The sequence below is a fragment of the Acinetobacter sp. YH12152 genome (assembly GCF_013418285.1).
Taxonomy (GTDB): domain Bacteria; phylum Pseudomonadota; class Gammaproteobacteria; order Pseudomonadales; family Moraxellaceae; genus Acinetobacter; species Acinetobacter amyesii.
The window spans coordinates 1-55,908 of sequence record NZ_VPCH01000022.1 but is presented as its reverse complement, the minus strand read 5'-3'; the positions used below and the strand labels follow the sequence as shown (position 1 = coordinate 55,908).

57 protein-coding genes, 4 tRNA genes, 1 pseudogene and 1 riboswitch are annotated in these 55,908 nt (G+C 41.1%); of the genes and pseudogenes, 37 read left to right on the top strand and 25 right to left on the bottom strand.

Going from position 1 to position 55,908, the window contains the following annotated elements; translation table 11 throughout:
* Positions 1-243: 243 nt before the first annotated feature.
* Genes FTU83_RS09015 through rluD form a run of 3 tightly spaced genes read right to left on the bottom strand, consistent with a single transcriptional unit; the run spans position 244 to position 2,673 of the window.
* Positions 244-795, bottom strand: a complete 552-nt coding sequence (locus tag FTU83_RS09015) for a flavodoxin family protein (RefSeq protein WP_180048747.1) — start codon at positions 793-795, stop codon at positions 244-246.
* Between the two features lie 40 nt (positions 796-835).
* Positions 836-1,576, bottom strand: a complete 741-nt coding sequence (pgeF, locus tag FTU83_RS09010) for a peptidoglycan editing factor PgeF (RefSeq protein WP_180106163.1) — start codon at positions 1,574-1,576, stop codon at positions 836-838.
* 44 nt (positions 1,577-1,620) lie between these two features.
* Positions 1,621-2,673 (bottom strand): 23S rRNA pseudouridine(1911/1915/1917) synthase RluD, encoded by a 1,053-nt coding sequence (rluD, locus tag FTU83_RS09005; RefSeq protein WP_078191355.1) that lies wholly within the window; start codon positions 2,671-2,673, stop codon positions 1,621-1,623.
* A 71-nt stretch (positions 2,674-2,744) separates the two neighbouring features.
* Here rluD and FTU83_RS09000 point away from each other — a divergent pair, with 71 nt between their 5' ends.
* Together FTU83_RS09000 and FTU83_RS08995 are read left to right on the top strand one after the other, a co-directional pair.
* Positions 2,745-3,737, top strand: coding sequence for an outer membrane protein assembly factor BamD (locus tag FTU83_RS09000; protein ID WP_180106161.1), 993 nt, complete (start codon positions 2,745-2,747; stop codon positions 3,735-3,737).
* Positions 3,738-3,949: 212 nt separating this feature from the next.
* Positions 3,950-5,878 (top strand): DNA primase, encoded by a 1,929-nt coding sequence (locus FTU83_RS08995; protein ID WP_180106159.1) that lies wholly within the window; start codon positions 3,950-3,952, stop codon positions 5,876-5,878.
* Positions 5,879-5,933: 55 nt separating this feature from the next.
* Here the strand turns inward: FTU83_RS08995 and hemA are convergent, their stop codons facing one another.
* The gene (hemA, locus tag FTU83_RS08990) at positions 5,934-7,217 is read right to left on the bottom strand and encodes a glutamyl-tRNA reductase (protein WP_180106157.1); all 1,284 of its coding nucleotides are present in this window, start codon (positions 7,215-7,217) and stop codon (positions 5,934-5,936) included.
* A 78-nt stretch (positions 7,218-7,295) separates the two neighbouring features.
* Here hemA and FTU83_RS08985 point away from each other — a divergent pair, with 78 nt between their 5' ends.
* From FTU83_RS08985 to panD, 11 genes are all read left to right on the top strand, one after another.
* A complete protein-coding gene (locus FTU83_RS08985; RefSeq protein WP_180106155.1) occupies positions 7,296-9,008 on the top strand; it encodes a hypothetical protein in 1,713 nt (570 codons plus the stop codon).
* Positions 9,009-9,017: 9 nt separating this feature from the next.
* Entirely contained in the window at positions 9,018-9,596 is a 579-nt protein-coding gene (gene lolB / locus FTU83_RS08980) for a lipoprotein insertase outer membrane protein LolB (RefSeq protein ID WP_180106153.1), read from the top strand.
* Between the two features lie 28 nt (positions 9,597-9,624).
* Complete coding sequence (ispE, locus tag FTU83_RS08975) at positions 9,625-10,464, top strand: 4-(cytidine 5'-diphospho)-2-C-methyl-D-erythritol kinase (protein WP_180106171.1); 840 nt, start codon at positions 9,625-9,627, stop codon at positions 10,462-10,464.
* A gap of 3 nt (positions 10,465-10,467) precedes the next feature.
* Positions 10,468-10,542 (top strand) — tRNA-Gln (locus FTU83_RS08970).
* A gap of 38 nt (positions 10,543-10,580) precedes the next feature.
* Positions 10,581-10,655: transfer RNA gene (locus tag FTU83_RS08965), tRNA-Gln, on the top strand.
* Positions 10,656-10,683: 28 nt separating this feature from the next.
* Positions 10,684-10,758 (top strand) — tRNA-Gln (locus FTU83_RS08960).
* 91 nt (positions 10,759-10,849) lie between these two features.
* Positions 10,850-10,924 (top strand) — tRNA-Gln (locus FTU83_RS08955).
* 37 nt (positions 10,925-10,961) lie between these two features.
* Entirely contained in the window at positions 10,962-11,915 is a 954-nt protein-coding gene (locus FTU83_RS08950) for a ribose-phosphate pyrophosphokinase (protein ID WP_078191360.1), read from the top strand.
* Positions 11,916-12,013: 98 nt separating this feature from the next.
* Complete coding sequence (gene rplY, locus FTU83_RS08945; RefSeq protein WP_168378105.1) at positions 12,014-12,310, top strand: 50S ribosomal protein L25; 297 nt, start codon at positions 12,014-12,016, stop codon at positions 12,308-12,310.
* A gap of 20 nt (positions 12,311-12,330) precedes the next feature.
* Complete coding sequence (gene pth, locus FTU83_RS08940; protein WP_168378106.1) at positions 12,331-12,906, top strand: aminoacyl-tRNA hydrolase; 576 nt, start codon at positions 12,331-12,333, stop codon at positions 12,904-12,906.
* Positions 12,907-13,056: 150 nt separating this feature from the next.
* Positions 13,057-13,437: an aspartate 1-decarboxylase gene (gene panD, locus FTU83_RS08935; protein WP_078191363.1), complete on the top strand. Its 381-nt coding sequence runs from the start codon at positions 13,057-13,059 to the stop codon at positions 13,435-13,437.
* Positions 13,438-13,569: 132 nt separating this feature from the next.
* Here panD and FTU83_RS08930 read toward each other — a convergent pair whose 3' ends face one another.
* Together FTU83_RS08930 and FTU83_RS08925 are read right to left on the bottom strand one after the other, a co-directional pair.
* Positions 13,570-14,181, bottom strand: coding sequence for a GDYXXLXY domain-containing protein (locus FTU83_RS08930; RefSeq protein ID WP_180106145.1), 612 nt, complete (start codon positions 14,179-14,181; stop codon positions 13,570-13,572).
* Positions 14,181-16,022, bottom strand: a complete 1,842-nt coding sequence (locus FTU83_RS08925) for a DUF2157 domain-containing protein (RefSeq protein WP_180106144.1) — start codon at positions 16,020-16,022, stop codon at positions 14,181-14,183. The genes FTU83_RS08930 and FTU83_RS08925 overlap by 1 nt, the downstream gene beginning before the upstream one ends.
* Before the next feature lie 170 nt (positions 16,023-16,192).
* A riboswitch (FMN riboswitch) is annotated at positions 16,193-16,346 on the top strand.
* A gap of 103 nt (positions 16,347-16,449) precedes the next feature.
* Between FTU83_RS08925 and ribB the strand changes: the two genes are divergently transcribed.
* Positions 16,450-17,109, top strand: coding sequence for a 3,4-dihydroxy-2-butanone-4-phosphate synthase (ribB, locus tag FTU83_RS08920; protein ID WP_180106143.1), 660 nt, complete (start codon positions 16,450-16,452; stop codon positions 17,107-17,109).
* Between the two features lie 86 nt (positions 17,110-17,195).
* On the opposite strand, the gene FTU83_RS08915 is transcribed toward ribB, so the two are convergent.
* The gene (locus tag FTU83_RS08915; RefSeq protein ID WP_180106142.1) at positions 17,196-17,807 is read right to left on the bottom strand and encodes a LysE family translocator; all 612 of its coding nucleotides are present in this window, start codon (positions 17,805-17,807) and stop codon (positions 17,196-17,198) included.
* Positions 17,808-17,870: 63 nt separating this feature from the next.
* Positions 17,871-18,359 (bottom strand): DUF1289 domain-containing protein, encoded by a 489-nt coding sequence (locus tag FTU83_RS08910; RefSeq protein WP_168378110.1) that lies wholly within the window; start codon positions 18,357-18,359, stop codon positions 17,871-17,873.
* A 188-nt stretch (positions 18,360-18,547) separates the two neighbouring features.
* On the opposite strand from FTU83_RS08910, the gene FTU83_RS08905 reads away from it, so the two are divergent.
* From FTU83_RS08905 to FTU83_RS08885, 5 genes are all read left to right on the top strand, one after another.
* A complete protein-coding gene (locus FTU83_RS08905) occupies positions 18,548-19,480 on the top strand; it encodes a rhodanese-related sulfurtransferase (protein WP_180025801.1) in 933 nt (310 codons plus the stop codon).
* A gap of 194 nt (positions 19,481-19,674) precedes the next feature.
* Complete coding sequence (locus FTU83_RS08900; RefSeq protein ID WP_180106141.1) at positions 19,675-19,971, top strand: hypothetical protein; 297 nt, start codon at positions 19,675-19,677, stop codon at positions 19,969-19,971.
* A gap of 366 nt (positions 19,972-20,337) precedes the next feature.
* Positions 20,338-20,949 carry a DedA family protein gene (locus FTU83_RS08895; protein WP_168378111.1) on the top strand — a complete coding sequence of 204 codons (612 nt, stop codon included), beginning with the start codon at positions 20,338-20,340 and terminating at the stop codon, positions 20,947-20,949.
* Positions 20,950-20,969: 20 nt separating this feature from the next.
* Positions 20,970-21,380, top strand: coding sequence for an ABZJ_00895 family protein (locus tag FTU83_RS08890; RefSeq protein ID WP_078192189.1), 411 nt, complete (start codon positions 20,970-20,972; stop codon positions 21,378-21,380).
* A 123-nt stretch (positions 21,381-21,503) separates the two neighbouring features.
* Positions 21,504-21,920, top strand: a complete 417-nt coding sequence (locus FTU83_RS08885) for an ABZJ_00895 family protein (RefSeq protein WP_180089143.1) — start codon at positions 21,504-21,506, stop codon at positions 21,918-21,920.
* An 80-nt stretch (positions 21,921-22,000) separates the two neighbouring features.
* Here the strand turns inward: FTU83_RS08885 and FTU83_RS08880 are convergent, their stop codons facing one another.
* Entirely contained in the window at positions 22,001-22,525 is a 525-nt protein-coding gene (locus FTU83_RS08880; protein ID WP_078191372.1) for a YecA family protein, read from the bottom strand.
* Between the two features lie 67 nt (positions 22,526-22,592).
* Positions 22,593-22,802: a PA3496 family putative envelope integrity protein gene (locus tag FTU83_RS08875; protein ID WP_078191373.1), complete on the bottom strand. Its 210-nt coding sequence runs from the start codon at positions 22,800-22,802 to the stop codon at positions 22,593-22,595.
* Between the two features lie 399 nt (positions 22,803-23,201).
* Here FTU83_RS08875 and rpoD point away from each other — a divergent pair, with 399 nt between their 5' ends.
* The 7 genes from rpoD (at position 23,202) to FTU83_RS08840 (ending at position 30,048) form a co-directional block, all read left to right on the top strand.
* A complete protein-coding gene (gene rpoD / locus FTU83_RS08870; protein ID WP_078192191.1) occupies positions 23,202-25,091 on the top strand; it encodes an RNA polymerase sigma factor RpoD in 1,890 nt (629 codons plus the stop codon).
* A 127-nt stretch (positions 25,092-25,218) separates the two neighbouring features.
* On the top strand, positions 25,219-25,506 hold the full coding sequence (locus FTU83_RS08865; RefSeq protein ID WP_180106169.1) for a YbeD family protein: 288 nt from the start codon (positions 25,219-25,221) through the stop codon (positions 25,504-25,506).
* A 56-nt stretch (positions 25,507-25,562) separates the two neighbouring features.
* Positions 25,563-25,856 carry a DUF3144 domain-containing protein gene (locus tag FTU83_RS08860; RefSeq protein WP_180063215.1) on the top strand — a complete coding sequence of 98 codons (294 nt, stop codon included), beginning with the start codon at positions 25,563-25,565 and terminating at the stop codon, positions 25,854-25,856.
* 53 nt (positions 25,857-25,909) lie between these two features.
* Entirely contained in the window at positions 25,910-26,563 is a 654-nt protein-coding gene (gene lipB, locus FTU83_RS08855; protein WP_180063216.1) for a lipoyl(octanoyl) transferase LipB, read from the top strand.
* Positions 26,564-26,639: 76 nt separating this feature from the next.
* Positions 26,640-27,173: a hypothetical protein gene (locus tag FTU83_RS08850; protein ID WP_180055766.1), complete on the top strand. Its 534-nt coding sequence runs from the start codon at positions 26,640-26,642 to the stop codon at positions 27,171-27,173.
* 3 nt (positions 27,174-27,176) lie between these two features.
* On the top strand, positions 27,177-28,361 hold the full coding sequence (locus tag FTU83_RS08845; protein ID WP_111885299.1) for an iron-containing alcohol dehydrogenase: 1,185 nt from the start codon (positions 27,177-27,179) through the stop codon (positions 28,359-28,361).
* Positions 28,362-28,626: 265 nt separating this feature from the next.
* Positions 28,627-30,048 carry an APC family permease gene (locus FTU83_RS08840; protein WP_180106140.1) on the top strand — a complete coding sequence of 474 codons (1,422 nt, stop codon included), beginning with the start codon at positions 28,627-28,629 and terminating at the stop codon, positions 30,046-30,048.
* A 61-nt stretch (positions 30,049-30,109) separates the two neighbouring features.
* Here FTU83_RS08840 and FTU83_RS08835 read toward each other — a convergent pair whose 3' ends face one another.
* The 3 genes from FTU83_RS08835 to FTU83_RS08825 form a co-directional block, all read right to left on the bottom strand.
* On the bottom strand, positions 30,110-30,748 hold the full coding sequence (locus tag FTU83_RS08835; protein WP_180023220.1) for a hypothetical protein: 639 nt from the start codon (positions 30,746-30,748) through the stop codon (positions 30,110-30,112).
* On the bottom strand, positions 30,726-31,538 hold the full coding sequence (locus FTU83_RS08830; RefSeq protein ID WP_180106138.1) for a DUF6502 family protein: 813 nt from the start codon (positions 31,536-31,538) through the stop codon (positions 30,726-30,728). The genes FTU83_RS08835 and FTU83_RS08830 overlap by 23 nt, the downstream gene beginning before the upstream one ends.
* Before the next feature lie 66 nt (positions 31,539-31,604).
* Complete coding sequence (locus tag FTU83_RS08825; RefSeq protein WP_180106136.1) at positions 31,605-32,801, bottom strand: cupin-like domain-containing protein; 1,197 nt, start codon at positions 32,799-32,801, stop codon at positions 31,605-31,607.
* Between the two features lie 152 nt (positions 32,802-32,953).
* Between FTU83_RS08825 and FTU83_RS08820 the strand changes: the two genes are divergently transcribed.
* From FTU83_RS08820 to FTU83_RS08815, 3 genes and pseudogenes are all read left to right on the top strand, one after another.
* Complete coding sequence (locus tag FTU83_RS08820) at positions 32,954-33,349, top strand: hypothetical protein (RefSeq protein WP_078191381.1); 396 nt, start codon at positions 32,954-32,956, stop codon at positions 33,347-33,349.
* 268 nt (positions 33,350-33,617) lie between these two features.
* A pseudogene (locus FTU83_RS17695) lies at positions 33,618-33,696 on the top strand (hypothetical protein); the annotation flags it as partial.
* Positions 33,693-35,057 carry a PT dipeptide repeat lipoprotein gene (locus FTU83_RS08815; protein WP_373685364.1) on the top strand — a complete coding sequence of 455 codons (1,365 nt, stop codon included), beginning with the start codon at positions 33,693-33,695 and terminating at the stop codon, positions 35,055-35,057. The pseudogene FTU83_RS17695 and the gene FTU83_RS08815, both read left to right, overlap by 4 nt.
* A gap of 93 nt (positions 35,058-35,150) precedes the next feature.
* Here FTU83_RS08815 and FTU83_RS08810 read toward each other — a convergent pair whose 3' ends face one another.
* The 11 genes from FTU83_RS08810 to rplU all read right to left on the bottom strand — a co-directional run bounded on the left by FTU83_RS08810 (position 35,151) and on the right by rplU (position 43,532).
* A complete protein-coding gene (locus FTU83_RS08810; protein ID WP_218945791.1) occupies positions 35,151-35,651 on the bottom strand; it encodes a hypothetical protein in 501 nt (166 codons plus the stop codon).
* Between the two features lie 169 nt (positions 35,652-35,820).
* Positions 35,821-36,300: a tRNA (cytidine(34)-2'-O)-methyltransferase gene (locus FTU83_RS08805; protein WP_111885295.1), complete on the bottom strand. Its 480-nt coding sequence runs from the start codon at positions 36,298-36,300 to the stop codon at positions 35,821-35,823.
* Positions 36,301-36,668: 368 nt separating this feature from the next.
* Positions 36,669-38,069, bottom strand: coding sequence for a siroheme synthase CysG (cysG, locus tag FTU83_RS08800; RefSeq protein WP_168378121.1), 1,401 nt, complete (start codon positions 38,067-38,069; stop codon positions 36,669-36,671).
* Positions 38,070-38,142: 73 nt separating this feature from the next.
* Complete coding sequence (serS, locus tag FTU83_RS08795; RefSeq protein ID WP_180106132.1) at positions 38,143-39,414, bottom strand: serine--tRNA ligase; 1,272 nt, start codon at positions 39,412-39,414, stop codon at positions 38,143-38,145.
* 117 nt (positions 39,415-39,531) lie between these two features.
* Positions 39,532-40,323: an RsiV family protein gene (locus FTU83_RS08790; RefSeq protein ID WP_180106131.1), complete on the bottom strand. Its 792-nt coding sequence runs from the start codon at positions 40,321-40,323 to the stop codon at positions 39,532-39,534.
* A 160-nt stretch (positions 40,324-40,483) separates the two neighbouring features.
* The gene (gene lolA / locus FTU83_RS08785) at positions 40,484-41,179 is read right to left on the bottom strand and encodes an outer membrane lipoprotein chaperone LolA (protein WP_180106130.1); all 696 of its coding nucleotides are present in this window, start codon (positions 41,177-41,179) and stop codon (positions 40,484-40,486) included.
* 232 nt (positions 41,180-41,411) lie between these two features.
* Positions 41,412-41,573 (bottom strand): YadA-like family protein, encoded by a 162-nt coding sequence (locus tag FTU83_RS08780; protein ID WP_180106129.1) that lies wholly within the window; start codon positions 41,571-41,573, stop codon positions 41,412-41,414.
* 3 nt (positions 41,574-41,576) lie between these two features.
* Entirely contained in the window at positions 41,577-42,575 is a 999-nt protein-coding gene (locus tag FTU83_RS17690) for a hypothetical protein (RefSeq protein ID WP_373685363.1), read from the bottom strand.
* Positions 42,553-42,765 carry a hypothetical protein gene (locus tag FTU83_RS08770; RefSeq protein WP_180106128.1) on the bottom strand — a complete coding sequence of 71 codons (213 nt, stop codon included), beginning with the start codon at positions 42,763-42,765 and terminating at the stop codon, positions 42,553-42,555. The genes FTU83_RS17690 and FTU83_RS08770 overlap by 23 nt, the downstream gene beginning before the upstream one ends.
* A 181-nt stretch (positions 42,766-42,946) precedes the next feature.
* Positions 42,947-43,201 (bottom strand): 50S ribosomal protein L27, encoded by a 255-nt coding sequence (gene rpmA, locus FTU83_RS08765; protein ID WP_067764378.1) that lies wholly within the window; start codon positions 43,199-43,201, stop codon positions 42,947-42,949.
* Positions 43,202-43,220: 19 nt separating this feature from the next.
* Positions 43,221-43,532 carry a 50S ribosomal protein L21 gene (rplU, locus tag FTU83_RS08760; protein ID WP_078191390.1) on the bottom strand — a complete coding sequence of 104 codons (312 nt, stop codon included), beginning with the start codon at positions 43,530-43,532 and terminating at the stop codon, positions 43,221-43,223.
* 459 nt (positions 43,533-43,991) lie between these two features.
* On the opposite strand from rplU, the gene sdsA reads away from it, so the two are divergent.
* The 8 genes from sdsA (at position 43,992) to FTU83_RS08720 (ending at position 54,709) form a co-directional block, all read left to right on the top strand.
* Positions 43,992-44,969, top strand: a complete 978-nt coding sequence (gene sdsA, locus FTU83_RS08755) for an All-trans-nonaprenyl-diphosphate synthase (protein WP_078191391.1) — start codon at positions 43,992-43,994, stop codon at positions 44,967-44,969.
* Positions 44,970-45,000: 31 nt separating this feature from the next.
* Entirely contained in the window at positions 45,001-47,052 is a 2,052-nt protein-coding gene (locus FTU83_RS08750) for a site-specific recombinase (protein WP_180106127.1), read from the top strand.
* 152 nt (positions 47,053-47,204) lie between these two features.
* On the top strand, positions 47,205-47,801 hold the full coding sequence (locus FTU83_RS08745) for a phosphatase PAP2 family protein (RefSeq protein WP_180106125.1): 597 nt from the start codon (positions 47,205-47,207) through the stop codon (positions 47,799-47,801).
* Between the two features lie 42 nt (positions 47,802-47,843).
* Positions 47,844-49,109 (top strand): efflux RND transporter periplasmic adaptor subunit, encoded by a 1,266-nt coding sequence (locus FTU83_RS08740; RefSeq protein ID WP_180106123.1) that lies wholly within the window; start codon positions 47,844-47,846, stop codon positions 49,107-49,109.
* Between the two features lie 12 nt (positions 49,110-49,121).
* Positions 49,122-52,301 carry an efflux RND transporter permease subunit gene (locus tag FTU83_RS08735; protein WP_111885287.1) on the top strand — a complete coding sequence of 1,060 codons (3,180 nt, stop codon included), beginning with the start codon at positions 49,122-49,124 and terminating at the stop codon, positions 52,299-52,301.
* A complete protein-coding gene (gene adeK, locus FTU83_RS08730) occupies positions 52,301-53,755 on the top strand; it encodes a multidrug efflux RND transporter AdeIJK outer membrane channel subunit AdeK (protein ID WP_180021981.1) in 1,455 nt (484 codons plus the stop codon). The genes FTU83_RS08735 and adeK overlap by 1 nt, the downstream gene beginning before the upstream one ends.
* A 150-nt stretch (positions 53,756-53,905) precedes the next feature.
* Positions 53,906-54,262, top strand: a complete 357-nt coding sequence (locus tag FTU83_RS08725) for a YbjQ family protein (RefSeq protein ID WP_180106121.1) — start codon at positions 53,906-53,908, stop codon at positions 54,260-54,262.
* 3 nt (positions 54,263-54,265) lie between these two features.
* Positions 54,266-54,709: a YbjQ family protein gene (locus tag FTU83_RS08720; protein WP_180005074.1), complete on the top strand. Its 444-nt coding sequence runs from the start codon at positions 54,266-54,268 to the stop codon at positions 54,707-54,709.
* A gap of 33 nt (positions 54,710-54,742) precedes the next feature.
* On the opposite strand, the gene FTU83_RS08715 is transcribed toward FTU83_RS08720, so the two are convergent.
* The gene (locus FTU83_RS08715) at positions 54,743-55,759 is read right to left on the bottom strand and encodes a hypothetical protein (RefSeq protein ID WP_180106119.1); all 1,017 of its coding nucleotides are present in this window, start codon (positions 55,757-55,759) and stop codon (positions 54,743-54,745) included.
* Positions 55,760-55,908: the final 149 nt, after the last annotated feature.

Genomic DNA, 55,908 nt, shown 5'->3' with positions numbered 1-55,908 from the left:
GTCCAGATTTAAATCCAATAGAAAATATGTGGTCACGAGTCAAGGCGATTCGAACTAAGTTTAGAGTTAAAGATATTGATAAATTATTTAAAGATTACTGTAATGATTTATTTGGTATTTAGCTATATATTATACAAAATGCCAATTTCCACGAATTTTAGGCCAATAAAAACCCCAGTAACATTTCCATCACTAGGGTTTTCAAAGATTTATAAATGATAGTTCAAACGATTTATTTACAAATTAATTAACTTTATTTAACAACAGCCCCAGATATTCACCAAACCAAATGGCAGTTTCTAAATCACCCGCAGGTGGCGTGACTTCAACAGGCGCATTATCCGATTGTGTCATTAAACCTAAAAAGCTCGACATCCGATTTAAATCTGTTGTGCTTCGTCCAGTTGGCATCAATGGAAGACCGCTCCACAACATGCCGTGCTGCATGGCAAATAAATTGATTTGCTGTAATACCGCCAATTTATCTCCACTTAAGCCGCCACCATTGGTAAAACCTGCGGCTAACTTGCCTTGCCATGTCCGTGCTAACCAACGTTTAGATGATTGCTCCATGAATAATTTCATAGCCGCACTCATACTGCCCATATAGGTTGGGCATCCAAAAACGATGGCATCTGCACTGTCCAATACATCCCAATCCACATGCTCTACATTCATGAGATGGACTTTTACACCGGCTTTTTCTGCACCTTGTACAATGAAATTCGCCACTTTGGCAGTGTGCCCGTAGGGACTGTGGTAAACAACAGCAAGAGATTTAGCAGTCAAAGACATAACATTTAAAAGTCGATAGATTCAGTCAAGTTTAGCATTTTCAAAGCATAAAGACGAATGTTGCCATGCGCCCTGTTTTCGCTTCGCGGCGATAAGAAAAATATTCTTCAGCTTGCAAAAAGGTACATTGGTCGCCACCTGTTACAGCTTTAACCCCATGTAATGCAAGAATATAACGCGCTATCGCATAAAGGTCAGCATAATATTTGCCATCCTTTACACCAGCTTTAAATGCACTTTCAAGTTCTGGATATTTGGAACAAAAGGCAGCTTTGACTTCTGCGCCAATTTCAAAACTCTCTTGGCAAATAGCTGCCCCCAACCAAGCCCATGTTGGCTGAGTGTACATGACTGCAATAGTGTTTTCCACAATACCATTTGCCAAGCCCTTCCAACCTGCATGCAGATTAGCAACTTCAGTCCCGTCAGCATTACCCAAAACCACGGGTAAGCAATCTGCGGTCATCATCATCAGGGCATGGTGTTTAGACTGCGTGACCATACCATCGCCTTCGGGTGCAACAAAGTTGATCTGTTCATCAATGCGATGGCATAGCGTACTGTGCGTTTGGTTCATCCAGCTGATTTTATTCACGCCATATTTAGCAAAGTCTTTGAGCAATTGCATCCGGTGCTTTTGCACACGCGCTGCATCATCTCCCACATGCAATGCCAGATTAAATCCTGCCAGTTCAGGTTGTTCAGCGGGTTGCGTCTGATCATGATGAACTCGAGTTTGTCCCACAAAAACACCCTGTGGAAGTCCCTGAACAAATTGCATGTTGCCGTCCTTTTCTATCTATGGCGTGTAAATCAGTTTAAAACTTAATAAGCTTTGTTTTCGCTACGTAAAACTTCAACCAATTGGTTAAAGTCTTCAGGCCATGGTGCTTCAAACATCATGTCTTCACCTGTACGTGGATGAACGAGACCCAATTTAACTGCATGTAACGCTTGACGTTTAAAGCCACGTAAAGTGTCATCTAATAACATCGACGCGCCTGCAGGCATACGTACACGTGGTACATACACTTGATCGCCAACGAGACCATGACCGATATAAGTAAAATGCACACGAATTTGATGGGTACGACCCGTTTCTAGACGTGCTTGAACGCGGGTAAAGTTTTGGAAACGTTCTTTCACATTATAGTGAGTCACCGCATCTTTACCGCCCGGCAAGACTGCCATTTTAATGCGATCAACAGGATGACGTTTAATCGGCTCATCCACTGTACCGCCGGCAATAATGTTGCCATATACGATCAAATCGTAAATACGGTAAACCGATTTCTTCGCCAATTGCTTACTTAAAGAAAATTGGGATTCGAGGTTTTTCGCAACTACCAACAGACCTGAGGTGTCTTTATCAATACGATGCACCAAACCTGCACGGGTCAACTCTGAAGATTTTGGGTAGTGATGCAAAATTGCATTCACCAATGTCCCTGTACTGTTTCCAGCGCCCGGATGAACAACCATACCGACAGGTTTATTAATCACCATAATATCGTCATCTTCATAGACAATATTGAGTGGAATATCTTCAGGTAAGCTACGTGTTTGTGCTTCTAACTCGACGTCTAAAGTCAGTAACTCTGTGCCTTCGCATTTGTACTTTGGTTTCACAGTGTTACCATTGACCAACAAATGGCCCTCTTTGAGCCACTGTTTTAGCTTTTCGCGAGAAAAATCAGTCCAAACCAGTGCTGAAACCTGATCAATACGTTGTCCTAAATAGCTTTCATCCAATTGAAATTGCAACGATAAACGTGTTGCAGTTGAGTCTGAAGTATGGTTATCTGCATCCTCAGAATCTTCAAGTAAATTGAAATCAGTTTCAGGGAAATTAGAATTGGAAGATTGTGCTTGACTCATTTGCTCATTCAGACAAAAGTGGTTTAATAGTTCAATTGTAGCTCATTGCCCGTATTAACAGAGGAATTTTTATGTCGCTACCAAAATATAAAATGACAATGCTTGCTCTAACAATAGGCATTGCATCGGCAATGGTAGGCTGTAGCAGTAATCCAAAGAAAGAAGTGGTCGACACAGGTCCACAATCAAGCGAACAGATTTATATCGAAAAAGCACAAAAAGCGCTTGAACGTAACCAATATACAGATGCAGCAAAACACCTTGAAGCTCTAGAGACCTACTACCCTACAGGTAACTATGCGCAGCAAGCACAACTTGAACTATTGTATGTAAAGTTTCAGCAAAAAGACTATGAAGGTGCGATTGCACTTGCAGACCGTTTTATTCGTATGAACCCACAACATCCGCAAGTTGATTATGCGTACTACGTGCGTGGTGTTTCAAACATGGAGCAAAACTACAATGGTTTGCTTCGCTATACTTCTTTAAAGCAATCGCATCGTGATGTGAGCTATCTCAAAGTGGCTTATCAAAACTTTGTCGACTTTATTCGTCGCTATCCATCGAGTGAATATGCAGTCGATGCCGCACAACGTATGAAGTTCATCAGTCAAGAATTGGCTGAAAGCGAAATGAATGCGGCACGTTTTAATGTGAAGCGTAAAGCATGGTTAGCTGCTGTTGAACGTTCACTTTGGGTGATCGAACATTATCCGCAAGCGCCACAAGTTCCAGAAGCTCTAGCGACTGTAGCCTATGGTTATGACAAACTTGGTGATAAAACCACGTCTCAGCAATACATTGAAGTACTTAAACTGAACTATCCAAAACTTGTGAAGTCAGACGGTACAGTCAATATGCGTGCTGCACGTAGTGAAGGCAGCTTCCTTAACCGTGCAACCTTAGGTATTTTCGGTAAAGAAGCACAGACGATGTCTGAGCAAACCTCTACAGACGTAGTTGAAACCGATGAAGAAAAACGCAGTTTAACCAATCGTTTAAGCTTTGGCTTATTGGATCGTCCTCATAGCGAAAAAACTGAGTCGTCAGAATCAGCTGAATAATATAGTCGCAACGAAGGTCGATTTTTCACAAAGGGCAAGTTAGAATACTTGCCCTTTTATCTTTTCAGGATCTACAGATTCGGTTAGATTAAAAGGTATACAATAGTTCGATGGACGATGCTGTACTGCATCTCCACCTGAACTTACAGCATTGCTGATTTCAACATATTTCACGAACTGCCCAAATTCAATAGATAGACAGATAAAACAGCATGGCCATTCCTCAACATACAATTGATCAAATTTTAGATCGCACCGATATTGTCGATGTGATTGGTCAATTTGTGAAATTGAAAAAGACTGGACGCACCTACTCAGGATGCTGCCCATTCCATCAGGAAAAATCGCCATCTTTCCATGTCTATCGTGATAAACAATATTTTCACTGCTTTGGTTGTCAGGCCAATGGTAATGCCATTCGTTTTTTAATGGATATTGGTAGCCGTAACTTCATCGAAGTAATGAAGGATTTATCTAGCCAAACGGGTATTGAACTACCGAAAGACAATAACGATTCCAATAAACTCAAATATAAACGCGAATCTAAACCCAAACCTGTACAAAAACCTCCAATCGAAGCAAAAGCTCTGCCACCCAAAACAGGCGAAACCGACACAAATCCTGCTGCAGTAAATTTCGAACACGACCCATTTGCTGAGTTTCAAAATAACGAAGATGCCTTTTATGGGAACGATCCGTTTGCTCACTTTGACCAAGTTGCCAATGGTTTTGAAGATGTGCCGCAAGACGGAAACTTATATGACTTGCTGGAAAATGTCGCACAGTTTTATGAGCAACAACTTCCGCTCAGTCCAATTGGGCAAGCTTATTTTAAACAACGGGGTCTCAGTGCAGACACCATCGCCTATTGGCGTTTAGGCTATGCCCCTGAAGATTGGCAACATCTGGAAAAAGCCTTTCCACAAGATATCGAAGGACTCAAACTTCTCGGTTTGATTCGCACCAGTGATAGTGGTCGTGACTTTGACTTACTGCGTGAGCGAGTGATTTTCCCGATTCGAGATGCGAAAGGTCGCGTGGTCGGTTTTGGTGGTCGTGCCCTAAATGATGAAATCAAACCGAAGTACATCAACTCCCCTGACTCTGAAGTTTTCCATAAAAACCAGTTACTTTATGGTTTATATGAAGGCCGTAAACAAAAAGCCCAAGATTGGTTAATGGTCGAAGGTTATATGGATGTCATTGCCCTACAGCAATATGGCATTCATGGCGCTGTAGCGACTTTAGGGACTGCCAGTAATACTGAACATTTAAACATTTTATTTAAGCAAAATAGCCGTATTACTATTGCATTTGATGGTGATGCCGCAGGTCAAAAAGCAGCTCGTCGTACGCTCGAAATTGCACTGCCATTACTGAATGATGGACGTGAACTTAAATTCTTTGTTTTGCCAAATGACCACGACCCAGATTCACTGATCCGCCGTGAAGGTATTGAAAATTTTCGACGTTTACTGCACACCTCACCGCTACTTTCTGAGTTTGTTTTTGCACATTTAACGCAAAATCATAATGTTGCTTCGCCTGAAGGTAAAAGTCAGGTGATGGGCGAACTGAGACAACTGACTGAACTGTTGCCGAAAGGTGGTTCATATCGTTATTTGCTACAGCAATATTTCCGTGAAAAATTAGGGTTTAGCCGAAAGTGGCAGCCTCAAGTCAATAATGATGCATCATTGAGCTTTAGTACAAAAATTGATGCCGAAGAATATGTGATTGCGATTTTGATCAATCATCCTTATCTCTACATTCATTTTGAGCCTTTACGCGCCTTAGTTTCACAAGATCTCTTGCTTTATCACGTTTTAAATATTTTCAATGTGATTTTTGATGAATTGCCTGATGACCCAGAGTTATCGACCTATTATGTACTCGGTGCATGTGCAGCGCATCATCATGAATTACAACATATTTTAGAGCATGCCAATATCAGTGACTATACGTCATCACCTGAACAGGCAGATAAACTTGCAGCAGATTTATCGACAAAATTGCAATATCAATTCTTACAACTCAAGATCAAGTCGAATAAGTTTTCTAGCCTTGCTGAAATGCGTAATTTAAAACAACGTATTTATGATATTGATAAAAAAAGATCGCTCACCCTCCTTGAAGATTAAGTTTTAACTTCAAGTTCAAGCTGTGAACGACATGCTATTCAATGAATCAGCTTATTTATTTTTTTGGTTTACGGCGATTTTCAGCCACATTAACTAAATTTTGTTCTAACATTTCAAAATAAGCAGGGTCTTCCGCCATTGCTGCATTTCGCAGCACGATAGAAGTTGGATGCAGCAACTTTTGGGTTAAACGATGTGACATTTCTTGCATAATCTTCGCAGCATCTTCGCCCTTTTGTAGACGATTCAGCGCCAAAGCCAGTTCTTCTTGACGCAATGACTCACCATGTTCACGGTATGCATGAATCGTCGAGCCAGCCAAATTCACTTTTTGCTGCGTGATTAAATCTGTCGCAAGCTGATTGACCATGACTTCGGCTTCAACTGCCGCCTGACGACGCTGAGCCAAATTTTCTTCAATGACAGTTTGCAGGTCATCGACACCATATAAATAAACGCCATCTAGACTTTCAACTTTGGCTTCAATATCTCGTGGTACAGCCAAATCAACCAATAGCATTTGTTTATAACGACGTTTTTTCAGTGCTGCTTTGACATCCGCAAAATAAATCACTTGATGCAAGCTTCCGGTACAACTTGAAATTACATCTGCACGATGTAAATTGTCTGCCAAATCTGCAAAATCAATAATTTCAACTTCTACACGATGAGCAATCTCTTGCGATAAAGCTTCGGCACGGGCACGTGTACGGTTACAGATAATAATTCTGCCCACACCCATTTCGGCCAAATGCTTTGCAACCAAGCTATTCATTTCACCAGCAGCAACAATCATCACCGTCAATTTTTCAGGCTGACTAAAGACCTGTAAAGCGAGCTGAGCAACAGCATAGCCCATCGACACCGCATGACTTCCAACGGCTGTTTCAGAACGCACACGTTTTGCCGCATAAAAGGCATATTCAAAAATACGGTTTAAATTTGGGGAAACGGTTTCGGCATCTTTGGCTAAGGACAAAGCCGTTTTGACTTGACCTAAAATTTGAGGCTCACCAAGCATGAGCGAATCCAAGCCGCTAGCCACACGCATGAGGTGTGTCACCGCTTGTGCATTTTCATAACGATACACATGATTTGACAATTGCTTTACATCGATACCATTTGATTGGGCGAGCCAATTCAATACCACGTCTGCATTTTCAGACATCGCATAGACTTCGGTACGATTACATGTAGACACCACCACCATGTCATTGAGTTCAGGCGTATGGCTTTGCTGTTCAAGCAGTGCAGTTAACTTTTCAGGGTTAAATGCAATCTGTTCACGCAGCTCTACAGAAGCGGTTTGATGGTTGACACCCAATGCAAAGAAAGACATATCAGATCATCATTTCGCTAAATTTATGCTATTGTGCAACATCGATGTCATAAAAAGCATTACTTGGATCAAGAAAAATTGCGTCTAACAAATAGCCGACTGAACGGCCAGACAATAAAGCAGTATTCTACCACATTCTTACTTGTCGGTAGCATGGCTTCTACTGCCCCAATTCGGGCCGTGGGAGAAGTTTACCATGCAAATTCAGGATATGATGCAATTAAACAAAGTATGATTGCGGAATTTGCCTTAGCTTATAACGACATTCCAACCGCGCTTCATAACTACACCGTGCTTGCAATCAAAAGTAAATCCACCATGGTCAAACAACGTGCTTTAAACGTTGCTATTGAACAAAATGATCTACAAGCAGCCTTAGACATTGCCACACATTGGGTCGTCCAAGAACCTGAAGATGTCCCGGCATTATTTTATTTATCACATATTGCCCTGAAAGCCCATGAATATGAGCTTGCCGCCGAAACACTTGATAAAATTTTAACCATTGACCCAAATGCAGATTTAGAACAAATATTGGCGGGTATTTCCCCTGAATCAGAGGAAGATCGTGCTTATCTGATTCAAGCACTGACCGCCAGCAAGGAAAAAACCAACCCTTCTATTTTGGTCTTAGTCGCAGGTTTACAAGCTCAGAATGGCGCCTTTGCCGATGCCTTAGACACGATTAATTTAGCACTAAAAAAACGACCTAAAGTGACTGGCTATATTTTAATGAAAGCCAATTTACTTATGTCTTTAGGTGATGAAGAAGAAACCTTAAAATGGTTCGAAAAATCAAGCCGTAAACACCGCAACAATATGGAAGTTCGCTTAGCAGAATCAAAATATTTAATTAAAATCAATCAGTCAGAATTAGGTCTAGAAAAACTCGAAGATATACTAAAGAAATGGCCATCTGCTGAAGAACCGCTATTTATGGCAGGTTTGACCAGTATTGACTTAGAGCTTTATGAAAAAGCCGAAAAGTATTTGGTGGAGTTACGTTATTCGAGCAAATACCAAAATGAAGCGTATTACTATCTCGCAGTAAATGCTGAACGCAAACAGCATTATGAAACGGCAAAAGCCTATTATCGCCTTGTAGATGGCAGCCTTTATACGGTTTCACGGCGCAATATGATCAGCATTTTTAGCCGGCAAAATAAGCTGCATGATGCGCTGCGTTTTTTAACCCAAGAGCGGGTTAATTATCCTCAACATGCCAGTTTTTTATATCTTGCTCAGGCAGATATTTTAAAACGCATGAACAATAAAAAAGCAGCAGTTCGTTTGCTTGATGAAGCGGTAAAAAACTTACCCGAAGATCCTGAGCTCATTTATGCCGAAGTTCTACTGCTCGACGCCCATCAAGATAAAGATAGACTCGACCAATTACTAAAACAATTACTTGAAATTGAACCCAATAGCCCGACCTATTTAAATGCATATGCCTATACCTTGGCGGTACAAAATAGACGCTTAGATGAAGCCCGAAAATACGTCGAACATGCCTTAGAATATGCTCCTGAGCAAGCTTCAATCTTAGATACGTTCGGTTATATTTGTTATTTGCAAAATGATTTTAGTACATCTGCATCTGTTTTGGCCAAAGCGTATGAACTGAGTAATAGTTTAAAAATTGGCATTCGCTACGCACGATCAGTCTTCATGCAAGGTGATATGAATAAATTTGACGCGTTGTTACAACAACTCCAACAAAAACATCCGAATGATCCGCAATTAGAGCAACTACATTCGTTATTGTTACCCCAACCCATGAAAAAGAGTTAGAAAGAGTTTATGCAAGTATCTTCAAAATTTGGGGTATCTGCCCTGACCTGCTGCGCTTTATTTTTTACCGGTTGTCAGCAATACGTTAAAACACCCGCTCAACCGAGCCCTGAAGAAGTCGCTGCAAATCAATTCAACTTACAAGGTAAGATTGGTGTGCGCACGCCACAACAGTCAGGAAGTGCTTTTTTTACTTGGGTTCAAGACCGCAATGAATATGATATCGAACTGAGTGGCATATTAGGTGTTGGAAAAACTCAAATCAGCGGTAAACCCGGTCAAGTTCAACTCAATAGTGCAAAAACCGGTTTGATTGAAGCAGCAACACCAGAAGAATTACTCGAACGTGCTACCGGTTGGCAAGCTCCCATTACCCACCTCGTCGACTGGGTACAGGCGCGCCCTGCAACCACACAAGCAAAAATTCAACGCGATACTGCGCAGCGTCCACAACAGATTATTGAAGATGGTTGGACGGTTGACCTGAGTTATAATGAAACTGCAACGGTACCGAACAAGTTAATTTTAAAACAAGCACTTGAATCCGGTCAGGAAAACCGTATTACAATGGTGATTCAAAATCGTTAATTTGCCTAAAAGCTGAGCTATGACTTCCATGATTCGTGTACCTTCTCCTGCAAAACTCAATTTGTTTTTGCACATTACTGGCCGACGTCCTAATGGATATCATGAATTACAAACGATTTTTCAGCTCATCGATTTATCGGATTGGATGGAATTTCATCCACGTGCAAATTCTGCTGATGAAGATTTTATTCAAATTGAGGGCTTAAACAGCGTCAATCTTGAACAAAATTTAATTTATCGTGCTGCTCAAATACTCAAACCATTTGCCAAAACGCTGACTGCACAAAAAATCCACATTGAAAAAAATATTCCGATGGGTGCAGGGCTCGGTGGTGGTTCATCCAATGCAGCCACCACCCTAATCGTGCTTAATCAACTATGGAAATGCGGTCTAAATACCGAACAACTTGCAGAGCTCGGCTTACAACTTGGGGCAGATGTTCCCGTGTTTGTACATGGTCTAAATGCATGGGCTGAAGGCATCGGTGAACACTTAACATTCATAGATTTAGCTCAAAAACAGTACATTGTGCTGAAACCTGACTGTTTTATCAGCACTCAACTGCTTTTTTCACAAAAAACGTTGACAAGAGACTCAAAGCCCACTAAATTTTGCGGCTATCAGGAAACGCCATCTGATTTTGGAAATAACTTTGAGCCTGTGGCACGAAGCTTATATCCCGAAGTCGATGAAGCAATGCGGTACTTAGATCAGTTCGGTACAGCAAAGCTTACAGGTACAGGTGCTTGTGTATTTACTGAAGTGACTGAAAATATGAATATTGATGACATATTGAAAAATGCACCATGTAAATCTTACTTGGTTCGCAGTTTGCAAGAATCACCATTACGTCATTTTGAAGTTTGATATAGGGGCGTCGCCAAGTGGTAAGGCACCGGGTTTTGATCTCGGCATCCGTTGGTTCGAATCCAGCCGCCCCTGCCATCATTTTTCACCTGTAGATGTAATTGCTGTAAAGTATTAGGGGCGTCGCCAAGTGGTAAGGCACCGGGTTTTGATCTCGGCATCCGTTGGTTCGAATCCAGCCGCCCCTGCCATTTACTTTATTCGCTATTTCATCAATTTAGGGGCGTCGCCAAGTGGTAAGGCACCGGGTTTTGATCTCGGCATCCGTTGGTTCGAATCCAGCCGCCCCTGCCATTTACTTCAAAAAAGACAGAGCATAATTTGCAGTATCTTTGTTGTTTCAACTTGACAAAATACTGTAAAAATATTAAAGTTCTGCCGCATTAGGGGCGTCGCCAAGTGGTAAGGCACCGGGTTTTGATCTCGGCATCCGTTGGTTCGAATCCAGCCGCCCCTGCCATCTAATTCTCCAATTTGCCAACCGCCAAGGGTGCTTCATGCCCAATCTTGTCGTTTTTAGTGGATCTGCACATCCACAATTCGCCCAAAAAGTCGTTAGCCACCTTCACATCCCTCTAGGTGCTGCATCTGTAGGTCAATTTTCTGACGGTGAAATCGCTGTCGAAATTACTGAAAATGTTCGTGGTAAAGACGTATTCATCGTACAACCAACTTGTGCCCCAACTAACGATAACCTTATGGAAATCTTAGTTATGGCTGATGCTTTGCGTCGTGCAAGTGCTGGTCGTATCACTGCTGTCATTCCTTACTTTGGTTATGCTCGTCAAGATCGTCGTCCACGTTCAAGCCGTGTGCCAATTACAGCAAAAGTTGTTGCAGATATGCTCACAACTGTTGGTATTGACCGCGTTGTCATGATCGACCTTCATGCTGACCAAATCCAAGGTTTCTTCGATATTCCTGTAGACAACATCTACGGTACTCCTGCGCTTTTAGCAGATCTTCGTCAACAGTCACACGACAACTTAATGGTTGTTTCTCCTGACGTTGGTGGTGTAGTACGTGCGCGTGCTGTTGCTAAGCAAATGGGTGATATCGATCTTGCGATCATCGACAAACGCCGTCAAAAAGCGAATGAATCTCAAGTAATGCACTTGATCGGTGACGTTAAAGGCCGTGACTGTGTCATCGTTGATGATATGGTGGATACAGCAGGTACATTGTGTAAAGCTGCTGACGCACTAAAAACTTTTGGTGCCCGCAAAGTTGTTGCTTACGCAACTCACCCAGTACTTTCTGGTAAAGCTTTAGAAAACTTGAAAAACTCTGTGATTGACGAATTGGTTGTAACAGACACCATTCCGCTTTCAGAAGAAGCTCAAGCTCTTGGTAAGATTCGCCAAGTTTCAGTTGCAAGTATGGTTGCTGAAACAATTCGTCGTATTAACAACGAAGAATCTATTAGCGCAATGTTCGATTCTTATCTATAATATAGCGCTAAATTTAAAAGCCCTGCCTTTTGGTGGGGCTTTCTATCACTAGACTGGTCGAAGGTCTAGTCAATTAAACTTAAATAGGAATGTCTATCATGGCAAACTTCGTATTAAATGCAGTAGCACGTGAAGAAGCAGTACAAGGGAAAGGTTCGAGCCGCCGCCTTCGTCTTCAAAATAAAGTACCAGCAATCATCTACGGTGGTGCAGCTGAACCTGTAGCAGTTACTTTAGAACTTCGCGAACTTGTTAAAGCTTTAGAAAGCAACGCGTTCTTTGAAGAAGTTGTTGAAATCAACATCGACGGTAAAGCTGAAAGCGTTAAAATCCAAGCTTTACAACGTCACCCAGCTAAAAACACTCCTATGCACGCTGACTTCAAACGCGCATAAGTGTTAAATGGTGTAAATGAGTGAGCAAACTTTCACTGATTGTTGGTTTGGGTAACCCAGGTTCTGAGTATGCCCAAACCCGCCATAATGCAGGCTTCTGGTTTGTAGAACGCCTTGCAGAACAATATGGCATCCAACTTAAAGCTGATCCTAAATATAAAGGCATCAGTGGTCGTGGTAATATCGAAGGTCAAGACGTTCGTCTGCTGTTACCCACAACCTTTATGAACCTCTCAGGTCAAAGTGTTGTTCCCTTCGCCAAATTCTATCAAATTGCTCCTGAAGCAATGCTTATCGCACACGATGAACTCGATATGAACCCGGGTGTCATTCGCCTGAAAACGGGCGGTGGTCATGGTGGTCATAATGGTTTACGCGATATCGTCCCGCATATTGGTCCAAATTTCCATCGTTTACGTATTGGTATTGGTCATCCTGGTTCTAAAGAACGTGTCTCAGGCCATGTTTTAGGTAAAGCACCAAGTAGTGAACAAGGTTTAATGGATGATGCAATTGCACATGCCTTATCACGTACTAAATTGTTGGTAAGTGGTGAGATTCAGCAAGCCATGAACCAGATCAATGCTTACAAATAGAACTGACAATTCCACAAATTGTTGAACAATACTTATTGCCATCTGAATGATTTCAGAGCAAAATGCGCTTGCATTTGACTGCTCACCCAGCATTCAAGAGATTGTTCCACCACAAGATACGATCTTAGGTCTACCAAGGAGACGCTAGCCATGCTATCTCGTTTATTAAAAGCTAAAATCCACCGTTGCGTCGTTACACAAGCAGAATTACATTATGAAGGTTCTTGTGCAATTGACGGTATTCTTCTAGATTTAGCCGGTATCCGTGAATATGAAGAAATTCATATGTGGAACGTGACTAATGGTAAGCGTTTTACCACTTATGCCATTCGTGGTGAAGAAGGTTCTGGCATTATCTCTGTAAATGGCGGTGCTGCTCACCAAGCAGATATTGGCGACTTGTTGATTATCGCAACTTTTGGTGATTTCACAGAAGCTGAAGCAAATGCACATAAGCCACGCTTAGTCTATGCGAACCCAAACAACACGGTGAACCACACAGCGAACTGTATTCCAGTTCAAGTTGCATAAGTTAAAGCATTTAAAGATTCTAAAAAGCCCGCAAAATTTGCGGGCTTTTTTATGGCTGAACTATGCATTATTGACTGCAAAAATTCAGTATTAGACGCATATCACTACATACAACTCAACAGCTCAATTTATCTACCCTGCTCTCGGGCCCTTCCACCATGCTTGGTTTTGTTTACAATCAAAGGGCTGTAAATGCTCTCCGACCAAACCCACCAACAAAGGCTGACCATTTTCTTGTACCTTTAGCTCTGCATATTGCGCATCGCGATAGCACGACTCCAAGCCTTCAGCAAATAAAAAGCTTCTCGCAGCGGGATATAAACCCTCAAATCTATTGTCAGGATTTTTGAGCACCAGTTTTGTAGATGAGCTTGGATACTGCGCTAACAACTCTGGGTTGAAACTGGTTCGAATCACTCTACGCTGTGCATCAAGCTGCACATAACTCACAATACTTTTTTGATCGACAAAATAGTCACGGTGTAAATTTTCAGCATCGTTCACTTTGGATGTCTGCCTATTGGCAGATTGCTCTTCAGAAGGCTGACCACCAAAATAGAGCTGATAATTCAAGGCCATATAATCCCCTTGAATCAAAGAGCGCGGATCGACAGGTTGCAACTTTACATAAATACTCTGACTGTTTGCCAGATGCCATTCATGACGTGCAATCATCAGTACGAATATAAGAATACTGAGTACAGCCAAACCAACAGGAAGTATTTTTTTATTAAGTATGGTCATCACACATCTCCCCCTTGTTTATGCTGTATCGTAGATAACATCTTGGTAATGCCAAGCAGCAAAAGGCCAGAGATCAAAATCGTTAAACTTTTTAATAAAAAACTCAGACCTAAATTGTAATACAGCATCCATAAGCTAAAAATAATCAACATGATGCTAAACGCTTTAACCACTGATTGCTGATAGACCTGCGCCCATGCCAATAAAACCAATAATAAGAAAATTTCAAAATAACCCATCACAATCAGCACAAGACCCAATAGCAGTAACAGCCATTTTTCGCTCCCCGCCTTTTTTTTCTGATTTGCGATGTAAAGGCCAAGCCAAACTACAGGCAACAGATAACCGACAAACAGGTCAAGAACACCATTTTGGGTCTGTTCAAACTGTAGAATGTTATTTGACAACGTCTGCAACACCACACCCGCCAATACGATGCATAACATCCATAACACAATGCTTTTTCGATACATCGAGTGCAACCAAGCTGTTGCACTCCCGAGCAAGAAAATCAGTAGAATATAATTCAATCCAGTCACAGCTAAGATGACATGTTCATCGCTCATAAAAAGATCGGCATCAAATAGTGTGGCCACTGCAAGGCCGTATCCTGCAATGAGTTGAATAAAAACAATAAACCAATGCATTCGACTAAACAAACAGAGCAATATAACGCCAATTTGCAACACTAAAATAAACGAAATGCTATTGGTTAAGCTCTCTGTATGTATGAAGACCGCAGATTGGCCACATACCCATAAGCAGTAAGCAAATTGGCGACTAAAGATACTTTTAGCTCGTCGAATCAACCACCAAGCCACAGCTACAAAAACTAAGCCCATGACGATCGAAAACGCCATCCAATAGGTCAGCAATAAGCTCGATAAAATAATGCCTGCCAACCATGCCCCAATCGCTAAAGGAATAACCGCAAATTTAGTCTGTGGCAGAAATTTCATCAGTGCCCAACTGATCACCGCAAACCAAGCAAATATCAGCAAAGCAAAAACCAGCAATCCTGCAATCGAATCTGATAAAATATGTTCTGCCCATTGGAAAATCAAAATACTGAAACTCGCGGCAAGACCCGCGGCTTGTAAACTGGTTTCTAATGCACGCTGTTGTCGATAAAAATAGATAATCAGATAAATTGGAAGCAACAATGCAAAAATTAAATATTGCCATTGATACTGATCTGCCCCATTTCCGCAGTATAAAAACATGCAATACATCGACATTAATGTAATGAATGCAATAAATACAAAGCGCAGTGCAGCATAATATTTCAAACACAAGGTCACACATATTGCCGTCAATATATTCATACAAAGTAAATACCACCATGAATGATCAACGATTAAATAGCTTTGTTTAAAATATAAAAATAATGCCAATTGACTGATCAAACACAGTAACGCAAAGACTCCAATATTCGGTCGAGATAACCAAGGTAAAAGCAGCAAAGCCCAGACCAAAAATAACAGATAACTGTCTGCACCTGTTTGATAGGCCTGCCCAATCACAGCCAAACTCAATCCAAGCAACAAAGCACTTAAAGCATCTAAGCTTTGCTGAATCCAAGCATGCCTTACAAAATATACACTCGTCACAGCACTCAGTACCAACAGCAACATTGGAATTGCCAATTGAATGAATTTTGGCAACATCAACCAGTTTGCCGCGATCAAATACACGAAACTGGCTGCTATCAGTGCAACACCGATCACTTGCAGATACCGAATGACCTGTACATCTTGGAACAGATCTGTTGAAAACTCTTGATCTAACTGTGAATGATGCAGCTTTATATTCTGCTGCTGAGAATGCTGAGGAGCGGTCATTTTTTATCATTATGCAATCATGGTTGATTTATCGGCACGATAGCATGCTTTGACACACTTTATATAAATGCTTACAAATCCAATCTTATAACTTTACTTATCTAAAATTTTGCAAATGATTCTAAGCAATAATCCCCCATCATCACTCAAACAGGTCTATACTCAAGACACATCGCTTCAGGGCGGGGTGAAATTCCCCACCGGTGGTAAATTTGCTGGGTTGAAAGCCCTGCAAAAAGCCCACGAGCCAATCGTTTAAACGCGATTCGCAGATCAGGTGCAATACCTGAGCCGACGGTATAGTCCGGATGAAAGAAGACGACGTCACATCTCTATATCATTGATCATTTTCAATATATATCGTAACGCCACTATTTCACATGTCCTGAAATGTTCAACCGTATCTAAAATTTACGCGAGCGTTTCAATGTCTAGTTTAATTCAACCCGAAATTTTCTTTTCTGCCCTTCCACCTGCAGAACAGCGCATGCTGCAAGCCTTAGAAGACATTCGTCATGGCAAGCCTGTTTTAGTCATGGACGATTTTGACCGTGAAAATGAAGCCGACCTGATTGTTGCTGCAGAAACACTCACTGTAGAAACCATGGCACGTATGATTCGTGACGGTTCAGGGATTGTCTGCCTGTGTTTAACCGATGCTCAGGCTAATCATTTAGAACTTCCACCCATGGTGTCTGATAACTCTAGCCATTTTAAAACTGCCTTTACCGTCACCATTGAAGCGGCGGAAGGTGTTACTACTGGAGTTTCTGCAAAAGACCGAACAACTACAGTCAAAGCCGCAATTAAAGATGGTGCTGTTGCTGCTGACTTAAACCGTCCGGGTCATGTTTTTCCTTTACGTGCGCGTGAAGGCGGCGTATTGACCCGTCGTGGACATACTGAAGGGACTATTGATTTGGCCCGTCTAGCCGGTTTAAAACCTGCAGGTGTTTTGTGTGAATTAACCAACCCAGACGGTACGATGGCGAATGGCGTACAAGTTTTAGCGTATGCACAAACCCATCATTTGACTGTACTCACCATTGACGAAATTGTGCAATATCGCTTACAGCACAATCTCTAGTTCGAATAAATTAAAGCTCTACACGTTCATAAAAAGGCTGATTGAATCAGCCTTTTTATTTTTTACTGCACATTTCAAGTTAAGAATTAAGCCGTGAATGTGCTATAGATGCCATAGATGGCAACCACCACTAAAATCAACCCACACAGGGCCAACAATTTTTTATACCAGCGAGATTTCGACAATCGATGAAAAGATAAATACACCAAAGACAAGGTCGCAAAATCTAAAACGATCCAACTGAGGGTCAACACAATTAAACTCAGATCAAGATGAGGAGTAATTCCTACAAACTGCGGAAAAAATGAAGCAAAGAAAATAATATCCTTAGGATTTGAAATCCCCACGATCAGTCCTTGCTTAAAGCCCCCTTGTGCTGCTTTTAACTGCAGAGATTGCTCAGTGGGCTGTGTCATCACTTCTTTTAAAATATCAAACCCAATATAAGCAATATATATACAACCCAGTATTTTAATGCCATCGAGCCAGTGCGCATTCACATTTAAAATGCCTTTTAAAATACACACCGACAGTACGATCAAAATCAGTGAAGCAAAATTCGTCCCGACAATGGTTTGAAATGCCTTTTTATAGCCGCCTTGTAAGCCTGCACTTGCGACCAACAGCATGACAGGTCCAGGCGTTGCAATCATCACGATGACTGCCACACAATATAAAAAGTACTCCGAATAATTCACGCTGAGATTCCTTCACTTATTTTTTTTACATCACGATAAATTTCATAAATAAAAAAAGAGGACTTAGTCCTCTTCATCCATGTTTTGCAATAAATGCAAGCGAATGGCATCTGCTCTTAAAAATGCCAAATCATAGCTGGCTGTGGCGAGTGCCAAAACGCGACGCTCAAATTCATCCCACAACGGTCGTACCTGTTTGTAATGTATCCCGAGTCCACTTTCATCTGTGAAATGACGGTTTTTTTCGCAGAGCTTGAGTGCGTGATACAGTTTACGGCCTTTGCTTGCATCTGGACGCAAGCGAACTCGCTTAGACAAGACAAAGCCTTCGACATGGATGATATCTGCTTGCGGCAACATCGGTATTAAAATTTGATCTAACTGTGCATCTAAACGACACCAAATGGCCGTGTGTTGCTCTGCCGTATAAGTATTCCATTTTATGACTTCATGATTAAAGCGGCGGCAACCACGACAGACTGAATCACCAAATACCGTAGAACAACGCCCTGCACATGGGGTTAACGAGGCAATTCGACGATCAGTACTCAAAACCGGCTCCATTCAATCAATATTTATGGGATAAAAACAACTCGGCATGACTATACACGCTAAAACTACTGAAATGAAGCTATGATCAAATGTGTGGTTAAAAGCCATCGCTTTACTCGCTTATTCATCCAAATCACGGTAGAATGTGCGCCTTAATTTTTATCCTGTTTATTCACTTGGAGTACTCCATGAACGCTACTGTAGAACAGCTTGCACCTGTAGAACAGCAAGCGACCTCTGGTTGGGTTGTTGCCGCACTTTATCAATTCAAAGAAGTTCAAGATCCTGCTGATCTTCAACAACGTCTTTTAGACTTGGTAAAAACCATCAACCTTTGCGGTACTCTAATTGTGGCAGGTGAAGGTATTAACGGTACGGTTGCCGGTGACCGTAAATCTGTAGATATCATCCATCAATTCCTTCTCAATGAAGGCTTCAATGCGATGGAATACAAAGAATCGCATAGCGCGGATAAACCATTCCGTAAAATGAAGATCAAACTGAAAAAAGAAATCGTGACTTTAGGTGTGGAAGTGAAACCACGTGATTTAGTCGGTCACTATCTTGATCCTAAAGAATGGAATGAACTAATTACACGTGATGACGTAATCCTAATTGATACACGTAACGACTATGAGTACAAAGCAGGTACATTTAAGGGTGCGATTGACCCGAAAACTGAGACTTTCCGTGAATTCCCTGAATACGTGAAAAAAGAGCTTGAGCAGCATAAAGATAAGAAAATTGCCATGTTCTGTACAGGCGGTATTCGCTGTGAAAAATCAACCTCACTTTTACTTCAAGAAGGCTTTAATGAGGTTTATCACCTTAAAGGCGGTATCTTAAAATATTTAGAAGAAACCCCTGCTTCCGACAGCATGTGGGAAGGTGAATGTTTCGTATTTGACGGTCGTACTGCTGTCACTCACGGTATGGAAGAAGGCGAAAATATCAAATGTCACGCATGCGGTTGGCCACTGGCTCCTGCTGAAGTTGAACTTCCGAGCTACGAACATGGCGTATCATGCAAATACTGTATCGACAAAACCACGGAACAACAAAAAGCTGGCTTCCGTATGCGTCAATCACAAATTGTGGCAGCAAAACGTAAGCGCCTCTAAGGAAAATTTGTTGTAACGATATATAAATAAAAGCCCTATTTTTAGGGCTTTTTTTACGCATTCTCAACAGTGACTTAATTTTTTTGACAAAATAACTATATCTGGTTATTTACGAGAATCAGTTCGCGCATTTATGCTTATTCTGATCAATTGATCCGAGAAAATCATTATAGATAATTGAAAAGGAAAGCATTATGCCAAAATTAATCAACTCTCCAATTGCAACCTCAAGGCGCCTTGCTTTACCCGCTCCCCGTGTAAAAGAAAGTGTAGGAGAATTAAAACACCTCCTTAACCAACAGTCGCATATTTTGATAGTCAGTATTGCTACATGCATTGGTGCAATTTTTGCCTTATTTATTGCTTATACATTGCACTTACAACCCACTCTGCTCAACATTCTTGGACTTTGTGTGATTCCATTTGCTTTATCTCTGAGCTTACGCCAAGTCTATATTCACACACTGTTAAATATGGAACATGATGATTAATTTATGCACCTTGCAACGCTACTTATTGCAACTTTGTCCTACGCTGTTCAGTACATAAAACGATTTTTAAGGCTGCTAAAGCGCCAAAAATCAAAAATAAAATCCAAACTGAACAGCGTACACTCAATACTATAAAAACTATGATCCAAGCCTTTCAATTCTTCAATCTTATATCATTCAGCATTGCTTAATGCCATCACGCATTAATACATGTTCCTTCTAATTAAGCCTACATGCTACTTAATACAAGATGAACTCAATATTTATTGTTTTTGCTTAGGTGATTTCAGGAATATCTAAAACTGAACTTTACCCACTGCGCTTTTCAACATAGGATAAATACACCTTTTCTCTGCCTTGGCTACTATGACTTTAACTGAATGGATCATTTCAATCATGGAACAATTGGGTTATCTCGGTATTGCCCTACTCATGTTCCTTGACAATGTCTTCCCCCCAATCCCCTCAGAAATCATTATGCCCTCGGCTGGCTATTCTGCCTCCCAAGGTCAACTACTGCTCATTGGTGTCATTATTTCAGGTTGTGTCGGCTCTTTACTGGCGGCTGCATTGCTATATTGGATTGGTTATAAATTTAAGCATGAATCCATCTTTCACTTCGTCGATCGCTATGGAAAGTATTTATTTATCAAATCGGCAGATGTAAAAAAATCTCTAGCATGGTTTGAGCAATACGGTCACCGCATTGTATTTTTTGGCCGGATGATTCCAGCTGTGCGTTCTCTCATTAGTATTCCTGCGGGAATGAGCCGCATGCCATTTTGGAAGTTCATGTTTTATAGTGGTTTAGGCACGATTATTTGGACCACTTTTTTAGCTTGTATGGGTTTTTATTTAGGTGAAAATCAGCAGTTAATGCAGCAAATATTTAGTAAAGTTGGCCATGTGATTATTCTGATCACAGTCATCATTATTAGTTGGATTTTGTACCGTCGACATAAACGTCGACCTCGTTAATTTTTTGTTTTGGGGCTTAAATGAAACACTATCTCCTACACTTTGCTGCTGTTTATAGCATCGCCTTGGTGCTTTTGATTACCGTATTAATTTTTGGATTAAATCTTGGTGGTATTACATTAATTCCTACATTGGTGGCATGTGCATTAATCAGCGTTGGGCATTTTGTAAAGAAAGAACAACGTGTGCCTAGCAACCATGAAAAGATCCAACTGGTTTGGGGCTCCAGTGCCGTTGCAATCATCATTGGTAGCTTTTTTGTGCTGTTCTTGGTGCTGATGAATCCCAATGCCGAAAGCATTATGAAGTCTGTGGATAATGCAGGCATTGGGCTAACTGCTGTAGTTATGCTCTGCATGGTCGCCATTCATGGCACGATATTTCATATTGCCTACGGTTGGTATGCAGACTACTGCGCTAAAAAATTATAAATTTTTTTAACTTATTCCGTTAGAATTTGAATCAATACCCTTCACTGAAACTTAAAATTGAGTGAAGAAACTTCGGGCAAGCTATACTCGCTCTTTATAAAACGAAAACATGAACATTAAATAATGAAAAAATACATCATCACATTTAGCATTGCTTATGCCCTCGCCATGGTTGCTGTCGCAGCCATCGAATCTTTCTTTGATTTACCCGGTGGTTCATCTATTACCTGTCTCATCGTGGGCGGTCTTGCTGCAGCATCTAGCTTTGTTAAAGACCATCAGCGAGTGCCAAATAAGTTAGAAAAGCGAACTTTGATTTGGAGCTGTATTTTAGCTTCGGTTCTCATCAGTGTCGTTGCTACAGTCATTTGTCTCTTAATATTCCCTGAAACCCAAGCCTTTATTCAAATGGCGCTAACGCAATTACCCGCTTGGGTCTGGCTGCTTGCTATCAGCTTTACCTTATTCATCCATTATCTCATGTTGGCTTTATCTTTTGGATGGATGGCAAAGAGCTTCTTAAAAGCCAAACGTAGTTAAGCCTTTAGACTAACTTTGAATTGAAAAGGTATAGCGCTAAAAAAAGCACCCCAAGGTGCTTTTTTTAAATTTCGTCGAAATTAATTTGGTGTGTGATACATCAAATATAATTCGTTCAAATTGGTTGGGATTTCTTCTGCAAGTTCATCCATCAACTGACCATTACGACGGAAAGATTCCATTTGTGGATCTTCTTCATCAATGCCGCTGAACACCATGATTGGCAAAGTTAAATCTACCAATTGTTCTTCAAACTCGTCGGTGAACCATGCATCTTCGTTTAGGAACATGGCATCAACGAAGCCAACACTCCAGTCACCAAGACTTGATTCAACATCGGCTTCTTCAATTTCAAATGGAAATTCAATACCATCTTCATTGGCAAGATTCTGACGAATCGATTCGAGCCATGCTTTTACTTGTGCAATAATTTCAGCAGGTACTTTTTTCTGATTGTTATCAAAAAGTTCGTCTAGCCATTTATCAAAAGCTGGGCCTACTGCAATTGCACATAAAAAACCATGAGTCGCTGCAAAATCTAGACCATGCTCGTTGTCATCGCCGTCTAAATAGTCACTCAAAAGGTCTAAATCTAAAGCACTCATTTCAAATCCAGAGTTAGAAACTTAATGCGTAAGCATAGCATTTTCAAGCGCTATGCTAAATCGCTATTTAGTCTTCTTCGTCATCAAAATCATCGTCATCGTCGATGTCGTAATCAAAATCTTTAAGCTCACGTTCAAGACGGCGCTGAGCCAGAAGGTCATCAATAAGTCGGCGCTTTTCTAACGATTCTTTCGCGCTAGTTTTTGCACTGGCCTCATCGAAATTCACATCATCATCACCGTAGTTATCATCTAGTTCAAAATCTGTAGAAGACACCAAAACTACCTCATAATGAAAAAAATTGAAGGGGTCTAGCCGCTATTTATATGGGATATAAAATATTGTCAAGTTTTATTTGTTTTTTTAACAACTAAACTTTAAAAATAGGTCTTTTTTTCTTACCAAAACCTGTGGCATGATATAATCCACCCTGCGTCCTTCATTTTTATGACAGTCAAAGATGACTCGTAAAATAATCGATGCATGGGATGAACTTGAAAACAACAATTTCAGCCCCACCTAAATTACTGAATTTAAATTTTTAATATCTCATTGGACAGCTTGATGCTGTACCGTCCTAATGGGATAAGCCAGCTATTAACAAGATTTAATGAGACGATCGTGCTAAAATGCACGGTTTTTTACTGCCACAGATTCAACGAAGAGTAAGCAAAGATGAGCGATATGACTTCCCCTACTTCTCAAGTAGCGGCTCTGATTAGCCGAGGCAAAGAGCAAGGTTACCTAACTTTCGCCGAGGTTAACGATCATCTCCCGGACTCAATCACTGAAAGTGAACAGATTGAAGACATCATTCAGATGTTGAATGACGTGGGTATTCCGGTACATGATCGTGCACCAGAAACTGACGATACAATGTTTGAAGGTGGCAGCGAAGCGACTGACGAAGTTGCTGAAGAAGAAGCCGCTGCTGTACTTGCATCTGTTGAAAATGAACCCGGTCGTACCACTGACCCTGTGCGTATGTATATGCGCGAAATGGGTACAGTTGAGCTTTTGACACGTGAAGGCGAAATTAGCATTGCAAAACGCATCGAAGAAGGTATTCGTGACGTTTTACATTCTATTGCTTATTGGCCAAATGCAGTCGAAGTTGTATTGCAAGAATATAAAGATTATGAAGCGGGTGAACGCCGTTTAGCTGATATTCTTTCTGGTTATTTAGATCCAGAATCTGACGAAGCCATCCCTGAAGTGATCGACGAAGATGATTCTGAGATCGATGAAGATGAAGCGTCAACCAACAAGCCAACTAAAGATGTCAAACTTGATGATGACGATGAAGAAGAAGAGTCTGAAGGTGATGATGATTCTGAAGGCGAATCTGGTCCAGATCCTGAAATTGCTAAAGCACGTTTCACTGAGCTTGAACAAGCATGGTTAGTCACTAAAGCTGCAATTGAAAAACATGGGCGTAACAGTAAAGAAGCTGCTGCTGCACTTGAAGCACTTGCAACTGTGTTCATGATGTTCAAATTCACACCACGTTTATTCGACATCATCTCTGATTTGATTCGTAATACCCATGACCAAATCCGTACTTCTGAACGTGAAGTTATGCGCTATGCAGTACGTCGTGGTCGTATGGACCGTACTCAATTCCGTACGTCTTTCCCAGGTCAAGAATCTAACTTTGCTTGGTTAGATGAACAAATTGCTAAAGCACCTGCAGAAATGAAAGGCTATCTTGAAAAAGTCCGCCCTGACGTTCTGGCATTCCAACAAAAAATCGCTGACATCGAGAAAGAACTTGGCTTAGATGTTAAAGGCATCAAAGACATTTCTAAACGTATGTCGATTGGTGAAGCGAAAGCTCGCCGTGCGAAAAAGGAAATGGTTGAAGCTAACTTACGTTTGGTAATTTCGATTGCGAAAAAATACACCAACCGTGGTTTGCAATTCCTCGACTTGATCCAAGAAGGTAACATTGGCTTGATGAAAGCGGTGGATAAATTCGAATATCGTCGTGGTTATAAGTTCTCGACTTATGCAACATGGTGGATTCGTCAGGCGATTACGCGTTCGATTGCCGACCAAGCACGTACCATTCGTATTCCAGTACACATGATCGAAACCATTAACAAGATCAACCGTGTATCTCGCCAACTTCTTCAAGAAATGGGTCGTGAACCTACACCAGAAGAATTAGGTGAACGTCTAGAAATGGACGAAGTGAAAGTTCGTAAAGTGCTTAAAATTGCGAAAGAACCAATTTCAATGGAAACACCAATTGGTGATGATGAAGATTCGCATCTTGGTGACTTCATTGAAGACGGTAATATCACCTCTCCTATTGACGCTGCAACGTCAGAAGGCTTAAAAGAAGCAACACGTGAAGTTCTTGAAAACTTGACTGAACGTGAAGCGAAAGTCTTGAAAATGCGTTTCGGTATCGATATGCCAACCGACCATACATTGGAAGAAGTGGGTAAGCAGTTTGACGTAACTCGTGAACGTATTCGTCAGATTGAAGCGAAAGCTTTACGTAAACTTCGCCATCCATCACGTTCAGAGCATTTGCGTTCATTCCTTGAGAATGACTAACCTATAACTAGGACAATGCAGGCTTGAATATGGAGTTTTCCGCCCCATATTATGAGCATGTAGCAAATGATTCCAAATACCTGCTCATTGCAGGTATTTTTAAATAATGAGGTGTCCCATGACTGATATGACTAATCGCGCTCCTTCACGTGAATTGCAAGAGCATCTTTGGGTCTTCCCTATGAACTACCCAATTAAATTGATTGGTAATGCAGGTGAAGAACTTCGAGTTGCTGTTGTTGATATTTTACAGAAGCACTTCCCTGAATTTGATGGTGACACAGTAAAAATACAGCCGTCACGCACAGGTAAATACCACTCTTTAACTGCTCAACTGCGCTTTGAAGAGTTGGAACAAGTTCATGCCTTATACGCTGACCTTGCAGCCTGTCCTTTAATTAAGACAGCGCTATAATTAAAAAGTCCAAAATGCGAAAGTGTTTTGGACTTTTTTTGTGAGAATAAAATAAAATGCAAAATATTGATGATGAATTCTATGAGCGAGCGGATCAACACATTCAGTTATCTAATCAGCAAATTACGGAAGAGATAGGAAAAGGGAAAGTAAGCGCCTCTATGCTTTTTGCAACATCCCGTTTTAATGCTTGGATCAGCGCATGTGGATGGGAAACAGCAGAACAGCTCGCTAATGCAAAACAAGAAACCATCGAATATTTCCTTGCTGAATATCGCAAAATGCTTGAAGAAAATTTAGATGAATACATCGAAAATTTTAAAGAATATATGTTTATCCCTCCTGAATAACGACATAATTCAACGACCAATCAATTTAACGCTGCCAAGGAAATCCTGTTGTAATGATCGCTGCAAAACCAACTTTAATCATTCGCCAATACAATCATCTGACTCCCTATGAAGATCGTTTTGTCGAAATGAAAACTTATACTGAACAGCGCGATGAAAACACACCTGATGAACTGTGGATATTGCAACATCCCGATGTATTAACTCAGGGGCAAGCTGGCAAACCTGAACATATTTTGGTGCAAAGTAACATCCCTGTGGTACAAACAGACCGTGGTGGACAAGTCACTTGGCATGGACCGGGTCAGTTGGTCGCTTATTTCATGTTTGACTTAAATCGCTTAGGCTGGAATGTTCGTACATTGGTCTCGTATGCCGAAACCATCATGATCGATTTGCTGAACAAATATGGTATTCAAGCTTATGCCAAGCCTGATGCGCCGGGTGTTTATGTCAATGAACGAAAAATTGGTTCATTGGGCTTTAAAATTCGTAAAGGTCGTTCATATCATGGTTTAGCACTGAATATTGATTGCGATTTATTTGGTTTTCATACCATCAATCCATGTGGCTATGCAGGATTGGAAATGGTACGCATACAAGATTTAGTACAGGACTACCCTAAATTTGAAAACTTATGCGTCGATATCATTGATACTTTGAAAAACAGTGGTTACTTTAAAGACGTAACAGTCAAACAACTATAAAAGACTTTGCTTTCTCAAATAAAATAATTTAGAGTAAAAGCTCTAAATTTAATAATTATAGATAAGGGATGTACACGTGATTGCAACTAAATCCGTTAAACCCGCGCTCCAGCAGGCCTATGTCAAACTCATGATGGATGTGATTGGCAGAGGTCTGGTCATGGCGAGCCAGGTCGATGAAGAAATTAAACAAGAAGTTGCTAAATTTCCAGTTAATTTTATTTTATCTATGAACGTTTTTCCTAATGGTGCTGCATTTGTCGCGCAAGTCACGGAAGACCACCAACTCAAACTCCTCACACCCGGCACTCAAAAGCCGGACTTAACCATTACGTTTAAGCATTTGAGTCATGCCTTTTTGGTCTTCTCATTTCAAGAAAGTACCGCACAAGCCTTTGCCAATGACCGCATGATCGCCGATGGTGATTTGTCTTATGCGATCCGACTGGTGCGTTGTCTCAACAAAATGGAAGCATTAATTTTACCTAAATTGGTGGCTGAATTGGCTGTCAAAGAATATCCAACACATTTAAGCCTAAAAGAAAAACTGAGCGGTGCTGCAAATATTTATTTAAAAGTAGCCCAGTCTTATTTAAAACGGAGCACATAACACATGGCTAAACCATATTACGAATTTTTCTGTCCTGTAAAAGTGATTGCTGGCCATGCTGCTTTAGAACACATCCCATTCGAACTGTCTACTTTGGGTGCTAAACGTCCCATGATCATTACCGACAAAGGCGTTCGCAGTAATCAATTACTTGCACCGATTGAAGCGGCATTTGAAAGCACCGAGACGGTGATTGGATATATTTTTGATGATGTTCCGCCAGACTCAAGTTTAGAAACCGTACGTAAAGCGGCTCAACTTTACCGCGACAACCAATGTGATGCCATTATTGCAGTCGGTGGCGGTTCAGTCATTGATACCTCTAAGGCAACCAATATCTTGGTGTCTGAAGGTGGCGATGACTTACTGAAATACTCAGGTGCGCACAACTTACCAAAACCGTTAAAACCATTTTTTGTGATTCCAACAACCTCGGGTACAGGTTCAGAAGTGACTATGGTCGCTGTGGTTTCTGACCCTGAAAAGAATGTAAAAATGGCCTTTGCATCGAATTATTTGATGCCACATGCGGCAATTCTTGACCCACGTATGACGCAAACTTTGCCACCCCATCTTACGGCGATGACAGCGATGGATGCGATGACGCATGCCATTGAAGCCTATACGTGCATGGCGGCGAACCCGATTTCAGATGCCTATGCAACTGCCGCAATCAAGAAAATCAGCAATAGCTTATTTGGTGTATTAGATAATACCAGCGATGCACATGGACGCTTAGAACTTGCACAAGCCTCTACGATGGCAGGAATTGCATTTTCAAACTCAATGGTTGGATTGGTGCATTCATTAGGCCATGCGCTAGGTGCAGTCGCTCACCTGCCCCACGGCTTATGCATGAATTTATTCTTGCCGTATGTTTTGGAATACAACAAAGAAGTGAATGGCGATAAGATTGCTGAATTGCTATTACCACTGGCTGGTCCTGATATTTATGCACAAACACCGGCCAACCTCCGCGCTGAAAAAGCCATTTCAACGCTTTTAGCCATGCGTGACCGCTTGTTTAGTTTGACCAAATTACCACGTACTTTGAGTGAAACAGGTAAAGTGACTGAAGCTCAATTAGATGAAGTGGCAGAGAAAGCACTGAATGATGGATCTATTATTTATAATCCTAAAGAAGCCAGCTTAGAAGACCTTAAAACTATTCTAAAAAAAGCTTGGTAATTGCTGAAAAATAAGCGAGTATAGCGAAAAATTAAGCCTGATGTTTTTTTAAACATCGGGCTTTTCACTTGCAGAATGCAATATCAGTTATTTTTTAATCAAACTGGCATAATTTCTGCTAAAAATAATTTCAAAGTTACTGACAAAATGTACCAATTTGGAGTAGATTGGCGCACTTTTGTTTTAAAACGTAGGGGGGATCGTTCGTCTCAAACGATCCTTAGAATATGACTGATCCTTGATCAACGATAAGAGGATAACGCCGTTGACAAATTACTCTGGGACTCAATCTGCAGCAAAACTGAAAAAAAATCTTGTGCTGTGGCATATCATCATTATTGGTCTGGCATATATTCAGCCTCTAACCTTATTTGATACTTTTGGCTTGGTATCAGACGGAAGTCAAGGACATGTCCCAACTTCTTATATTTTTGCACTTGTGGCCATTCTTTTAACATCAATCAGTTATGGACATATGATCCGCCGCTATCCATCATCGGGTTCGGCGTATACCTATGCTCAAAAATCCATTCACCCAAACGTTGGCTTCATGGTTGGCTGGTCATCTTGGCTAGATTATTTACTTTCACCTCTCGTCAACATTATCTTGGCAGATATTTATCTAAGAGCCTTATTCCCAGATGTAAATAACTGGATTTGGGTAATTGGATTGACTGTAATTATGACGGTCATCAATTTATTTGGTTCACGTTTTGTCGCTCGCTTTAACAGTACTATAGTGTTCGTACAGTTAGGGGTAATCTTCTACTTTGTTTATGAAGTTTACTTACTCCTTACCCAAGGTGTTTATGCAGATGGCACTTTAAATCCAGATAAAGCTGGACTTTGGTCACTTTCTCCTTTTTGGAATGAAATGACCACGATTGGTGCTTTAATTGGCGGTGCGACAATTTTGTGTTTTTCTTTCACAGGTTTTGACGCATTATCATCACTTGCGGAAGAAACCAAAGATGCTGAAAAAACCTTGCCTAAAGCAATTTTCTCAACCGCATTAATTGCCGGCATTATATTTATTGTCAGCACATATTTTATCCAGCTATTTTTCCCTAGCAATGCAAATTTGTATTTTAATCCATTGGATGAATCACAACCGGTAATGCTGGAAGCGCTTGGCAACACAACAATTTTAACCGCAATTACTGGTATTGCATTCAAAAATCTAGTGCTCTATTTTGCAGTTATCGCCGTTCTTGCTTCAGGTATTTCGGCACATGCGGGTGTATCACGCTTAATGTATGTCATGGGCCGTGATGGTGTGATTAACAAAAAGATTTTTGGTCATATTAGCCCTAAACTCCACACACCAACTTATAATATTTTAATTGTTGGTGTAGTTGCACTTACTGCGGGTTTCCTTGATCTTGAGCATATTGTTAACCTAATCAGCTTTGGTGCATTAACTGCATTCAGTTTTGTCAATTTTTCTGTAATTTCACGTTATGCATTACGTGATGGAAGAACTAAATCATTAAAGGAAATCATTAACTATGTGATTATTCCTACACTTGGTTTTGCCAGTGTATTCCTAATGTGGTTAGAAATTGATGAGATGGCACTTAAACTAGGACTAGCTTGGGCTGTTATTGGTGTTGGTTATTTAGCATACAAAACCAAAGGTTTTAAACACCCTGCACCGCAACATAACGAATTTGATGATAAATTCTAATCAAGTTTATCTCTAAACAAAAAAGGCGCTTAAAGCGCCTTTTTTGTTTTAAATATACCAATTAAGGTTGTATGGATTTTCTAGATTGCTGAAATTGAATTGAAATTTCTTCACACTTGTCTGGTGTATTGCCTTTTAATTCAACCGATGCTCCATCACCGTGTGACCATATACCATCTTCAACAGTCTCTAAATTTACAGCTGCTTCAAATATATGCTGTTGTTGTGGATAGAGTTTGATATCTATAGGTGTATCACATACTTGTTTTGGAAAATATGGTCTAACCTGCTCGAATAATTGCATGGTTAATGGCATATCACATTGCAAATGAATGGTGACTGGTACGCTATTGGTATTTTTTAAGATCAATTGAACATTTTGCGAATTAAGATCCGCTTGGGCAGCAGGTATTTCTACATACGTTTTTGTGTCAATCGACTGACGATCAAATGGATTGAGGAAGGCTAATTTACGTTCCACGCCATAACAAGAATCCTGCACGGAAGCTGAAAACTCTAAATATCGTGTCCCCAAGATAATTGTTCCGCGGCCATCCCCTGCATGACCGATATCAATGATTGGATCACCTGTACCTTCAATTGTAACCCCACCACTTCGAAAAAACTCTATGTCACAACCCGCTAAAACGCTGATCAAGCCACAAAGGGTTAAAGTCTTAAAGTTTAATTTTCGTATCATGTTGATAAACTCCAAAGCGAAATACACGATTTGCTTCAGGATTCCCGTCATCCATTGCGCAACGCTCCGCGGCAAGTTTTAAAAGTTGTAGTGAGTATTTCTGCCAAAGCTCTAAGCTCATTTCATGTAATTTATTAATCGATTCTTCTGTTAATTCGTCAGCACAAATGGCTTGTTCTAAGTAAGGTATTTCATCAGGATTCAATAAATTATGCAAACCCGCTTCTAAATGCGCTTGAACATTTCGCGTTAAAATTTTACGTGCTTCTAGCTGCGAAGGATCAGGAATAAAACGACGTTGTTGTAAATACACCTGCCCATCTTTTTCAGTGGCAATTTCCAAACGTACAAGTTCATTGAGAACCGAACGTGGATGGCGCTCGGTGGAGATACGTTTCACTAACATTTCAAAACTATTTTCTGACTCACTACTAAAGGGCAATGAATCCCCCCAGCCTTCTGCAAGCCACAATCCAATCACACGTGATGGCACACTAATTGGCTCCGAAACAGTCGCTTCGGTCAAATCCTTACCCTCAGAAATCACTTCTTTATAAGCAGTCACGTCTTTACGGTGTAGGCCAGAAAGTAAACTGATCGCGGAAATCGTGGGTTTTTGATCGATACGCTCTAACTCTTGTACAGCTTGTTGGAAAAAAACCGGTTTTAATGCAGCAGTAAACTCGGTATATCCCACACCTGAGCGAATCAGCCATTGGCTCAGCTCATTCATCAGCACCAATACTTGCTGTAAATTTTGATCTGCCTCATTAGTGAGAAGTTTGCTCATTGAATTGCCATGAAAATTAGACTGCATAAGTGAAATTTTCGCATTGTTTAATCTACTTCACAATTTTTATCTGATGAGATCTTGAGGATATTCAGTAAAAAAATGATTATTTACATTAAAATGCGTAAAAGAAACACTGATCGAGATATCTAAACTTTCAACACTATGCCACCAACCAATTGGGATAAATAAGGTTTCCCCAGGCTGCAAAATGCACTCGAACGGCGTCACGTTTTCTAACAATGGATAGGCTGCGAGATCAGCCTTTGCAACATCTGAAACCTGACTGAATACCCAATGATCGTTATACATATACGGCATCTGCCATGCAGGAATCAAAGTCACTTTTTTACGTCCATAGATTTGTGCCAACATATTATTGGTTAAGTCATAATGCAGTGGTGTAAATGTGCCTGCAGGGCCAAACCATAAAAAATGTCGATCTTTGATCTCTTTTTGACAATAACCTTTGGCGAAGTCACCTAGATCCTCACTTATCTTTTGCATGAACTGCTTATTTTGAGCGGCGTTATTCGCTGTTAAATAAATGTCATTGCTACGCTTAGTGGCTTTGATTTGTGCGACAAAATCTTGCATCAAAATAATGCGTTTCAGCTGTACCGATTTTTTTTCAAAATCTTGATACTGCTCACGATGCATCTGGACTTCAAGCAACTCATTTTCAAAATGCTGTGCAAAATATTCAGGACTCCATTTATGCAATGCAGGCCAATGTTGTATCCCACCTTTTAAAATGACCGGCCGCATCTGACTATAATACTGCTCTATAAATGTTTCAAAATCAGGTGTTTCAATGCAATTGATTGTGGATGGACTGTGGTCGTTCAATTGATTCAATTGGCCCATCACTTGCAATAGCCAACGCTGTTTATTCTGCTGTTGCTGTAGTTGCTTCAGTTTTTTAAAAATTACGTTATTGTTTACATGCTTTAAAAACTGAATGATCAAATGATTTGAAATATTTTTTTGCTTAATTTTTTCTAAAATTTCATCTATCTCTAAGCCCTCAAGACTGTAGTCCAAAAGTTCATTTTGCAGCTGTTCTGAAAGTTGGTCTGCATCAGAAAATAAGTATTGATCCGCCCTTGGGCTTAATCCATGTGATTGTAAAATTAGACTTATTTTCTGTACATCGCAACCATTTTCAATATTTTCATTCAACCAATTTTGCCATTCCATCGGTAAGGATTGATACCATTTTTTACTTTGCTTTAGATGTTCACTCTGGCTTTCTACATTCATTTTCACCACTCCACCCTCTTTACAAGTGAAGTATAAATGATCTATTTTAAAAATGCTAAATTTTCGCATTTTATAATTATTTAAATACCGCGAATGTTCTGAATCCGACAAAACTCATGCGGAATGACATAACAAAGTAAAGGAGAAAGTTCATGAAAATTCGTCATTTAGTCATCGTTAGCAGTCTGTCTTTAGCTTCAATACCGGTATATGCAGGTTTTGCCGATACCATGCGTGATTTAAGAAATACGCTGAATCAATTTAATGAAACATCCAAAGAAGTATCGAATACCGCAAAAGAATGGACAGGTAGTCGGGCCACGACTAACTCAAGTTATGCTGCAAATGGTTTCAGCATGGGACAGCAACTCCGACCTAAAATTAATAATCTACCGCTTTATCAAACTGCCGATAAATCGAGCCAAGTCATTAATAAACTGTCAAAAAATGCAGATATTATTTTTGCGGGAAACATGACTAAAACAGGTTTGATCGAAGTCACTACAGAACATGGCAATGGCTGGATTGAGTCACACCTTGTTCAATAAATCTAGATTTTAAAAGTTTATACAACTGCATCAGCCGTACATAACAACTTCACTCTATTGAGCACTAGTCATGAATAATAATCACAAAATCAGCATTATCGCTGCTGTATTTACGACATTGGTGGGCTGTGGTGGATCAAGCTCCAATGATGGTGGCGCGACACCTACACCTACACCTACACCTACACCTACACCTACACCTACACCTACACCTACACCTACACCTACACCTACACCTACACCTACACCTACACCTACACCTACACCTACACCTACACCTACACCAACGCCAACGCCAACGCCAACGCCAACAACTGTAGCGGATAAATTCACAGGTGAATGGATTCAAGGGAACTCTGCCCTCGGTAACAGTAATTGCGATTTACCACAAATTTCAATTCATAAAACCAGTGAAAATTCAATCAGTGCACTGAACGAAGAACTTAAATATGCGGTACACAATAGTTCAAGCAAAACCTGCAGCGGCGAATTTATTTCCAAACGCTATCAATTACTTCATGACATGGTTATAAGTGAAATACAGCCGGCTGCAACACTAAATAACTTTGAATATCATGCGATTAAGTTTCAACCAGTCAGGGGTGGAGCGACGAGCAACCGTGTCTTAACTTTTTTAAATAATAAGTCTTTCTGCGTGATTAACGCGACGATTTCAAATCCAAGCTATATCATCATGCAACGCGGACTAATTACCGACCCACTCAAGGACAGCCGTTGCTATACAAAAAACGCCAATGAATTCTTCACCAATTTAAAACCGAAAACCAAAATCACAACTGCAGACTTCAAGACTGAGAGCTTTATTAATACCACCGACACTGTGAACTTCTTGGCTCAGCTCAATACAATGGGACAAAGTGGTTATAAGTTAATTGGCTATGATTCTAAAACTTTGGACAATGGCAATGTTAATAGCTACATGAAACTTGCCAATGAAAATACGCGTTTCAATCATATTGTGGCAGATCGTACAGCACCCTCTACCGCTGACATTTATTTTACATGGCGTAATCAGTTAAACGAAAAAGGCAAATCAGGCTATCAATACCTGCATAGCGTCAGACCAACCAATGCCCTGAATTTCAAAGATTATTTTATTAAGAAGGAAAATGATACCGCAACATACACCTATGACAGCGGCTATGCTTCCCCACTCGTAGACCCTGTGCAGCTAGAAACAATGCTCAATACACTGGGTGCTCAAGGCTGCCGTATTATTCAATTCAAAAGCTATTTCACTGGTTTACGTCCTGAAATTCTAAACGGCAATCAAAACAGTCCTAAAGTTGCAACCTGTATAAATAGCAGCGCACACCATGGCACTTACAGCTATCGCTATAAAACTTACCCAACCGGCAGCAATAGTGTAGAGCGCAGCTTAAAATTACAGGAGTTGATTGATGAGCAGGCTAAAGACGGTTACCGCTTAGTCAGCCGTGCTTTAGATATGAGTTCAACCACCAAAAACGGCATGCTGTTTATGAAAGACAGTGAAAACACTAATGTCGGTGAGTTTAAAGTCTTTAGTGAAACTGTCTTTGCAACGTCGACATTTAACGACGTCTTACTGAAACGTCTTCAGCAGCAAGGTCAACTCGGTTGGTTATACACCAGTGGTCAACTACTGTTTGCAAACAATCCAAAACATCTACAAACAGAACTGAGTGACTTTAATTTAATTGATTAATTCACGAGGTAATTTGAGCTTTTCCATGTCCTTGATGTCTGGGCATCAAGGACATTAATTATTGAGATGGATCAAAGCAGTCATACACACCGATTATTTTAGGCGGCAGTTAAAACCCATCTTGGTATCTACGATATTTTTTTCATACCCTAAACTTTGAATAAATTGATTTCGATCTGCTACTAGCTGTTGATCAGCGACACTAAGACGGGCTTTATTTTTTTGAGCCAAGCTGTATGTTTCATTGACTAAGCCTTGATATAGTCCACATACTTCCTGACGCTTAGCTTTTTTCAATTGGCGACCACCATACCAAGAACGCTCAAAATCGTCGGCTTTTAGTGTTTTTCCCCATTCCTCAATACGCTGATTTTGTCTTTGCTGCATTTCCAGCATGCCCTGTTGTACTTCAGCCTTAGTAAAAGGCTTAATCACCTCAGCCTTCGGTACAACTGGAACATTTTCTGTAGTTGCAGTGACGGTGACTGGTGTCTGTTCCGTTGTGGTCGATACGGTTGGATTAGCCCAACTCATTGATGAAATGAATCCGGTCGCAAATACGACACCAAAAGCTTTTAAATTTATAGATTTCAAGTTTTAAGTACCCGTTTTAGTTCTTCACAGTGTTCTTATACACATTTTTATATTGATGCTGAAGTTTTTAAGCCCTTATTTTACAAAACTTCATTGCTGTAAATGGTTCACTGTGTTCACTCCCAATAAAAAAGCCGCTCGATAGAGCGGCTTTTTGAACAGATCACACTTAGACCAATTCTTTAAAGTCTTGCTGACGCCAAGCTTCATATAAAATCACAGCAGTAGCATTAGACAAGTTTAAACTACGCGAATTTGGTGCCATCGGCAGGCGAATCCAATGTTCTTTCGGGAACATCATACGGACATCTTCTGGCAAACCACGTGTTTCTGGCCCCATCAACAATGCTACAGGGCGATTTAGATTAGAGGTATGCGGTGTTTCAAATCCTTTGGTGGTTAATGGATAAATGGCATCCATCTCAATACCTTGCGCTTTTAAGCCCGCAAGGCATTCTTCAAAGTTTTCCCACACTTTCATGTGCGCCCATTCATGATAATCCAAACCGGCGCGGCGAAGTTTTTTATCATCCAGCTCAAAGCCTAATGGCTTGACCAAATGCAACTGCGCTCCAGTATTGGCACATAAACGAATGATATTCCCTGTATTTGCAGGAATTTCTGGCTCGTATAAAACAACATGGATCACAGTTTTTTTCTCTACTCTTTAGTTAAATAATGGCTTAAAACTCAGGCTATAGTTACAAAGCTAAAGCATAAGTTTAGATGATACTACAAGCGCTTGCTTATCTACGTTGCTTAGCTTTCGCTTTACACGAGGACAATCCACTTACTCATATCCTTTGTACTTAGCTTTCGCCTTGCAATTGGACAATACAATAACTTGCTTATCCTCTTTGCTCAGGCATAGCCTTCGCCTTGCACGTGGACAATTCAGCAGCCTGCTTATCCTCTTTGCTCAGACATAGCCTTCGCCTTGCATTTGGACAATTGAGCAGCTTGCTTATCCTCTTTGCTCAGGCATAGCCTTCGCCTTGCGCTCGGGCAACGCGTTGCTTATCCTCGCTCATGCCATTGAAGTTGTTCACGCAGACTCACCACATCACCAATAATGGTCAATGTAGGTGCCTGAATTTGGTATTCACTGACTTTAGATGCAATATCTGCCAATGTCCCAACCACGACTTTTTGTTCAGGTGTCGTCCCTTTAGAAACCAATGCGACAGGCATGTCTGAACGCTGCCCATGCGCGATGAGTTTCTCACAAATTTTTTCTAGACCGACCAAGCCCATATACAGCACAAGCGTTTGATTTTGATAAACCAACTCATTCCAAGGCAGCTCAGGCGAACCTTCTTTCAGATGGCCTGTCAGGAAGCGTACACTTTGCGCATAATCACGATGCGTTAAAGGAATCCCTGCATAAGCCGAACAACCAGATGCAGCAGTAATCCCTGGAACGACTTGGAAGGCAACGCCTGCCGCAAAAAGTTCTTGAATTTCTTCACCGCCGCGGCCAAAGATGAATGGATCTCCGCCTTTTAAACGGCAGACACGTTTGCCTTCACTTGCATATTTCACCAGTAAGGCATTGATGCCTTCTTGCGGAACAGCATGATTAGATCGTGCTTTACCTACGTAAATTTTTTCAGCGTCACGGCGGCAGAGGTCCATAATCGGCTGAGAAACCAAACGGTCATAGATCACCACATCCGCTTGCTGCATTAAACGCAGGGCTTTTAAGGTCAGCAGTTCAGGATCACCCGGCCCTGCACCCACCAAATACACCTCGCCTTTCGGCTGTTTCCATTCCAATATGGCCTGTTCAATCAAACGATTGGCTTCGGTCAAATTGTCATTAAATACCTGCTCTTTGAGCGGACTTGCATACAAGTCTTCCCAAAAAATACGGCGTTCATCTGGATTGACGATTTTGGATTTAACGGCTGCGCGCCACTTACCTGAGAACTCAGCCAGTTTGCCCATGCCATGCGGTATTGAGCTTTCTAACTGGGTGCGTATTTGACGCGAGAGTACTGGCGATGTGCCATTGGATGCTACGGAGATGACCAGCGGAGAACGGTTAATAATCGCAGGAACCATAAAACGGCAATGCGGCGGATCATCAACACTATTGACCAAGACATTTTCAGCTTCGCAGGCTTCAAATACCGCCTGATTGACCGCTTTGTCATTGGTTGCTGCAATCACTAAACGAAACTGACGCAGCGCAATGGCATTTTCTTGATAAACCGATTCGTGATAAATCGAGTTGAGATATTGACCTTGGGTTTTATTAACCAAGCTCAATAAATCATCTTCAATTTCAGGTGAGCAAACTGTCAGCTGAGCGCCCGCTTTTGCAAGCAGCACAGCCTTTCGATATGCAATTCGACCACCACCAACAATCAGACAAGGTTGCTGCTGCAACTTCAAAGAGATTGGAAAGATATCCACACACGACCTCAATAGTTTAAATCTGATTGTCTTAAGCAATTTTTGTGCACAAATGTATGCACTTTATCGACTATTAATCGATAAATTCAGCACCGCCCATATATGGACGAAGTACTGCTGGAATTTCAATTGAACCGTCTGCACGTTGATAGTTTTCCATCACGGCAAGTAAAGTACGGCCAACGGCCAAACCTGAGCCATTCAGCGTGTGCACAAACTCAGTTTTCTTTTGGTCAGCACGGTAACGTGCTTTCATGCGACGTGCTTGGAAGTCACCCATGCATGAGCAAGATGAAATTTCACGGTAGGTATTTTGACTTGGTACCCAAACTTCTAAATCATACGTTTTGATTGCGCCAAAGCCCATGTCGCCGCCACACAGAACGACTTTACGGTATGGTAAGCCTAATGCTTGAAGAATACCTTCGGCATGACCCGTTAATTCTTCCAACGCATCCATCGAAGTTTCAGGTTTTACAATCTGAACCATTTCTACTTTGTCAAATTGGTGTTGACGGATCAAACCACGTGTATCACGGCCATACGAACCCGCTTCACTACGGAAACATGGCGTATGCGCTGCATATTTTAATGGCAAACGTTCTGGATCAATGATTTCATCACGCACGAAGTTGGTTACAGGCACTTCTGCAGTCGGGATCAGGTAGTATTCTTTTTCGCCTTGAAGTTTGAATAAATCTTCTTCAAATTTAGGCAATTGGCCTGTACCACGTAAAGAATCTGCATTAACTAAATAAGGTACATACGCTTCTGTATAGCCATTTTCCAAGGTATGTGTATTTAACATAAATTGGGTAATTGCACGCTGTAAACGCGCCAATGGGCCTTTGAGTACGCTAAAACGAGTACCTGTCAATTTGGTTGCGGTTTCAAATTCTAAACCGCCCATCATTTCACCCAAGTCAGTATGGTCTTTGATCTCAAAATCAAACTGACGTGGTGTACCCCATTTTAAAACTTCAACATTGTCGTTTTCGTCTTTACCTTCTGGCACAGACTCATGAGGTAAATTTGGAATCGATAAAGATTTGGCTTCAAGTTCAGCCTGAAGCTCAAAAAGTGCAACTTCTGCGGCTTTAATTTCATCACCAATAGCAGACATACGTGCCATGATTTCAGATGCATCACCGCCAGCTTTTTTAATTTGACCAACTTGTTTTGCACCAGCATTACGTTCAGCTTGTAACGACTCAGTTTTAGACTGAATTTCCTTACGGCGAGCTTCAAGGTCTGCCCACTCTGCTACGTTGAGTTGAACACCACGTTTTGCTAAGGCTAAGTTTACAGCCTCAATATTATTTCTGAGTAATTTCGGGTCGATCATAGCCAATCTTAAGTAAAGAAAAAAACTGGCTATAGTGTAAGCTCTTAACACTCAAAAATACAGTGACCGAGCTTACAGCTGCCCCTTATTAGACCAATAATCTTGCTGCAAATTGTCTTATTTGGTGTCGTAATTTGGCAAACTTGGTAAATATTCAGGTTTAAATAGCCCTTTAGCCATAAAATATGGAAGTTTTAGCTCAGGCATGCCCTCTGCGTAGCTCGCCAATTCATACAGCGGATAAGCAAATACGATCCCGTTCGCGCCATAATAAAAATTATCGCTTAACTGAAGTTTTGAACGTTCAATATCATGACTATCTAACCACATATAGTTGGCATCAAAAAGTGCGCTAATCACTTTCGCATCTGCACCTTTGACCAAGACATCTTGTAAAGCCAAACGTTTTTTGGCTTTTAAATCAAAATTGACATATTCAACATGAGACATGCCATGAGCAGCATGCGCTGCGTAGGTATAGCTTTCGATTGCAAAAGTTGCGATATATCCCCACTGACTAATATATCGAACAGAAGTGGTACTTTGACTTAGGCCTGCATCCGTCTTGTCTGATAAATCGATTTTTTGATTCGGCTCAGTTGAAAATGCAATTGGATCTGCCTTTTTAATTCGGTCTGTAAAATATTGATTGATCCAATCAACATTGGTTTCAACCGTTTGGATCGTATATTGGGTACAGCCTTCCGCATCGCAAGCCTGTGCTTTTGGTAATTGCATCGCAACTGATTTAGATTGAATAAGTGGAATCGCATCAGCGACGACTGCTGGCTTCTGTTCCGTTGTTTCACCTTCAACAGGTTCATTTCGAGGATGGCAGGCCGTTAATGACCCGATTAAAACCACAGCTGAAACAGCCCAAGCTATATTATTCATATGATTTTTTTTCATCCCAAAATTCCCTATAGCAACAGTCAAAACCACAAGTCACTTCATTTAAGCAAACTGTGAATATCAGCATACTACTAAATTTCTCTTATATTCAGCTTGCTGGCTTTACATTTCTCCATAAAAAAGCAGACGGATGTCTGCTTTTTTTCGTTCATGACAATTATTGATCAATAATGTCCGTACCTTTTGGAGGTACAAAATTAAAGGTTGATGCTGGAATAGACGCATTCACCTTCACATTCTTGAAACGTACATGCGTTGTTTGACCTAGTGAGTCTTGGAGAATCATTAAAGTCGGCGCATTTTTCGCACCAAAACTAATAGTTAAGCTTTGAAACACACCATCATCACTTTTTGGATATAAAGTGTAATAAGTTTTGGTCTTATTCGGCTGTGTAATACGATAAGACTTCATGATTTGAGCCGTATTACCCGACAATAATAATGCAGGCGTATTCGCAACTTGGTCATCTAAGCTTTGGCGTACCGCTTGTTGTAGGTCTGGGTCATAAATCCAAACTGTTTTACCTGTAGTCGCAATGGTTTGCTTAGATGGGCTGGTTGTTTCCCAATAGAATTTACCCGGACGCTGAACTTTCATGACCCCAGTAAAAGTCTGGTTCATATGCTGCGCACTTAAACCTTTCTTTTGAGTAGCTTTCGGGTTGGTCACTTTTGTAGTTTGCTGAAAGTTAGCAGTAAAACTTTTAATACCCGATAATTGTTTCACCAAATTGGCAGTTGCCTGCTGCTCCGACGCTGCAACTGGTGCCGCGAATACTGTCGTACTCATAACCGGTGCCAGTGTCGCTGCACCTAATGCCATAGCACAGATGGTTTTACGAAGCATTTTCATAGATTCACCTTTTATATTTGCATCAACGCAATTTGTTAGATGGCTCCATCTTAAACCACTTTCATTGACTAAATTTAGAGAAAATAAGAAGTTTTGTATGGTTATTAATGCAAATTGCTGTTTTTTATTCATCATGATGGAGAAATATAAAGTAAAAAGGCACTTGATTTGACTCAAATGCCTTTCAAATAATTAAACCATGATTTAGCAATTTCAACATTCCAATTTTCAGTTATTTCCATTGCCACCCAATAGCAGCTCCTGCACCAAAGTCACTTTCAGAGTTGCTGGTTACCCCAATTTTATACACATATTTTTTGTTTTCAGTGACACCACTGAAGCCAAGAGCATAGCCTTGTGAACCTTCCCAAGTCCCCATACCTACACTGAACATGTTTTATCCAGCATCTGTCGGTTGCGGTAAGGAGGCGATTGCAATACTTGAAGCAACAGCACCATAAACATTATCTTTAAATTTATTGAAATTATGGTTCAATTCATTCACACGTTGGTTGGTATAACTATTGGCTTGATTGAGTACATTTGCCCCATGCTGATCTGTATATGCTTTTGAACTATTTAGCACTTCTAGATCTGCTTGACGCATTTGTTTCACATTCACCGCATCGGTGTCTGCCGTACCAGCTGCCACATGGATAATTTGCCGCTCTGCACCAGCCGAGCCAACGGAAACCGTATTATTGCGATTAGAGCTTGAACCATTGCCTAGTACAACAGCATTATTTGCCGATGTGTTGATCTTGTTACCAACCACATAGGTATTATTACCTGTGACTGTGTTATTTGAACCTACAGCACCAGATCCATCACCACTGACTGTATTGTTTACACCGAGGGCAGTAGACTGATTGCCATCAGCTTTATTACCTGCACCAACTGCAATCGCATCTTGTCCATTCGCAGTTGGTTTAGGTGCGGTATTAGCAACGTTTGATTGTATTTTAATGTACGGATCTGTTCCTTTTAAGCTCAATAACCAGTTCACTTCAGTACCTACAAATCCATTTTTTATCGCTAGTTCATATGCACTGAAACCATTTTCACCAGCTAGCCCTTGTGCGCCAACTGCACCACGTAGACTTTCTAGCCATTGGTCTTCATTGCCTTCATAACCATTGCTCACCGCAACTTGATAAGCACTTGCACCATCTAGACCATTGCTGCCATTCAGACCGTTCAAACCATCCTTACCATCGATGCCGTCTCGGCCATTGAGTCCATCTTTACCAGTAGCGCCTGTTGCTCCTGTAGCGCCTGTTGCTCCTGTATCGCCTTTTTCACCAGCAGGACCTTGAGGACCTATTGGCCCTTCTGGGCCAGGAATTCCACTATTGCAACGATTACAAGTATGCTCAGGTATAACGAGCCATTCCACCAGCCCATGCAATTGAACCTATAGAAAGTAAAATACTCACAGCAAGTAATTTTGGTACAGCTTTAATATCGATTGAAGTTGTTTCACCAAGTCCTAGTGTCTTTTCAAATGCAATTTGTTGGCTTTTATCAGGACAATTCCTTTTCTGATAGTCAGCATTGATAAAAACTGTATTCAATATTTTATTCATGTCCTTATCCTTTTTTTGTATTTGTACTCCTCTATTACGCTCTTTATATTTTGCGACTTAAATCACTATTTATGATGATTTATTGCTTCATACATCGTTTGTAACAATCTAAAAAAATACCTCACATATTCTTCGGACGAAAAAAAAACCCGCAAAAATGCGGGTTTTTTTCTATTAAAACTTACGCTTCAACAGATACGTAGCGACGACCGAATTGGCCTTTCACTTCGAATTTTACAACGCCGTCAGCAGTTGCAAATAAAGTATGGTCACGGCCCATACCTACATTTACACCAGCGTGGAATTCAGTACCACGTTGACGAACGATGATGTTACCAGCAGTCACAGATTGACCGCCGTAGATTTTAACACCCAACATTTTTGGGTTCGAGTCACGACCGTTTTTAGTCGAACCACCGGCTTTTTTAGTTGCCATGTCTACTTACTCCTCGTAATTAGCCTGAAATAGCTGTAATTTTCAACTCAGTGAACCATTGACGGTGACCTTGTTGTTTACGATAGTGTTTACGACGACGCATTTTGATGATGCGGATTTTGTCGTGACGACCATGGCTAACTACTTCAGCAGTTACTTTAGCGCCAGCTACTACTGGTGCACCAATTTGAATGCTGTCACCGTTAACAAGCATCAACACGTCATCAAAAGTAACAGTTGAGCCAGTTTCAGCTTTCAATAATTCTACTTTAAGGGTTTCACCCTCAACTACACGGTGTTGTTTACCACCGCTTTGGATTACTGCGTACATTTAAGTACTCCAAACATGCCCGTGTTGTCGTGCCGGTAAAGGGATATACCGATCTTAAAACGATCGTCACTGGGGTTTTGCAAAGGCAAAGATTTTAAGGGATAACCCGAAAAACAACAAGTCATTTCCGTAAAATATTAGATGAGTATGCGTTTATTATATAAACAGCGTCATTAAAACCATTAAAATGAATGCTCTATTTCACTTATCATGCTTTTGGCAAGGTTTGACATAGATTTTTAGCAACAATTCGCTAATATACTCTGGACTGACATCAACAACATGCTGTTCAAACAACATGCTAAAGATAAAAGTCTGTTAAAAAATAAGTACAATACTTCCGCTTGATGAAAAAAATCACTTAAGATTAAGTCAATTGAGTAAGTTCTTATCTGTTATTCATATAACAAATTGCTACACTACGTCTGTAATTCAAAAATTATTGAGGTTTCTCTTCATATGACCATCGACTTTAAGCAAGATATTCTCGCGCCTGTTGCCACTGACTTTGCTGCGATGGACAAATTTATTAATGAAGGGATCACGTCTAAAGTTGCCTTGGTCATGGCAGTCAGTAAACATGTGGTTGAAGCAGGCGGTAAACGCATGCGTCCAATTATGTGTTTACTTGCAGCAAAAGCTTGTGGTGCGGAAGATCTAGAAAAACACCGTAAACTTGCAGCAATTATAGAAATGCTACATACCGCAACCTTGGTTCATGACGACGTAGTTGATGAATCGGGATTACGCCGTGGTCGCCCAACCGCAAATGCGACATGGAATAATCAAACTGCCGTACTTGTGGGTGATTTTTTGATTTCTCGCGCTTTTGATTTATTGGTGGATCTAGACAGCAAAGTATTACTCAAAGACTTTTCAACAGGTACCTGTGAAATTGCTGAAGGTGAAGTTTTACAACTTCAATCACAGCACCAACCCGAAACCACAGAACAAACTTATTTAGATATTATTCACGGTAAAACTTCGCGTTTATTTGAGCTCGCTACCGAAGGTGCAGCGATTCTGACTGGTACACCAGAGTACCGTGAACCGCTTAGAAAATTTGCCGGACACTTTGGAAATGCCTTTCAAATTATTGACGATATTTTAGATTACACCTCAGATGCTGAAACATTAGGTAAAAATATTGGTGATGATTTGATGGAAGGTAAACCAACTTTACCTTTAATCTCTGCCTTAAAGAATACCACTGGCGAAGAACATGACATTATTCGCCGCAGTATTGCCACAGGTGGTACGGCAGATTTAGAGCGTGTTATTCAGATTGTACAAAGCTCTGGAGCACTTGATTATTGTAGCCAACGAGCGACTGAAGAAACTGAGGCAGCACTAGCCGCTTTAGCAGCGCTACCAGATACTGAATATCGTCAAGCTTTAATCAACCTCGCAAACTTGGCATTACACCGAATTCAATAATTAACAATATTCATCGTAATCCCCCTTGCCTATGCATATAAAACTCAATGATATCTTTTTGACCATGCAGCAACAGCTCGATACCCCTCGGGCTGTGCTGAATGAAAACTTGCTGATCGAATTGGTCAACCGAATTCGACCAGAAGATACAAAAAATACTGACGAAATTAAGAAAAAATTTCAGGCTTTCATCCAAGCTTTACTCATCACGCCAGATGCAGCCTCTACCCTACAAAGCTTTGTTCTAAAACTCATTAGCCGATATAAACAAACCAGTTTATATGCGGACACGGGTATTTTGTCTCTCGATGGTTTTTGGGGACAACTGTTCCAACGTCTTGGCGCACATTTTCTACCCCTGATCAATGACGAAACTCAACTACAAGATTTAGTCCGTCGAGTTTTTTATCGTCATAGCGACAAATATTGGCTAGACAGTATTGATGATCAGCAATGGATGCAGCTCTTTCGATTGTTTAACCAAGGTCATAGCAATCAGGAAGAAAAAAAGAAAATTCGCCGTGAATTAATTAAGGCCATTACCGTTTTGTCTTATCGGGTGAGTGGTATTGGCTTATATCCTGAATTTATTAATGCACAACCTGAACTGACCGAATATGAATCACCTTTTTTGGTGCAAAACCGCGAAATAAACGATTTTATTCAGCAGTATAAAAAGCTCCATCAAAGTGCTGAAGAAATGAGTGCTGTGCTACCGCCAGATGCTTCTCAAGCGTTGGTAATGCTGGAACAATGTCGTGATGTGGTGCTGAAGATTCGGCGTGCGACCAAACGAATTGGCGTAAGTGTCAGCCTGACTTACTTATTGTCGCTTTTAGAACAGTGTTTAGATCGCTTAGAAATCTTACTCAACCTGATTGTTGAAGAAGATGATGTCCGCTATGTGTCTATGGGTAGTTTACTCAGTGATGTGACGTCAGCGATTTATAGCGAGCGCAGTGTGCGCGATTTGCTCGCCACCAATAGTGAATTGGTTGCCCTACAAGTCACCGAAAACGCAAGTAAAACTGGCGAACACTATGTAAGTACGGACAAACAAGGCTTTATGAGCATGTACCGATCTGCGGCAGGTGCCGGTGTGATCATTGCATGTATGGCAACTTTAAAAGTGCTGATGGCCCGTGTCAGCATGGCACCGCTCATGCAAGCCATTTCATATAGTCTGAACTACTCTTTCGGCTTTATGCTGATTCATGTCTTACATTTTACTGTTGCCACTAAACAGCCTGCGATGACAGCTGCCGCCCTTGCCTCGACGGTTCAGCATCGTAAAGGCTCGAAAATGGCGCAGATTGCCGAGCTTGCCGCGCTAATTATTAACATCATTCGAACCCAGTTTATTGCAATCTTAGGCAACATCAGTATTGCGATTCCAGTTGCAGCATTGATCGCATTAAGTTGGGACATGGCTTTACATGAGCCATTAATGAATCATGCAAAAGCAGCTAAAACCTTACACGACCTCAATCCATTTACCTCACTGGCTGTGCCACATGCTGCGATAGCTGGGGTATGTTTGTTTTTATCAGGTTTGCTTGCTGGGTACTTTGACAACATGGCGATCTATCGCAAAGTTGGACCTCGGATTCAAGCACATCCAAAGTTAAAACGCATCATGGGTCAAGAGAGACTGGATAAGCTTGCCGCTTACATTGAGCGAAACTTAGGTGCTTTAGCAGGTAACTTCTTATTCGGGATCATGCTGGGCAGTATGGGAACGATTGGATTTATTTTTGGTTTACCTTTAGATATTCGCCATATCGCCTTCGCATCGGCCAACTTCATTCAAGGCCTCATCAATATTAATGGTTCACCAGACATTGGCTTAATCATTGTGTCATTCTTAGGGGTTATTCTGATCGGTCTGACTAACTTATTCGTCAGTTTCACGTTAACCATTATTGTGGCACTACGGGCACGTCGCGTAAGATTTGAACAATGGAAACCACTGGCTAAACTGGTGATGACTCATTTTCTAACGCGACCAAGTGATTTTTTCTGGCCACCGAAAACCCCACTTGAAGTTGAAGATGGCACACAAGCCAGCAAGAACAATCATTAGCAGATTTGTGTTTTATTTTAGTAAGATGTAAATGAACACAAAAAATAAAATCAGTATGATTTACACAGACTTGAAATAAAGTGTACTGATGAGTACACTTTAGTCCATTAATTAACCGAGCTCAAACCGGTTAAAATGACAAGGAATATAATATGCCACGAACGCTACTGTTTGTTGGTTTTTTTGCATTAATTATCAGTGTGTTGTCGCTTTATTCTAGCTATTTAAATCTATTAGATTTAAGTATCGTGGAATGGATGAGTCAGCACCGTATTGCTGTTTTTAATCAAATTGCCATCGGACTTTCCGCGCTAGGCGGCATGCCTTTTGTATTATTTTTCACCACGCTATGGTGTTTACACTTTGCGTGGTATAAAAAATACACAGAGATTGTTTTTATCAGTATAGGGATCTTTGGAAGTATCGGCCTTGCATGGTTGCTTAAATTTACGTTCACCAGACCGCGTCCCCCAGAAATGTACCATCTTGTAGCGTCTTACGGGAGTTCATTCCCAAGCGCACACAGTTGTTATGCTGCATCGCTTGCGTGTCTGATGATCTTGATTTGCCGACAACATGCTCAACATCGTTTGATCACCATTTTGGCATTGTTATGGATGCTGTGTATGGGTGTTTCGCGAGTATATGTTGGGGTTCATTTTCCGACAGATGTCTTATCCGGTTGGAGCATAAGTTTTATTTGGATCGCGCTACTTTATTTGAGTTACATCAAAATCAGTAAAGCGTAAACAAATGAATAATTTAGATAAATATCTAATTGAGGTGGAACAATGATGTCTGCAAAGCTTTGGGCTCCCGCCCTGACTGCTTGCGCATTGGTAACAAGTATTGCACTTGTTGGTTGTAGCAAAGATCCTAAAGATGCACAGCAAGCTGCTGCTGCACAGCAAATGCCACCAACTGAAGTCGGTGTCATTGTTGCCCAACCGCAAAGCGTTGAACAATCTGTTGAACTTTCCGGCCGTACATCTGCCTATGAAATTTCAGAAGTACGTCCACAAACCAGTGGTGTAGTACTGAAACGTCTATTTGCAGAAGGCAGTTATGTTCGCGAAGGACAAGCCTTGTACGAGATCGACTCGCGTACAAACCGTGCTTCAGCTGACAGTGCTCGTGCTGCTTTAACACGTCAACAAGCAAACCTAAACGTGTTACGTGTTAAAGAAGGTCGTTACCGTCAGCTTGTTGGCTCAAATGCGATTTCTAAACAAGAATACGACGATATTGTTGCTCAAGTTAAACTGGCTGAAGCAGATGTTGCTGCATCTCAGGCAGAACTTAAAAATGCAGAAATTAACTTAGGTTACTCAACTGTACGTGCGCCAATTTCAGGTCAAACCAACCGTTCAACAGTGACAGCGGGTGCTTTAGTTACTGCATCTCAGGCTGATCCATTAGTCACAATTCAACGTCTTGATCCAATGTACGTTGACATTAACCAATCAAGTGCTGAACTTCTTCGCTTACGTCAACAATTAAGCAAAGGCAACTTAGACAGTAGTAATAACACCAAAGTGAAATTACGTCTTGAAGATGGTAGCGAATACCCAATTGAAGGTCGTCTTGCATTTTCTGATGCGAGTGTGAACCCAGATACAGGTACGGTTACACTTCGTGCTGTTTTTTCTAACCCGAATCATTTATTACTTCCGGGTATGTTTGCCAATGCTCGCATCGTTCAAGGTGTGATTCCAAATGCTTACCTGATTCCACAAGCTGCCATTACGCGTACCCCTACAGGTCAAGCGATTGCAATGATTGTGAATGCAAAAGGTGCTGTTGAATCTCGTCCTGTAACCACTGTTGGTACTCAAGGTTCGAATTGGATCGTTACTCAAGGCTTAAACACTGGCGATAAAGTGATTGTTGACGGTATTGCGAAAGTTAAGCCAGAGCAACAAGTTGTAGCCAAACCGTATCAACCTCAGGCTGCTGCACCTCAAGGTGCGCAACAACCTGCTGCAGCAAAGCCAAACGCTAAAGCCGCAGAACAAGCAGCGCCTAAAACTGAACAAAAAGCTACTTCAAACGCATAGGGAGTAGACTGAATGGCTCAATTCTTTATTCATCGCCCCATTTTTGCGTGGGTGATTGCATTGGTGATTATGTTGGCGGGTGTACTCACGCTATCTAATATGCCAATTGCACAGTATCCGACCATTGCGCCGCCAACGGTTTCAATCTCTGCGACTTACCCTGGTGCGTCTGCAGAAACAGTTGAAAACACCGTAACCCAAATCATTGAACAACAAATGAATGGTTTGGATGGCTTACGTTATATTTCGTCAAACAGTGCGGGTAACGGTCAAGCATCTATTACATTGAACTTTGAACAAGGGATCGATCCAGATATCGCCCAAGTTCAAGTCCAAAACAAACTCCAGTCTGCGACAGCGCTATTACCTGAAGACGTACAACGTCAAGGTGTAAAAGTCACCAAATCTGGCGCAAGCTTCCTACAAGTTGTAGCATTCCACTCACCGTCGGGTAAATTGACTGCGGACGACATTAAGGACTATGTAAACTCGAATATTTCTGAACCTCTCAGCCGTGTGGCAGGTGTAGGTGAAGTCCAAGTATTCGGTGGTTCTTATGCGATGCGTATTTGGCTAGATCCAGCCAAAATGGCAAACCTGAAAGTTACACCGAGTGATGTGGCTGCGGCTATCCGTACACAGAATGCTCAGGTTGCTGTTGGTCAGTTAGGTGGTGCGCCTGCAACTGAAGGTCAAGTACTGAACGCGACAGTTACAGCACAAAGTTTGTTGCAAACACCAGAGCAGTTTAAAAACATTTTCCTGCGTAACAGTAGTGATGGTGCTCAGGTACGTTTAGGTGATGTTGCACGTGTTGAATTAGGTGCTGACAACTATCAGTTCGACTCTAAGTTCAACAACAAACCTGCTGGTGGTGTAGCGATCAAACTAGCAACTGGTGCAAACGCATTAGATACAGCCGAAGCTGTTGAAGCACGTTTAAAAGAACTACGTCCAAACTACCCTGAAGGTTTAGAAGACACGCTTGCATTTGATACGACTCCATTCATTAAGTTATCGATTGAAAGTGTTGTACATACCCTTGTAGAAGCCGTGATTCTCGTATTCTTTGTGATGTTCTTGTTCTTACAGAACTGGCGCGCAACGATTATTCCGACATTGGCTGTACCTGTAGTGGTATTGGGTACTTTTGCTGTCATTAACATGTTTGGTTTCTCGATCAACACACTCACCATGTTCGCGATGGTACTGGCGATTGGTCTCCTCGTGGATGATGCGATTGTTGTCGTAGAGAACGTTGAACGTGTCATGGTTGAAGATCATCTTGACCCAGTGACTGCAACTGAAATCTCAATGAAACAGATCTCGGGTGCCTTAATCGGTATTACCTCTGTGTTAACCGCTGTATTCGTACCGATGGCATTCTTCGGTGGTACGACAGGTGTAATTTATCGTCAGTTCTCAATCACGCTGGTAACAGCAATGATTCTGTCATTGATTGTGGCATTGACCTTTACCCCTGCCCTATGTGCGACCATGTTGAAACAACATGATCCAAACAAACCAGAAAGCAACAATATCTTTGCCCGTTTCTTCCGTTGGTTTAACAGCTCTTTTGATAAGGTTGCGCATAAATACCAAGGCGGCGTGAACTTCATGACGCACCACAAGATTTTCTCTGGTGTGATTTATGCAGTTGTAATCGGGTTATTAGTGCTTTTATTCCAAAAGTTACCTTCATCATTCTTACCTGAAGAAGACCAAGGTGTTGTAATGACACTGGTACAGTTACCACCGAATGCCTCACTTGAGCGTACGGATAAAACTGTCACTGCAATGACCGATTACTTCCTGAAAAACGAAGAAAAATATGTCGATTCTGTATTCAGTGTTGCCGGTTTCTCGTTCACAGGTGTAGGTCAAAACGCAGGTCTTGCATTCATCAAGTTAAAAGATTGGGAAGACCGTACATCACCTGAATCTCAAGTGGGTGCGATTATTCAACGTGGTATGGCATTGAACATGATCGTGAAGGATGCTTCATACATCATGCCAATCCAATTACCAGCAATGCCTGAATTGGGTGTAACTGCCGGCTTCAACTTGCAGTTAAAAGCTTCTGCAGGTCAAACTCATCAACAACTTATCGATGCCCGTAATATGGTACTCGGTATGGCTGCTCAAGATAAACGCCTCATGGGTGTTCGTCCTAACGGTCAAGAAGATACACCACAGTACAAAATCACGATTGACCAAGCTCAAGCTGGTGCTATGGGTGTGAGTATTTCTGAGATTAACACCACAATGGGTATGGCATGGGGTGGTTCTTACATCAATGACTTCGTTGACCGTGGTCGTGTGAAGAAAGTCTATGTACAAGGTGAAGCTGCGGCACGTATGATGCCTGAAGACCTGAGCCAGTGGTATGTCCGTAACAACCAAGGCACAATGGTACCATTCTCGACCTTCGCTACTGGCGAATGGACTTATGGTTCACCACGTCTTGAACGTTATAACGGTATCGCATCTGTGAACATTCAAGGTTCACCGGGTGTAGGTGTAAGTTCGGGCGACGCGATGAAAGCGATGGAAGAAATTGTACAAAAACTTCCTTCGATGGGCGTTCAAGGCTTTGACTATGAATGGACTGGTTTATCTCTAGAAGAACGTGAGTCTGGCGCACAAGCACCATTCCTATACGCACTTTCATTGTTAATCGTCTTCCTATGTCTTGCTGCCTTGTATGAAAGCTGGTCTATTCCGTTCTCAGTATTACTGGTTGTACCATTAGGTGTATTGGGTGCGTTATTACTGACTTTCCTTGGAATGGTGTTCTTCAAAAATCCAAACTTGGCGAATAACATTTACTTCCAGGTGGCTATTATTGCCGTCATTGGTTTGTCCGCGAAGAATGCGATCTTGATCGTAGAATTCGCCAAAGAACTTCAAGAAAAAGGTGAAGATCTGTTTGACGCAACATTGCATGCCGCTAAAATGCGTCTACGTCCAATTATCATGACCACTTTAGCCTTTGGTTTTGGTGTACTTCCGCTTGCCCTTTCTTCGGGTGCAGGTGCAGGTAGCCAGCACTCTGTAGGTTATGGTGTATTGGGTGGCGTAATCAGTTCTACCCTACTTGGTATCTTCTTTATTCCTGTGTTCTACGTATGGATCCGAAGTATCTTTAAGTACAAACCAAAACAACAAAATAATCAGGAGCATTTATCGTGATGCAAAATGTATGGTCTATTGCAGGTCGTAGCATTGCGGTTTCTTCACTTGCGCTTGCTTTGGCTGCCTGCCAAAGCATGCGTGGTCCAGAGCCGGTTGTTCAGACCAATATCCCCGAAAGCTACACAGCAAGTGCTTCTGGTACTTCTGTTGCTGAACAAGGATATAAAGATTTCTTTGCTGACCAACGTCTGGTACAAGTTCTTGACTTAGCTTTAGCCAATAACCGTGACCTACGTACGGCTGCTTTAAATATTGAACGTGCACAGCAACAGTATCAAATCACTGCCAATGGTCAATTACCAACCATTGGTGCAAGTGGTAGTGTACTTCGTCAAGACACGTTGAATACACAAAAGCCTATCACCTCTTATAATGTCGGTTTAGGTGTCACTGCTTATGAACTTGATTTTTGGGGTCGTGTACGTAGCTTAAAAGACAATGCTTTAGACAGTTACCTTGCAACTGCAAGTGCCCGTGATGCAACACAAATTGCGTTGATCGGTCAAGTGGCTCAAGCATGGTTAAACTATGCGTATGCCAACTCAAACTTGAAGCTTGCAGATCAAACCTTAAAGGCTCAGCTTGAATCTTACAACCTGAACAAAAAGCGTTTTGATGTCGGTATTGACAGTGAAGTTCCTGTTCGTCAGGCTCAAATTTCTGTAGAAACTGCACGTAATGATGTTGCGAACTACAAGACTCAAATTGCTCAAGCACAAAACTTATTGAACCTATTAGTGGGTCAACAAGTGCCTGCGAACTTGCTGCCGAACCAACGTGTCAATCGAATTACTTCGACCAATACTATTGGTTCAGGTATTCCAAGTGATTTGTTGAACAACCGTCCAGATGTACGTGCAGCTGAATACAAACTGTCTGCCGCTGGTGCGAACATTGGTGCAGCTAAAGCACGTCTATTTCCTACTATTAGCCTGACAGGTTCTGCGGGTTATGCTTCAACGGACTTAGGTGATCTATTTAAATCAGGCAACTTTGTATGGTCTGCTGGCCCTAGCCTAGATATTCCAATCTTCGACTGGGGTACACGTCAGGCCAATATTAAAGTTTCTGAAACTGACCAGAAAATTGCATTGTCTGATTATGAAAAATCAGTTCAGTCAGCTTTCCGTGAAGTGAATGATGCGCTTGCAGTTCGCCAAAACATTGGTGACCGTATTGCAGCACAGCGCCGTTTAGTTGATGCAACCAATACAACTTACAAACTATCAAATGCCCGCTTCCGTGCTGGTATTGATAGCTACTTAACTGTGCTGGATGCGCAGCGTGCATCTTATGCAGCTGAGCAAGGTTTGTTGTTGCTTGAACAAGCAAATCTCAACAACCAAGTTGAATTGTATAAAACACTTGGTGGTGGTATCAAAGCCAACACTTCTGATGCTGTGCAATACCAACCGTCTACTGCTGAGCGTAAAGCTGCATCAAAACAATAATTTGAGTTAGCCTAGCCCGTAATATTTGAAAAGCTCACTTCGGTGGGCTTTTTCATTTTTAGATCGGAGCTACAAAATAAAAATGAACATATTGCTTTTTGCTGAAGAGTTTCCTATCTTCAATTCACCTTTTTATATTGATAACTAAAAATGCTTTTAAGTAATCTTGAATCTGTTCCGGGTCATACCATTACACAACAACTTGATGTCGTTTATGGCAGTACTGTCCGCAGTAAACATGTTGGTCGTGACTTTATGGCTGGCCTAAAAAATATCGTGGGTGGTGAACTCAAAGGTTATACAGAACTACTCGAAGAATCCCGTCAAGAAGCTATGAGCCGTATGATTGACAAAGCACGTGCCTTAGGCGCGAATGCGGTCGTCGGTATCCGTTTTTCAAACTCAAATATTGCTCAAGGCGCCTCTGAATTATTTGTGTATGGCACGGCAGTTCGCGTAGAAGCCAACTCAGCAAAACTACCAGACCCATTTCCAACTCAGGACTAAGTCATGGATGCCTTTATTTTTAAAGTCCTGATCTTTGTGGTGCTCTTTTGTATTGGTTGGGGCTTCGGTCGCCATATCGAACAAAAACATCTCAAAGAACTCGAAGCTCAAGAAAAGCGATTGGCGCATATTCGCATAGACAACAACCGCTTTAAAACTACTGAACAATTCGGACAACTGATTTCAAGTAATGTAGTGATTTCACATGATTATTTTAAATATGTGATTGCCAATATTCAGAACTTCTTTGGCGGACGTTTAACCAGTTATGAAAGCATCGTTGATCGGGCACGTCGTGAAGCCGTGGTGCGTTTAAAGCAAGAAGCTGAAAAAATGGGCGCAACGCAAATTATGGGTCTGCGTTTAAGCACCACTGAGCTGGGTATGCAAGGCGGCATGGTCGAAGTCTTTGCGTATGGGACTGCAATTCAAAAGAGAGACATCTGATCTCTCTACTTCTCCCCAATTCATTTTTACTATTTAATTTACTTTACACAATGTGTTTTCAAACTCTTCATAACTCACATTTTCATTGCGACAAACTTTAAAGCAAACCTCATTAAATTTCTTTTCATCAATATTTGAATCATGAAAACTAAATGCAACATCTCCAGCATAAGCACGTGCCAGATCTTGCACCACAATGTCAGCTTTACATCCATATAAAGTTGGACATGCCTCTAATGTTCCTTCGTAATACTCTTTACACTGAGTCGCTTCGACATCCACCTTATTGGTTTTTTGCATCGACACATTTAAACCATTTTCATTCATTAGAAGAAAATATTGAAGTTTTCTAAATGGTTTTAAGTCAATCTCGAGTCCCGAATGATTGATACGAGCCAATTGATCTTTGTAAGAATTATGATCATCTGAGATTAACTTTGCATTACCAGCTTTGTCTATTTTGATAAAGCTATAGTTGACAGGCATATATGCGCCACTCCCCTTATGTGCAATCACTTCGATCAAATGATCTTTCGCAATCAATGCTCCCGTAAATACAGTCGATTCAACACTGGTCAGCAACTTACCTTTCACTAAAACACAATATCCAAAACATTGATCTTTAAATCTAGCCTGATCGCCTTTAAAATCATCAACAGGATGAAATTCAGCTCGCCATTTAAAATCACCAATTTTATTCGAGCTATAAGGTAATTTATCAACATCTGAATCTTGAGGATTTTGACTGTAATACTCAGACTTCAATAATCCTTTTTCATCAAACAGTGCTTCGATCGGTAACCACCCCTCATTTGGTCCTCGCATAACAACTTCTGCACTCGCCGCTTCAACTTTAGGTTCAATCTCAACAGATTCAATAACTGGTTCTGATACAGTTCCTATTTCTTTTTCAGGCTTTTCGAGCGTTGACTTCTGCTCAATTTTTTGAGTTTTCTGTTTAAAATAAAAATATGCCACTGTACCGATTGCACCAATGATTGCGCACAAAATGATGGCTATTCCCCATTTTTTAAAATTATTCTTTTTCATTTCTTATAATCTCGTTACTCATTAGATCTCTTTCATAAATCAAAAAACGATCTTCTTTTTGGTTAATATTTGCACTCCGGATTTCTTAGCATTCGTGCATAATCTGCGGATGAAATACATCGATTCAAACAAGCTTTCTGATCCTCAGT

What these genes read in the sequence shown, in the direction of transcription:
- FTU83_RS08890 (WP_078192189.1), top strand. Translation starts at nt 20,970, where the DNA reads ATGAAACACTATCTCCTACACTTTGCTGCTGTTTATAGCATCGCCTTG.
- FTU83_RS08860 (WP_180063215.1), top strand. Translation starts at nt 25,563, where the DNA reads ATGCAAAATATTGATGATGAATTCTATGAGCGAGCGGATCAACACATT.
- FTU83_RS08790 (WP_180106131.1), bottom strand. Translation starts at nt 40,323, where the DNA reads ATGAAAAAAAATCATATGAATAATATAGCTTGGGCTGTTTCAGCTGTG.
- FTU83_RS09015 (WP_180048747.1), bottom strand. Translation starts at nt 795, where the DNA reads ATGTCTTTGACTGCTAAATCTCTTGCTGTTGTTTACCACAGTCCCTAC.
- lolB (WP_180106153.1), top strand. Translation starts at nt 9,018, where the DNA reads ATGCAAGTATCTTCAAAATTTGGGGTATCTGCCCTGACCTGCTGCGCT.
- rplY (WP_168378105.1), top strand. Translation starts at nt 12,014, where the DNA reads ATGGCAAACTTCGTATTAAATGCAGTAGCACGTGAAGAAGCAGTACAA.
- FTU83_RS08885 (WP_180089143.1), top strand. Translation starts at nt 21,504, where the DNA reads ATGAAAAAATACATCATCACATTTAGCATTGCTTATGCCCTCGCCATG.
- FTU83_RS08995 (WP_180106159.1), top strand. Translation starts at nt 3,950, where the DNA reads ATGGCCATTCCTCAACATACAATTGATCAAATTTTAGATCGCACCGAT.
- FTU83_RS08950 (WP_078191360.1), top strand. Translation starts at nt 10,962, where the DNA reads ATGCCCAATCTTGTCGTTTTTAGTGGATCTGCACATCCACAATTCGCC.
- adeK (WP_180021981.1), top strand. Translation starts at nt 52,301, where the DNA reads ATGCAAAATGTATGGTCTATTGCAGGTCGTAGCATTGCGGTTTCTTCA.
- FTU83_RS08865 (WP_180106169.1), top strand. Translation starts at nt 25,219, where the DNA reads ATGACTAATCGCGCTCCTTCACGTGAATTGCAAGAGCATCTTTGGGTC.
- lipB (WP_180063216.1), top strand. Translation starts at nt 25,910, where the DNA reads ATGATCGCTGCAAAACCAACTTTAATCATTCGCCAATACAATCATCTG.
- pgeF (WP_180106163.1), bottom strand. Translation starts at nt 1,576, where the DNA reads ATGCAATTTGTTCAGGGACTTCCACAGGGTGTTTTTGTGGGACAAACT.
- FTU83_RS08820 (WP_078191381.1), top strand. Translation starts at nt 32,954, where the DNA reads ATGAAAATTCGTCATTTAGTCATCGTTAGCAGTCTGTCTTTAGCTTCA.
- FTU83_RS08740 (WP_180106123.1), top strand. Translation starts at nt 47,844, where the DNA reads ATGATGTCTGCAAAGCTTTGGGCTCCCGCCCTGACTGCTTGCGCATTG.
- FTU83_RS08835 (WP_180023220.1), bottom strand. Translation starts at nt 30,748, where the DNA reads ATGATACGAAAATTAAACTTTAAGACTTTAACCCTTTGTGGCTTGATC.
- FTU83_RS08930 (WP_180106145.1), bottom strand. Translation starts at nt 14,181, where the DNA reads ATGACCATACTTAATAAAAAAATACTTCCTGTTGGTTTGGCTGTACTC.
- FTU83_RS08905 (WP_180025801.1), top strand. Translation starts at nt 18,548, where the DNA reads ATGAACGCTACTGTAGAACAGCTTGCACCTGTAGAACAGCAAGCGACC.
- FTU83_RS08750 (WP_180106127.1), top strand. Translation starts at nt 45,001, where the DNA reads ATGCATATAAAACTCAATGATATCTTTTTGACCATGCAGCAACAGCTC.
- FTU83_RS08900 (WP_180106141.1), top strand. Translation starts at nt 19,675, where the DNA reads ATGCCAAAATTAATCAACTCTCCAATTGCAACCTCAAGGCGCCTTGCT.
- FTU83_RS08830 (WP_180106138.1), bottom strand. Translation starts at nt 31,538, where the DNA reads ATGAGCAAACTTCTCACTAATGAGGCAGATCAAAATTTACAGCAAGTA.
- ispE (WP_180106171.1), top strand. Translation starts at nt 9,625, where the DNA reads ATGATTCGTGTACCTTCTCCTGCAAAACTCAATTTGTTTTTGCACATT.
- FTU83_RS08720 (WP_180005074.1), top strand. Translation starts at nt 54,266, where the DNA reads ATGGATGCCTTTATTTTTAAAGTCCTGATCTTTGTGGTGCTCTTTTGT.
- sdsA (WP_078191391.1), top strand. Translation starts at nt 43,992, where the DNA reads ATGACCATCGACTTTAAGCAAGATATTCTCGCGCCTGTTGCCACTGAC.
- FTU83_RS09000 (WP_180106161.1), top strand. Translation starts at nt 2,745, where the DNA reads ATGTCGCTACCAAAATATAAAATGACAATGCTTGCTCTAACAATAGGC.
- FTU83_RS08715 (WP_180106119.1), bottom strand. Translation starts at nt 55,759, where the DNA reads ATGAAAAAGAATAATTTTAAAAAATGGGGAATAGCCATCATTTTGTGC.
- FTU83_RS08925 (WP_180106144.1), bottom strand. Translation starts at nt 16,022, where the DNA reads ATGACCGCTCCTCAGCATTCTCAGCAGCAGAATATAAAGCTGCATCAT.
- lolA (WP_180106130.1), bottom strand. Translation starts at nt 41,179, where the DNA reads ATGAAAATGCTTCGTAAAACCATCTGTGCTATGGCATTAGGTGCAGCG.
- FTU83_RS08880 (WP_078191372.1), bottom strand. Translation starts at nt 22,525, where the DNA reads ATGAGTGCTTTAGATTTAGACCTTTTGAGTGACTATTTAGACGGCGAT.
- FTU83_RS08735 (WP_111885287.1), top strand. Translation starts at nt 49,122, where the DNA reads ATGGCTCAATTCTTTATTCATCGCCCCATTTTTGCGTGGGTGATTGCA.
- rplU (WP_078191390.1), bottom strand. Translation starts at nt 43,532, where the DNA reads ATGTACGCAGTAATCCAAAGCGGTGGTAAACAACACCGTGTAGTTGAG.
- FTU83_RS08825 (WP_180106136.1), bottom strand. Translation starts at nt 32,801, where the DNA reads ATGAATGTAGAAAGCCAGAGTGAACATCTAAAGCAAAGTAAAAAATGG.
- FTU83_RS08745 (WP_180106125.1), top strand. Translation starts at nt 47,205, where the DNA reads ATGCCACGAACGCTACTGTTTGTTGGTTTTTTTGCATTAATTATCAGT.
- FTU83_RS08845 (WP_111885299.1), top strand. Translation starts at nt 27,177, where the DNA reads ATGGCTAAACCATATTACGAATTTTTCTGTCCTGTAAAAGTGATTGCT.
- rpoD (WP_078192191.1), top strand. Translation starts at nt 23,202, where the DNA reads ATGAGCGATATGACTTCCCCTACTTCTCAAGTAGCGGCTCTGATTAGC.
- serS (WP_180106132.1), bottom strand. Translation starts at nt 39,414, where the DNA reads ATGATCGACCCGAAATTACTCAGAAATAATATTGAGGCTGTAAACTTA.
- FTU83_RS08895 (WP_168378111.1), top strand. Translation starts at nt 20,338, where the DNA reads ATGACTTTAACTGAATGGATCATTTCAATCATGGAACAATTGGGTTAT.
- ribB (WP_180106143.1), top strand. Translation starts at nt 16,450, where the DNA reads ATGTCTAGTTTAATTCAACCCGAAATTTTCTTTTCTGCCCTTCCACCT.
- rluD (WP_078191355.1), bottom strand. Translation starts at nt 2,673, where the DNA reads ATGAGTCAAGCACAATCTTCCAATTCTAATTTCCCTGAAACTGATTTC.
- rpmA (WP_067764378.1), bottom strand. Translation starts at nt 43,201, where the DNA reads ATGGCAACTAAAAAAGCCGGTGGTTCGACTAAAAACGGTCGTGACTCG.
- FTU83_RS08780 (WP_180106129.1), bottom strand. Translation starts at nt 41,573, where the DNA reads ATGTTCAGTGTAGGTATGGGGACTTGGGAAGGTTCACAAGGCTATGCT.
- FTU83_RS08725 (WP_180106121.1), top strand. Translation starts at nt 53,906, where the DNA reads ATGCTTTTAAGTAATCTTGAATCTGTTCCGGGTCATACCATTACACAA.
- FTU83_RS08770 (WP_180106128.1), bottom strand. Translation starts at nt 42,765, where the DNA reads ATGAATAAAATATTGAATACAGTTTTTATCAATGCTGACTATCAGAAA.
- hemA (WP_180106157.1), bottom strand. Translation starts at nt 7,217, where the DNA reads ATGTCTTTCTTTGCATTGGGTGTCAACCATCAAACCGCTTCTGTAGAG.
- panD (WP_078191363.1), top strand. Translation starts at nt 13,057, where the DNA reads ATGCTATCTCGTTTATTAAAAGCTAAAATCCACCGTTGCGTCGTTACA.